At 62.7% G+C, this 56859-nt stretch carries 52 protein-coding genes (2 of these 52 running past the window's edge); 18 read left to right on the top strand and 34 right to left on the bottom strand.

Going from position 1 to position 56859, the window contains the following annotated elements; genetic code table 11:
* The 12 genes from VLU25_03045 to pta form a co-directional block, all read right to left on the bottom strand.
* Positions 1-179, bottom strand: partial view of a winged helix-turn-helix domain-containing protein gene (locus tag VLU25_03045; protein HSR66895.1) — the 5' portion only. 1936 nt of this gene lie to the left of the window's left edge; only the first 179 of its 2115 coding nucleotides appear in the window; its start codon is at positions 177-179; the stop codon falls past the left edge of the window.
* Between the two features lie 524 nt (positions 180-703).
* Positions 704-1429, bottom strand: coding sequence for an alpha/beta hydrolase-fold protein (locus VLU25_03040; protein HSR66894.1), 726 nt, complete (start codon positions 1427-1429; stop codon positions 704-706).
* On the bottom strand, positions 1426-2664 hold the full coding sequence (locus VLU25_03035; GenBank protein HSR66893.1) for a hypothetical protein: 1239 nt from the start codon (positions 2662-2664) through the stop codon (positions 1426-1428). Before VLU25_03035 ends, VLU25_03040 begins: the two co-directional genes overlap by 4 nt.
* 496 nt (positions 2665-3160) lie before the next feature.
* Positions 3161-4306, bottom strand: a complete 1146-nt coding sequence (locus tag VLU25_03030) for an alpha/beta hydrolase-fold protein (GenBank protein HSR66892.1) — start codon at positions 4304-4306, stop codon at positions 3161-3163.
* Entirely contained in the window at positions 4303-5223 is a 921-nt protein-coding gene (locus VLU25_03025; protein HSR66891.1) for a hypothetical protein, read from the bottom strand. Before VLU25_03025 ends, VLU25_03030 begins: the two co-directional genes overlap by 4 nt.
* A gap of 556 nt (positions 5224-5779) precedes the next feature.
* On the bottom strand, positions 5780-7066 hold the full coding sequence (locus tag VLU25_03020) for a dihydroorotase (protein ID HSR66890.1): 1287 nt from the start codon (positions 7064-7066) through the stop codon (positions 5780-5782).
* Between the two features lie 3 nt (positions 7067-7069).
* Positions 7070-8008 carry an aspartate carbamoyltransferase catalytic subunit gene (locus tag VLU25_03015; protein ID HSR66889.1) on the bottom strand — a complete coding sequence of 313 codons (939 nt, stop codon included), beginning with the start codon at positions 8006-8008 and terminating at the stop codon, positions 7070-7072.
* A gap of 61 nt (positions 8009-8069) precedes the next feature.
* Entirely contained in the window at positions 8070-9242 is a 1173-nt protein-coding gene (locus VLU25_03010) for a hypothetical protein (GenBank protein ID HSR66888.1), read from the bottom strand.
* Between the two features lie 27 nt (positions 9243-9269).
* The gene (locus VLU25_03005) at positions 9270-10376 is read right to left on the bottom strand and encodes a glycosyltransferase (GenBank protein ID HSR66887.1); all 1107 of its coding nucleotides are present in this window, start codon (positions 10374-10376) and stop codon (positions 9270-9272) included.
* Complete coding sequence (locus VLU25_03000) at positions 10373-11170, bottom strand: glycosyltransferase family 2 protein (GenBank protein HSR66886.1); 798 nt, start codon at positions 11168-11170, stop codon at positions 10373-10375. The genes VLU25_03005 and VLU25_03000 overlap by 4 nt, the downstream gene beginning before the upstream one ends.
* The gene (locus VLU25_02995) at positions 11167-12249 is read right to left on the bottom strand and encodes a glycosyltransferase (protein ID HSR66885.1); all 1083 of its coding nucleotides are present in this window, start codon (positions 12247-12249) and stop codon (positions 11167-11169) included. The genes VLU25_03000 and VLU25_02995 overlap by 4 nt, the downstream gene beginning before the upstream one ends.
* A 32-nt stretch (positions 12250-12281) precedes the next feature.
* On the bottom strand, positions 12282-13277 hold the full coding sequence (pta, locus tag VLU25_02990) for a phosphate acetyltransferase (protein HSR66884.1): 996 nt from the start codon (positions 13275-13277) through the stop codon (positions 12282-12284).
* A 37-nt stretch (positions 13278-13314) separates the two neighbouring features.
* On the opposite strand from pta, the gene VLU25_02985 reads away from it, so the two are divergent.
* Positions 13315-13662, top strand: a complete 348-nt coding sequence (locus VLU25_02985; GenBank protein ID HSR66883.1) for an STAS domain-containing protein — start codon at positions 13315-13317, stop codon at positions 13660-13662.
* 24 nt (positions 13663-13686) lie between these two features.
* Here the strand turns inward: VLU25_02985 and VLU25_02980 are convergent, their stop codons facing one another.
* From VLU25_02980 to VLU25_02945, 8 genes are all read right to left on the bottom strand, one after another.
* Positions 13687-14655, bottom strand: a complete 969-nt coding sequence (locus VLU25_02980; protein ID HSR66882.1) for a tetratricopeptide repeat protein — start codon at positions 14653-14655, stop codon at positions 13687-13689.
* A gap of 52 nt (positions 14656-14707) precedes the next feature.
* Positions 14708-15154, bottom strand: a complete 447-nt coding sequence (locus VLU25_02975) for a biopolymer transporter ExbD (protein HSR66881.1) — start codon at positions 15152-15154, stop codon at positions 14708-14710.
* Positions 15147-15641, bottom strand: coding sequence for a biopolymer transporter ExbD (locus VLU25_02970; GenBank protein ID HSR66880.1), 495 nt, complete (start codon positions 15639-15641; stop codon positions 15147-15149). Before VLU25_02970 ends, VLU25_02975 begins: the two co-directional genes overlap by 8 nt.
* Positions 15638-16300, bottom strand: coding sequence for a MotA/TolQ/ExbB proton channel family protein (locus tag VLU25_02965; GenBank protein HSR66879.1), 663 nt, complete (start codon positions 16298-16300; stop codon positions 15638-15640). Before VLU25_02965 ends, VLU25_02970 begins: the two co-directional genes overlap by 4 nt.
* Positions 16301-16544: 244 nt before the next feature.
* A complete protein-coding gene (gene rnc / locus VLU25_02960; GenBank protein ID HSR66878.1) occupies positions 16545-17351 on the bottom strand; it encodes a ribonuclease III in 807 nt (268 codons plus the stop codon).
* A gap of 54 nt (positions 17352-17405) precedes the next feature.
* Positions 17406-18401 carry a tetratricopeptide repeat protein gene (locus VLU25_02955; protein HSR66877.1) on the bottom strand — a complete coding sequence of 332 codons (996 nt, stop codon included), beginning with the start codon at positions 18399-18401 and terminating at the stop codon, positions 17406-17408.
* Positions 18402-18502: 101 nt separating this feature from the next.
* Positions 18503-21136 carry an AMP-binding protein gene (locus tag VLU25_02950; protein ID HSR66876.1) on the bottom strand — a complete coding sequence of 878 codons (2634 nt, stop codon included), beginning with the start codon at positions 21134-21136 and terminating at the stop codon, positions 18503-18505.
* Positions 21137-21191: 55 nt separating this feature from the next.
* Complete coding sequence (locus VLU25_02945; GenBank protein ID HSR66875.1) at positions 21192-21680, bottom strand: hypothetical protein; 489 nt, start codon at positions 21678-21680, stop codon at positions 21192-21194.
* A gap of 202 nt (positions 21681-21882) precedes the next feature.
* Between VLU25_02945 and VLU25_02940 the strand changes: the two genes are divergently transcribed.
* The 5 genes from VLU25_02940 (at position 21883) to VLU25_02920 (ending at position 26252) form a co-directional block, all read left to right on the top strand.
* On the top strand, positions 21883-22872 hold the full coding sequence (locus VLU25_02940; GenBank protein ID HSR66874.1) for a polysaccharide deacetylase family protein: 990 nt from the start codon (positions 21883-21885) through the stop codon (positions 22870-22872).
* A 47-nt stretch (positions 22873-22919) separates the two neighbouring features.
* The gene (locus VLU25_02935) at positions 22920-23468 is read left to right on the top strand and encodes an RNA polymerase sigma factor (GenBank protein ID HSR66873.1); all 549 of its coding nucleotides are present in this window, start codon (positions 22920-22922) and stop codon (positions 23466-23468) included.
* Positions 23468-24445 (top strand): hypothetical protein, encoded by a 978-nt coding sequence (locus VLU25_02930; GenBank protein ID HSR66872.1) that lies wholly within the window; start codon positions 23468-23470, stop codon positions 24443-24445. The genes VLU25_02935 and VLU25_02930 overlap by 1 nt, the downstream gene beginning before the upstream one ends.
* Positions 24446-24515: 70 nt before the next feature.
* Positions 24516-25697 (top strand): DUF4097 family beta strand repeat-containing protein, encoded by a 1182-nt coding sequence (locus VLU25_02925; GenBank protein HSR66871.1) that lies wholly within the window; start codon positions 24516-24518, stop codon positions 25695-25697.
* A 147-nt stretch (positions 25698-25844) separates the two neighbouring features.
* Positions 25845-26252 carry a Rieske (2Fe-2S) protein gene (locus VLU25_02920; protein ID HSR66870.1) on the top strand — a complete coding sequence of 136 codons (408 nt, stop codon included), beginning with the start codon at positions 25845-25847 and terminating at the stop codon, positions 26250-26252.
* Positions 26253-26256: 4 nt separating this feature from the next.
* On the opposite strand, the gene VLU25_02915 is transcribed toward VLU25_02920, so the two are convergent.
* Together VLU25_02915 and VLU25_02910 are read right to left on the bottom strand one after the other, a co-directional pair.
* Positions 26257-27504: a metallophosphoesterase gene (locus VLU25_02915; protein ID HSR66869.1), complete on the bottom strand. Its 1248-nt coding sequence runs from the start codon at positions 27502-27504 to the stop codon at positions 26257-26259.
* A gap of 34 nt (positions 27505-27538) precedes the next feature.
* The gene (locus VLU25_02910; GenBank protein HSR66868.1) at positions 27539-28003 is read right to left on the bottom strand and encodes a phosphatidylglycerophosphatase A; all 465 of its coding nucleotides are present in this window, start codon (positions 28001-28003) and stop codon (positions 27539-27541) included.
* A 164-nt stretch (positions 28004-28167) separates the two neighbouring features.
* On the opposite strand from VLU25_02910, the gene VLU25_02905 reads away from it, so the two are divergent.
* The gene (locus VLU25_02905; GenBank protein ID HSR66867.1) at positions 28168-28602 is read left to right on the top strand and encodes a hypothetical protein; all 435 of its coding nucleotides are present in this window, start codon (positions 28168-28170) and stop codon (positions 28600-28602) included.
* Positions 28603-28780: 178 nt separating this feature from the next.
* Here VLU25_02905 and VLU25_02900 read toward each other — a convergent pair whose 3' ends face one another.
* Both VLU25_02900 and trpS read right to left on the bottom strand, forming a co-directional pair.
* Complete coding sequence (locus tag VLU25_02900; protein ID HSR66866.1) at positions 28781-29617, bottom strand: dienelactone hydrolase family protein; 837 nt, start codon at positions 29615-29617, stop codon at positions 28781-28783.
* Positions 29618-29747: 130 nt separating this feature from the next.
* Positions 29748-30767: a tryptophan--tRNA ligase gene (trpS, locus tag VLU25_02895; protein ID HSR66865.1), complete on the bottom strand. Its 1020-nt coding sequence runs from the start codon at positions 30765-30767 to the stop codon at positions 29748-29750.
* A gap of 201 nt (positions 30768-30968) precedes the next feature.
* Here trpS and VLU25_02890 point away from each other — a divergent pair, with 201 nt between their 5' ends.
* Together VLU25_02890 and htpG are read left to right on the top strand one after the other, a co-directional pair.
* The gene (locus VLU25_02890; GenBank protein ID HSR66864.1) at positions 30969-32276 is read left to right on the top strand and encodes an aminotransferase class I/II-fold pyridoxal phosphate-dependent enzyme; all 1308 of its coding nucleotides are present in this window, start codon (positions 30969-30971) and stop codon (positions 32274-32276) included.
* Between the two features lie 134 nt (positions 32277-32410).
* Positions 32411-34363, top strand: a complete 1953-nt coding sequence (gene htpG / locus VLU25_02885; GenBank protein HSR66863.1) for a molecular chaperone HtpG — start codon at positions 32411-32413, stop codon at positions 34361-34363.
* Positions 34364-34375: 12 nt separating this feature from the next.
* Here htpG and VLU25_02880 read toward each other — a convergent pair whose 3' ends face one another.
* The 5 genes from VLU25_02880 to VLU25_02860 all read right to left on the bottom strand — a co-directional run bounded on the left by VLU25_02880 (position 34376) and on the right by VLU25_02860 (position 43402).
* The gene (locus VLU25_02880) at positions 34376-35857 is read right to left on the bottom strand and encodes a tetratricopeptide repeat protein (GenBank protein ID HSR66862.1); all 1482 of its coding nucleotides are present in this window, start codon (positions 35855-35857) and stop codon (positions 34376-34378) included.
* Between the two features lie 8 nt (positions 35858-35865).
* Positions 35866-39273 carry a PEGA domain-containing protein gene (locus VLU25_02875; GenBank protein ID HSR66861.1) on the bottom strand — a complete coding sequence of 1136 codons (3408 nt, stop codon included), beginning with the start codon at positions 39271-39273 and terminating at the stop codon, positions 35866-35868.
* Entirely contained in the window at positions 39270-40352 is a 1083-nt protein-coding gene (locus tag VLU25_02870; GenBank protein ID HSR66860.1) for a trypsin-like peptidase domain-containing protein, read from the bottom strand. Before VLU25_02870 ends, VLU25_02875 begins: the two co-directional genes overlap by 4 nt.
* Positions 40349-41170 carry a DUF4384 domain-containing protein gene (locus VLU25_02865; protein ID HSR66859.1) on the bottom strand — a complete coding sequence of 274 codons (822 nt, stop codon included), beginning with the start codon at positions 41168-41170 and terminating at the stop codon, positions 40349-40351. Before VLU25_02865 ends, VLU25_02870 begins: the two co-directional genes overlap by 4 nt.
* Positions 41171-41329: 159 nt before the next feature.
* On the bottom strand, positions 41330-43402 hold the full coding sequence (locus tag VLU25_02860) for a bifunctional serine/threonine-protein kinase/formylglycine-generating enzyme family protein (GenBank protein HSR66858.1): 2073 nt from the start codon (positions 43400-43402) through the stop codon (positions 41330-41332).
* 189 nt (positions 43403-43591) lie between these two features.
* Between VLU25_02860 and VLU25_02855 the strand changes: the two genes are divergently transcribed.
* Together VLU25_02855 and VLU25_02850 are read left to right on the top strand one after the other, a co-directional pair.
* On the top strand, positions 43592-44206 hold the full coding sequence (locus tag VLU25_02855) for a hypothetical protein (protein HSR66857.1): 615 nt from the start codon (positions 43592-43594) through the stop codon (positions 44204-44206).
* A 66-nt stretch (positions 44207-44272) separates the two neighbouring features.
* On the top strand, positions 44273-45133 hold the full coding sequence (locus VLU25_02850) for a class II glutamine amidotransferase (protein HSR66856.1): 861 nt from the start codon (positions 44273-44275) through the stop codon (positions 45131-45133).
* On the opposite strand, the gene VLU25_02845 is transcribed toward VLU25_02850, so the two are convergent.
* Positions 45130-45549 carry a GtrA family protein gene (locus tag VLU25_02845; protein ID HSR66855.1) on the bottom strand — a complete coding sequence of 140 codons (420 nt, stop codon included), beginning with the start codon at positions 45547-45549 and terminating at the stop codon, positions 45130-45132. The genes VLU25_02850 and VLU25_02845 overlap by 4 nt on opposite strands.
* The gene (locus VLU25_02840) at positions 45549-46226 is read right to left on the bottom strand and encodes a CDP-alcohol phosphatidyltransferase family protein (GenBank protein ID HSR66854.1); all 678 of its coding nucleotides are present in this window, start codon (positions 46224-46226) and stop codon (positions 45549-45551) included. Before VLU25_02840 ends, VLU25_02845 begins: the two co-directional genes overlap by 1 nt.
* A gap of 329 nt (positions 46227-46555) precedes the next feature.
* Here VLU25_02840 and VLU25_02835 point away from each other — a divergent pair, with 329 nt between their 5' ends.
* The 3 genes from VLU25_02835 (at position 46556) to VLU25_02825 (ending at position 48677) form a co-directional block, all read left to right on the top strand.
* Complete coding sequence (locus VLU25_02835) at positions 46556-47320, top strand: DUF2071 domain-containing protein (GenBank protein HSR66853.1); 765 nt, start codon at positions 46556-46558, stop codon at positions 47318-47320.
* Between the two features lie 68 nt (positions 47321-47388).
* Positions 47389-48078: a class I SAM-dependent methyltransferase gene (locus VLU25_02830; GenBank protein HSR66852.1), complete on the top strand. Its 690-nt coding sequence runs from the start codon at positions 47389-47391 to the stop codon at positions 48076-48078.
* Positions 48075-48677: a class I SAM-dependent methyltransferase gene (locus VLU25_02825; protein ID HSR66851.1), complete on the top strand. Its 603-nt coding sequence runs from the start codon at positions 48075-48077 to the stop codon at positions 48675-48677. The genes VLU25_02830 and VLU25_02825 overlap by 4 nt, the downstream gene beginning before the upstream one ends.
* A gap of 139 nt (positions 48678-48816) precedes the next feature.
* Here VLU25_02825 and VLU25_02820 read toward each other — a convergent pair whose 3' ends face one another.
* Positions 48817-51225 carry an ABC transporter permease gene (locus VLU25_02820; GenBank protein ID HSR66850.1) on the bottom strand — a complete coding sequence of 803 codons (2409 nt, stop codon included), beginning with the start codon at positions 51223-51225 and terminating at the stop codon, positions 48817-48819.
* Between the two features lie 161 nt (positions 51226-51386).
* Between VLU25_02820 and VLU25_02815 the strand changes: the two genes are divergently transcribed.
* Positions 51387-52175, top strand: coding sequence for a TIGR00730 family Rossman fold protein (locus VLU25_02815; GenBank protein ID HSR66849.1), 789 nt, complete (start codon positions 51387-51389; stop codon positions 52173-52175).
* Positions 52176-52188: 13 nt separating this feature from the next.
* On the opposite strand, the gene crcB is transcribed toward VLU25_02815, so the two are convergent.
* On the bottom strand, positions 52189-52563 hold the full coding sequence (crcB, locus tag VLU25_02810) for a fluoride efflux transporter CrcB (GenBank protein HSR66848.1): 375 nt from the start codon (positions 52561-52563) through the stop codon (positions 52189-52191).
* A gap of 913 nt (positions 52564-53476) precedes the next feature.
* On the opposite strand from crcB, the gene VLU25_02805 reads away from it, so the two are divergent.
* From VLU25_02805 to VLU25_02795, 3 genes are read left to right on the top strand one after another with little or no spacing between them, the layout of a single operon-like run.
* The gene (locus VLU25_02805; protein ID HSR66847.1) at positions 53477-55069 is read left to right on the top strand and encodes a CPBP family glutamic-type intramembrane protease; all 1593 of its coding nucleotides are present in this window, start codon (positions 53477-53479) and stop codon (positions 55067-55069) included.
* A gap of 10 nt (positions 55070-55079) precedes the next feature.
* On the top strand, positions 55080-55529 hold the full coding sequence (locus VLU25_02800; GenBank protein ID HSR66846.1) for a hypothetical protein: 450 nt from the start codon (positions 55080-55082) through the stop codon (positions 55527-55529).
* 44 nt (positions 55530-55573) lie between these two features.
* Positions 55574-56290: an SDR family oxidoreductase gene (locus VLU25_02795; protein HSR66845.1), complete on the top strand. Its 717-nt coding sequence runs from the start codon at positions 55574-55576 to the stop codon at positions 56288-56290.
* A 254-nt stretch (positions 56291-56544) separates the two neighbouring features.
* Here VLU25_02795 and VLU25_02790 read toward each other — a convergent pair whose 3' ends face one another.
* On the bottom strand, positions 56545-56859 hold the 3' end of the coding sequence (locus VLU25_02790) for a DUF349 domain-containing protein (GenBank protein HSR66844.1). Its footprint extends 2451 nt past the window's final position; the window shows 315 of its 2766 coding nt (coding positions 2452-2766); its start codon lies beyond the right edge, outside the window — the gene reads right to left on this strand; the stop codon is at positions 56545-56547.

The following is a 56859-nucleotide window of genomic DNA, read 5'->3' as shown; positions in this document are numbered from 1 at the left end:
ATCTCGGTGCGGGTAACGGCGCGGCCCGCCTTCTCGGCCAAGCAGCAGAGCACTTCCATGACGCGGGGCTCCACCCGCTGGCAGCGCTCACCCAGCCTAAGAGAATTGGACCGCGGATCGACTTCCCAGTTTCCGACCTTGAACCGGCCCTCACCCAACGGGCCCCCGCTCTCCATCATGCCTTCCTCGCTCGCGCTCTTACATTGAGGTTTCGTCATCTTAACGATCCCGACATTGCGGCCGGAGACCTCGAATGCCCTAGGTCCGGGCGGTAGGCTCGGCAAGAGCGTAACCCCAGCCATCGGCTGCTTCCAAGAGGGTATCAAAACTGGAAAGCAAGAAGATGACCGTGCGCTGGCCCAGGAGTTAGACGACAAGGCTTTACTGAGGCCGGCAGACCCTTTCTGATGTAGCGGCCCAGGGAGTTCCTCAGCTCTTTCCGAGATATCGCCGCGGCCGCTCGAATATGCTCCTACGCCCTTAGGCTCGGGCCACCGGTCATTCCTTTCCAGGTAAAGGGCGAGTGCCTCGCGGATCAGTGAAGACTGCTGACGGCCCCACCGCCCTCTTGCTGAGTTCCTTGAGTCGAACCAAAGTCGTCTTATCTATACAAAGTCGTCTTGACCATGCCGTCAGTTTCCCATATATGGCACCACCCAAGGTGATGGCTTCCGTGTGCTCTATACGGCTTATCGACGGTCGCCTAGGCAAACTCGCCCAGGTATTGGGGGAGCATGGTGCGCCAGGTGGGCCAGTCGTGGTCGTAGTCGGGGCCCCAGGGATCGACGCGGTTGGGGATGGAGCGGGCGCCCAGGACGTGGGCCATGCGCCAGGTTTCCTGAGGATCTTCCCAGCGTCCGCCGCCGTAGGGCATGACCACGAAACGCCGCTGCAAGAGACGCAGTTGAGGGCCGTCCTGGAGGTTGGGCAGGTAGTGGAGGGGCGAAGAGAAGTAGAAGTCGTGGTTCATGTGTCCGCGCGTGTACTTTTCGAGGTCGTAGGTGCCGCTCATTCCGATGGCCAGCTTGAAGGCGTCGGGATGGCGGCAGAGGGCGGCCACGGCGCTGAAGGCCCCGATGGAGGCTCCGGCGGAGATGATCTCGATTCCGGGCGATTTGCAGTCGGTCTGGATGGCCGGGACGATTTCGTGGTAGATGGCGGCGTCCCAGGCCGTTTGCAGCCAGGAACAATGCTGGGGCGGATAGCCTTCCAGCCAGGCGCGTCCGGCGATGCTGTCGGTGGAGTAGACCTTAACGCGTCCCTCGTCGATAAGATGGCGCAGGGCGCCGATGAGGTGAAAGCGCTCGATTTCCTCGGCGTCGCCCCCGGCGGTGGGAAAGATCATCACGGGGGTGCCGTAGTGCCCCCAGCGCACCAGACGGATTTCGCGGTGGATGCGGTCGGAATGCCAGACCGAAGTGTCCTTCATGGACGCCCCTCCTCCTCGCGCCACTTTTGGATCAACTGCCAGAAGCGTTCGGTGAATTCGTCGATCTCGTGCTCGGGGTAGAGGGCGGCCACTTTCTTGCGCACGGCCTCGCGGGCCGTGTCGCTGGCGAAAAACTCATAGGCCACTTCGTCGAGGTGACCCAGGTGCTGATCGCAAAACTCCTGGAAACGTTCCTCCTCGAAAGTCTGGCGGGCCAGGTCGGCATAGCGGCGGACGCGTTCTCGGTAGGGCAGGTCGAGGTCGGCGATGGCGAAGTAGGGGTCCCAGTCAAGGGTCTTGCGCATGCGGCGCTCGGTGGCGGCGCAGAAGACCGACCAGCGGACATTGGCCTTGACCAGCCAGGGGAAGTGGTAGTGCAGCGAGGTGACCTGCGAGTCGGGACAGGCGTTGGCGAAGTCGATGGGATGCCAGTCGCCCCCGGCGTAGAGGGCCTCGCAGGAGTTGAAGTCCCATCCGAAGAAGCTGTTGATGGTGAGGGTGATGTCGCGCAGCAATTGGGCGTCCTCGGGGGGCAGGAAGTCGCGCTCCAGCCGGTAGCGGCCGTGCAGCGGGGCCGAGGGATCGTAGTTGACGATGCGCAGTTGGGGACCCAACCCCACGCAGCGAACGAAGAAGTCGTAGGGCAGGACGGCCTTTTGCAGGTGCATGACCAGCGTGCCGCTGTCGTCGTAAGCCGACTTGAGGGCCTCTTCGTCGTCGATCTTGCTGACGCCCCTCCATCCGCCCCCGTCGTAGGGCTTCATGAAGAGCGGGTAACCCAGTTCGCGTCCCACCTGTCCCAGGTCGAAGAGGCGGGCGTAGCGCTGCAAGGTGGGCTCGAGGTCGTCCTTGGGCTCGTAGCTCTTGGGAGGAATCAGCCAGGTCTCGGGAATAGGCAGTCCCAGCCGCATCATGGCGCAGTAGGTGGTCTGCTTTTCCATCGATTGCAAGGCCCAGGGATTGTTGAAGACGTAGAGGTCATCCATGATGACCGCCTTCTTAATCCACTCCCGGCTGACATGGTACCAGTGGGTGAGCCGGTCGATGACCAGATCGTACCGGCAGGGCTGGCGCAATTTGAAGGGTTCGATGGTCAGCCGCTCGACCTCGAAATCGACGACGTCGTCTCCCTGAGGAATGGAAAGCTTGAGGCGCTTCACCACCTCCTCATAGCAAATGGGCCAGCATATGTCGGCTCCCAGCGAGAGCCCGATCCGTCGAGTGACTTGAGCCAAAGAGTCCTCCTGACTGTTGCGGACTCAGTATTTTAGGATACTCGCGGCTCCGATGTCCAAAGTCGCTTGGGGCGAGGTTTGGAGAACCGCCAGCAACCTGAATTTTTATCTCACGCTTTCAGCGTTTTGTTGTCTAAGAATGCGAAACCCAGGGTTCCGTCCTTGCCGCGCTCCGCTTGCAGCGGACTCCACCCTGGGCTGGCGAATCGCTCGCCTTCAGCGAGCCCGGAGTCGGCTTGAACACTGCGGCTGCTTGGCCTCGCAGCTTTGGCGAAGGAGGGGCGAATCGCTCGCCTTCAGCGAGCCCGGACTCGGCTTGAACACTGTGGCTGCTTGGCCGCGCAGCTTTGGGGGGGGCGAATCGCTCGCCTTCAGCGAGCCCGGACTTGAGCCTCGAGACGGTGCTGCACCCTGGGCTAATGCTAATCGAGGGCTAGTCGAATCGCTCGCCTTCAGCGAGCCCGGAGTCCGTTTTCGACGCCGTGCCATGCATGCCTCATTCGTAGACCATCCAGAGGGGGCCGGGAAAGAGCCAGGAGAGGCCGTCGCGCAGGCGGTCGCGCCAATTTTCCCAGTTGTGGCCGTCGCGGGCCTCGCGGTAGCGCACCTGCATGAGGCGGTTTTCCTGCAGGAGCGGAACAAGGGAGCGGTTCTCGTAGATGAGCGACTCGTATCTGCCGCAGGAGATGAAGATCTTCTCGGCCGGCTTGCCGGGATTCTTGCGGAAGCTGTTCATGAACCTCACCACCGGATCGAAGACGGGGCCGCGCCAGTGCTGTCCGATGTCGGTGAAGGCGAAGGAACCCGACTGCAGCAAGAGGCGGCCGTAGGTGTCGGGATGGGTCCAGGCGGCGTGGAGAGCGGCCACGGCGCCGAAGCTGGCTCCCATCAGTCCCCGGCCTTCAGGGCGGCGCACCAGGGGGAGACGCTTTTCCAGGTAGGGCAGCAGTTCATGGGCCAGGTGGTCGGCGTGACGGAGATCGGCGGCGTATTCGACGAGGCGGTCGGACGAATGAGTCAGCGCCGCGATCAGGGGCGGAATCTCCAGCCGGTGGATGAGGTTGTCGAGCACCGTCTGGAGGGAGGCGAAGTTGAGGTAGTCGTTCCCGTCGTGGACGATCAGCAGCGGATAGTTGCGGCTGCGCCGGTAGCGGGCGGGCAGGTAGAGCCTGAAGCGCCGGTCGGAAGCGAAGATCTTGCTGTGCATCGAGATGTCGTCGATGGCGCCGGGACGGGCGTCGGGGTCGGGCTGAGTCCACTCGGGAGGCGTGTAGCCGTAGGCGCGGCAGACCGAGTTCGCGCCGAAAGGATCGTAGGCCTTGAGATCGTTGAGCGGATCTTCGATCAGCCGCTCCTTGCCCTCGGAGACGACGTTGAACTTGTACTCGATACGTGAACCCTTGGGCAGTTCCAGGTGCAGGTGCCACAGGTCCGAGTCGTCGTCCAGCGCGTGGAAACGCTGGTAGGAAGGCAAACCGTAGACCCAGTGCTGCAAATAAACGTCATCGGCCTCGCCGCGGTAGACGAACGTGACCCCGTCCTCTTCAACGATGGGAAATTGATGGGACTGGAAGAACTCGTCCAGGGCTTTCTCGTCCCCTCGCTTATTGAGCCGTCTGAGTTGCAGGAGTAAGGGATTCATGAGGGGTTGAGCGGGCGGAGTTTGCCCTGGCTGGTGAGGCGCAGGGAGCGACGGGCGGCCAGCAGGCGTCCGCCGCGCCAATGGATGAAGCTGCCCTCGTCGAGGGTGACGCACAGGGCCGGTTTCATGCGTTTGGCCAGCCGTCCGACGCGCTGGCTGTCGTCGAGAAGCAGCCGCTGGCGGGCCTGGGGCAAGGGGACCACGTCCTCCACCAGTCCCAGTCCCGTCTCCAGCAGTTCGGCGTCTCCGGCACCCTGGGGAGGACAGTCGTGAAAGAGCAGGATCCGCTCGCTGAGCGCCATGGCCCCCGCCGACCAGGCGATGACGGGACGCTGCAGCAGCAATTCCCCGAGGTCGAATAAACGCATTCGGTTGATCAGTACGGCGATGTGTCCTCCGGCGATGAGGACGGCCTTGCTGGCGGCGATCAGTCCCTCCACTTCCTGGCGCTGGACGTGATTGCGCAGGCGCAGCTCAGGGTGTTCTTGATGGACCTTGAGGATGCGGCGCAAGTGGCGCCGGTCGAGTGAGCGCACGGCATTGAGCGCCGAGCGCTTCTCGCTGCCCAGCAGCGAGCGCAAAGGGGTCTGCTCTTCGCGGTTAAGGGCGCGTACCGCCTCGAGCGCATAGTGCAGCCGCAGGCGGTAGAAGCGCTGCAGGCGCATGAGCTTCTGCTGGCGCAGGCGATGCTCCTCCAAGAGGGCCCGGTCATTGCGAAAGAGCCTCTCGGCGCGACTGTAGAGCTGCAAGTCGTCCACCCGGCAGCCCACGTGAGCGCTCAGCTCCTCAAGCTCTCCTTCACGCTCCTGCCAGCCCGCGGTGACGGCGCACAGCGGACCCGAGAGTCCCAATTCGTCGAGGACCTGGGCCAGAGTCGGCTGGTGTCTTTGTGGACCTAAGAAGACGATGTCCGGCATGAGCCCATCATGGTCCGCGAAAGGGGGGTGCGATGTCAACACTCACCCTCCTTCGTCCAGCTACGGAGGGCAGGGACACCCCGGTCGGGGGACGGCTCGGCGGCCTGGCCCACCTTGCCGTGTCGGGGCATCTCCAGGATCGCCGCAAGGATGCGCCTCCCACCCGGTCTGGGGGCCGTGTGGTGGCTGCCCCACCCCGGTTGTGTCGGGGCGTTGCCAGGATCGCCGCAGGGATGCGCCTCCTTCAGGTGCGGGCTCTCTTCGCCCAGGCTATGGGGGGCAGGGACACCCGGTCGGGGGGCCGTGCGGTGGCTTGCCCCTCCCTTGCCATGTCGGGGCATCTCCAGGATCGCCGCAAGGATGCGCCTCCTTCAGTTGCGGGCTCCCATGGTACTCGCCTGGTGGGAGGCGCATCCTTGCGGCGATGGAGGAAATGTTCAGCCTGGACGAGTTGGCGCAGGCCTTTGAGGGGGGTCAAAGAACATCCTGCCAGCCTCCGGTCCTCAAAGCAGCGATGCGCCTCCCGCGAGAGCGCAGAGACAGAAAGAAGGGAGCTTCAGCGGGCGTCGTGGACGATGCGGCCGGAGACGATGGTGAGGACGGGGAGGCCGTGGAGGACCCAGCCCTGGTAGGGGGTGTTGCGCGACTTGGACTTGAAGGCGTTGGAGTCGACCGTGACCTGGCGTTCGGCGTCGAAGACGGTGACGTCGGCCACCGAGCCTTTCTTCAGGGTGCCCCGCTCGAGGCCCAGGATGCGGGCGGGGTTGACGCTCATCAATTGCACCAGCCTGGGCAGCGAGACCACTTCTTTGCGCAGCAGGTGCTCGACGCACAGGGGCAAGGAGGTCTCCAGCCCGATAATGCCGAAGGCGGCCTCCTCGAAGGTGGTGTCCTTTTCCAGCGAAGTATGAGGAGCGTGGTCGGTGGCGATGCAGTCGATGGAACCGTCGCGCAGCCCTTCCAGCATGGCCTCGACGTCGCGGGGAGTGCGCAGGGGAGGCGACATCTTGTAGTTGGTGTCGTAGTTCTCGATGTCGGCGTCGGCCAGGGTGAAGTGGTGGGGACACACCTCGGTCGTCACCGCTATGCCGTCCTCCTTTCCCCGGCGGACGTGCTGCAGGGCCTCGGCGGTGGAAATATGGCAGATGTGGGCATGGCAGCCCGTCAGCCTGGAGAGCATGATGTCGCGGGCGATGTGGATCTCCTCAGCCACTCCGGCCATGCCGTTGAGTCCCAGGCGGGTGGAGGCGGAGCTTTCGTTCATGCATCCGCCGGCCGAGAGGTGCTTGTCTTCGCAGTGGTCGAGGACGGGCAGGCCGAAGAGGCGGGCATACTCCATGGCCCGGCGCATGACCTGCGAGTTCATGACGGGATAACCGTCGTCGCTGATGGCCACGATGCCGGCCCGGGCCATTTCGCCGATCTCGGCCAGTTCCTGCCCCGCCTGCCCCTTGGTGATGGCCCCCGCCGGGTGGACGTTGGCGCTGCCGGCCCTGCGCCCCTGCTCGATGACGTGGCGCACCACGCTCTCGTTGTCGATGACGGGATCGGTGTTGGGCATGCACATGACCGAGGTGAATCCGCCCGCCGCCGCCGCCCGGGCGCCGCTCTCGACGGTTTCCTTGTCTTCCCGGCCCGGCTCGCGCAGGTGGACGTGCATATCGATGAGTCCGGGAGTCACCACCCATCCCCGGGCTTCGACGACCTCGGCTTTTTGATCGGGCGAAAGCTCGATCTTGGAATCGATGGCCGCCACCCGCCCCTCCTCCAGCAGCAGGTCGCACTGGCGGTTGATGTCTTGGGTGGGATCGACGACCAGTCCTTGGCGAATCAGTATCTTCATGTCTCAGATCCCCAGTCCTTCGCCCGAGCCTGCCAGCAGGTAGAGGACGGCCATGCGCACCGCCAGTCCGTTGGTGACCTGTTCCAGGATGACCGAGTGGGGACCGTCGGCCATGGCCGGATCGATTTCGATTCCGCGATTGATGGGCCCCGGATGCATGACGATGGCGTCAGGCTTGGCGGCTTCCATCTTCTTGGAGTTGAGCCCGTAGAGGTTGAAGTATTCCTTGGTGGAGGGATAGAAGACTTCGTGCTGGCGTTCCCTCTGGGTGCGCAGCATCATCACCACGTCGGCCCCTTGCAGGGCCTTGCCCATGTCGTGCTCGACATCCACCTGATACTGGTGGAAATCGAGCGGGATCAAGGTGGGCGGGCCGCAAACCGCCACCTGGGCCCCGCATTTGGAAAGCAGCAGCGCGTTGGAGCGGGCCACCCGGCTGTGGCGGATATCGCCCACGATGACCACCCGCAGCCCTTCCAGCTTGTCCTTGTTGTCGATGATGGTCATGGCGTCCAGCAGGGCTTGGGTGGGATGCTCGTGCATCCCGTCCCCGGCGTTGACGAAGCGGATGTCCCGGCAGCGGCGCGCCAGCAGATGGACCGAGCCCGCCACCGGGTGACGCACGATGACCACGTCGGGACGCATGGCCTGCAGGGTCAGTCCGGTGTCGATGAGGGTTTCGCCTTTGCTGACGCTGCTGGTGGAGGCGCTGATGTTGACGGCGTCGGCGCTCAGCCGCTTGGCCGCCAGTTCGAAGGAAGAGCGGGTGCGGGTCGAGGGTTCGTAGAAGAGGCCGATTACCGAGCGTCCGCGCAGCGTAGGCACTTTCTTGAGAGGCCTTTCGGTGATCTCGCGAAAGCTGCGGGCCGTCTTGAGGATCAGTTCGATGTCTTGCAGGGACAGCTCCGCGATGCCGAGGACGTGCTTGCGGCTCAGTTTCATCAAACAGCACGATAATGAAAGCTCAGCCGCCAGACAAGACCCGAATGTGAATCGGCCAGCGTCAGCGGTCGGAGTTCTCGGGGAAACCGGGGCGGGAGATGGGAATGTAGTCGCGCGCCACCAGGTCCCAATAGTTGCGGTAAGGCTCCTCTTCGGCGATGCGCAGGAAATTCTGGATGTTCTGTACCAGGGACACCGAAAGATGTCCGGGAACCGACTCGGGATGGATGTCGCGGTATCCGGTCAGCCGGTTGAAGTAGCTGCGGATGAGGATGCCGCTGTCGGCGACGGGCATGGAGCCCACGTTGTCGATGAAGAACTCCATGGTGCCGTTGCGGAAGAGATAGAACTCGACGTTGGAAAGGTAGAGCAGGGACACCTGCAAGCCTCGCCGCCGCACCTCTTGGCCCACGGTGCGCAAGGCCTTCCCGCCGGCCAGATTCCCCACCACGGGGATAAGCCGGTTCTCTTCCGCCAGCTTCTTGAGGAAGTTGAAGCTCTCGTCGCGGTCGAGGTAGTGCCCGGTGCGGCCTTCCAGGTCGGTCTGCACCATCAGCGATCCCCAGGAGGGGAAGAGGCGGGCGTTGAGTTCGGGACGCCCCGGGATCTCGTAGGCCAAGTCGAGTCCCTTGCGGTGGAAGGCGGAAGCGATGCGTTCCACGGTGCGGCGGTCCTCCTCGGCGGTCAGATTGGGGAATTTGCCGTGCATGACCTTCCACAGCTTCTCGATGGTGCTCTCGAAATACTCCTTGTCGCCGGGCAGCGCGCTGAAGATCTGTGCCAAATCATGGGCGTCGGAGCGCGGACCGGCCTTGAATCCCCTGGGAAGAGGCCTTGCGAAGAGCTGGGCCATGAACTCGGCCCGGTTGTCGGACGAGATGAAGAGCGACTTCAGCCACAAGTGCTGAAGCAGGTTGTCGCGCCGGATGTCGACGATGAAAACCAGGGCCGGCTTGGCAGCGGCGATGTAGCTGAAATTCTGCTCCGGTCCGACTCCGATGTAAACGCCTCCCGGCTCGACGTATTTCTTGATCTGAGGCAGGACGTGCAAGTAGGAAGTTTCGTTGGAAACCAGGTTGTCGGTGGGGAAGAATCCGTTGTCCTCGCTCAGCTTGAGAGAGAGTTCCTCGAATTCCTTGTCGCTCAGTCCTTGGGCCCGCAGCGAGCAGTTGGAGCCGGAGAGAACCAGGAGAGCCAGCAGGGGCAGAAAGCGCACAACCGATCGAAAAAGCATAGGTTTCATTGTACAGGAAAGGTCTCTTCAGGTTCCCTCGCCCTTGGTTTCGTTTGGGGCGAGCAACTCGCGGTAGAGGCGCTCGCTGGTTTCAATCTTTCGTTGCATGGTGAAGTGCTCCTCCACCCTTTTGCGTCCCGCCTGCCCCATGCGGTGGCGCAGGGACTTGGAGTCGACCAGTTTCCACAGCGCCTCCGCCAGTTGAGGAGGCTGGGCGGGCGGCGCCAGCAGGCCGGTTTGGCCGTCCTCCACCAGTTCGCGATTGCCGCCCACCGCCGAAGCCACCACCGGCAGGCGGTTAGCCATGGCGGCCAGGATGGCTGAACTGAAGCCCTCCGAATGAGAGGGAAGGCAGAAGACGTCCAGCCGCTTCATGAGGGCTTCGCTGTCATCGCGAAAGCCCGTGAAGCGGACGGACTCCTGCAGACGCAGTTGGCCGCTGAGCGCCTCCAGTTCTCCTTTCAGCGGTCCGTCGCCGATGATGGCATAGCGCACCTCCGAGAAGCGCGAAGCCAGCAGCGAGGCCGCCTGCAGCAGGTCGCGGTGGCCTTTCTCGTGGCTCAGGTGAGCGACGATTCCGATCCAGACCTCGTCCAGTCCGCGCTGGAACTCGGCCGCCTCAAGCTGGTCGAACCAGCTTAGGTCGACCCCTTCGTAGACGACCCGAATGCGCCCGCGGTTCACTCCGTTTTCCACCAGCACGTCACGGATGCTGCGGCAGACGGTGAAGATGGCGTCGTTGCACCAGTTGTACTTCCAGCGGCTGAGGGGTGAACGGAGTGGAAAGATGACGCGGCGTGAGGAAACCCTGAGAGGAACCTTGCACAGCTTGGCCGCCAGTCCGCCTGCCAGGATGGGCCGCGGAGTGTTGAAGTGGACCACGTCATAAGCGCCTCCCAGCATCAACTCCCGCAGCCGGCGGAAGGCGGACGGGCTCCATTCCGAGCGCTGGCGGAAGTCCTCGACGGGGACTTGAAGGGCGCGGCATCTGTCGGCCAGCGGAGACTTGGCGGGCGCCGCCAGCAGGCAGCGGTGACCGCGTGCGGAGAGTCCCCTGATGAGCGTGTAGAGCTGCTCCTGGCCGCCTCTCCAGACCGTCTCGGTGTCGACGTAGAGTATCTTCAGTGGAGTCATGGAGAGGGCTCTGGAGGCTGCTGGTCAGGAGAGGAGGCGCGGCGCTGCAGCTCCCACAGCTTGAGGTGCTTGAAAAGGACGGAAACAGCCGAGAGCGCAGAAACCGCCAGTCCCGCCCGTCCGTCCAGAAAGCCGCGCCTGATCAGGTAGTTCTTGATGAAAACGAGGGGAGGCGTCAGGACCAGCCGCAGTCCGCCCACCCGCTTGCCGCCTTCCAGGTAGTCGGCGGCCGCCAGGGAAGAAAAGCGGTCCAGTTGGCCAAGATATTCGGAGAGGTCGCTATAGGTGTAGTGCAGGATGTGTCCTTGCAGGCGTCCGCTGGGCAGGCCCTGGCCGAGGCGGAAAGACTCGTGGACGCGTCCGCCCTGCCAGCTTCCGCTGTCGGCCCGGAAGAGGCGCATCTGATAGTCGGGATACCAGGTGGTGTGGCGTATCCAGCGTCCCATGAAGCGCGTCATGCGAGGCACCAGGTAGCCTCGCTGGGGGCCCTCGGGGGTGGCCTTCCAGTCCATCAGCTCCTGCTGCAACTCGGAACTGATCTGCTCGTCGCAGTCCAGGCTCAGCACCCAGGAGTGACTGGCTTGGGCGGTGGCGAACTGCTTCTGCTCCCGGTATCCGGGCCAGTCGCGCGGGATGACGCGGTCGGTGAAGCGTCCGCAAATTTCGGCCGTCCGGTCGGTGCTGTGAGAGTCCACGACAACGATCTCATCGGCGATTCCCTGCAGGCTCGACAGCGCCCGCTCGATTTTCTCCTCTTCGTTGAAGCTGATGAGTACGGCTGAAATCTTCTTCAAGAGGCTTCTCTCGGGGCGGAATCGGTTTCTCGTTCGGGGCCGGGGTGCCGGCTCACTACCTGGGAGCGATTATAGTAGATGGCGATGGGCGCCTTTTCATAGAAGGCTGTGAGCAGGTCGGCCACCTGCTCGTCGCTGCGCCTGGCGGCCAGTCTTTCCGTCCGGCGCAGACGTCTGACTTCGCCCAGGCGCCCGAGGGCCTTCCAGAGCGCGCGATAGAAGCCCACGTCCCCCGCCAGGATGCGGGTCAGCAGCTTGACGGTCAGCATCATCAGATGAGCCGCCATCCAGGCCGGACGGTGACAGTTGATCCAGTGGAAGAGCAGCCGGTTGCGCAGCGAAGCTTCCTCCACCTGTTGGCGCTTGAAGTGGGAATCGATGGTGGCGCTGGTGCGGTGACGGGCCAGGCTGCGCGGCTCGTAGCGGACTTGCCACCCCCGCTTCCAGGCCCGGTAGGAAAGGTCGATGTCCTCCCAGTGAAAGGGCGCCAGGATCTCCAGGAATCCTCCCAGTTCCATCAGTTTGTCGCGGCGATAGGCGGCGAAGCCTCCAACAGCATAGAAGGAAAGCAGGCGGCGTTGTCGCGTCCAGCGGCGGGCGGCTGAACCGCCGTCCAGGTCGTAGTTGAAGTAGACGCTCCAGAACCCGCGCCTGAAGCGGCCCACCTTTCCGCCCGTGGCGAAGACCGGCTCGTCCCACTCGAATACCCGGGCCGTGACGGCGAAGAGATCTTCATCGGCGGACGAGTCGGTGAAATGCGAGGCCAGATGGACGAAGTAGTCGTCTTCAACCTGCACATCGTTGTTGAGCAGTGCCACAAGCGGATAGCGGCAGTGCTCGAAGCCGCTGTTGCAGGCCGGGGAAAAGCCTCCGTTGACAGGACGCCTGATCAACTCCACCTGCGGGAACTCAAGGGGCAGGGCCTGGGGCGTCTCGTCTTCTCCGCCGTCGTCGACCACGATGATTTCCCAGGGCCGCGCGTTGCGGCGCTGGAAGAACTCGGCCGCTCTCAGCACCGAGGGCAGATTCTCCCTCAGCAGGTGAAGTCCGTTCCAGGTGGGAATGACGATGCTGAGCATGCGAGTGCGAACCCCTGGGGCGGCGCCTGACTTCAGCCCTGATCAGCTTGCAGGACGGTGATGGCGGCCACGTTGACGATGTCCTGGGCGCTGCATCCGCGGCTGAGGTCGTTCATGGGACGGCCGAGCCCCTGCAGCACCGGCCCGATGGCCTCGGCGCCGGCCAGCCGCTGAGTCAGTTTATAGGCGATGTTGCCGGCGTCCAGGTTGGGAAAAATCAAGGTGTTGGCCTGGCCTTGCAGGACGCTCTGCGGGGCCTTGGAGCGGGCCACTTGCGGAACCAGCGCCGCGTCCACCTGCAGTTCTCCGTCCGAGACCAGGTCGGGTGCGCGTTCCCTGAGAGTGTTGGCCGCCTCGGCCACTTTGTCGACCAGCGCGTGGCGTGCGCTGCCCTTGCTGGAAAAGGAAAGCAGCGCCACCTTGGGCTCCTCCTCCAGGTAAAGACGGGCGTTTTCGGCCGCCAGCATGGCGATCTCGGCCAGTTGTCCGGCAGTGGGGTCGGGTACCACGCCGCAGTCGGCGTAGATGAGGGCCTGCTGACCGCCCGCGGCAGGTTCGCGCAAAGCCATGATGAAGAAGCTGGAAAGCAGCGAGACGCCCGCACGCAACCCGATGCAATGGAGAGCGGCCCGCACCGTATCGGCGGTGGGATGGACGGCCCCCGCCACGCATCCATCGGCTTGCCCGGCGGCTACCAGAAGAGCGGCGCAAAAGACGGGATGGCGGGCGGCTCGAAGAGCCTCGTCGGGGGAGATCCCCTTGGCCCGCCTGCGTTCGAAATAAAGCTCGTCCAGCTTGTGGCGGCGCACCGCCTGGGAAGGTTGGAGAACGGGGAAATCGACCCTCAGGCCGAGTTGGCGGGCCGACTCGGCCACTTTGTCCGGATCGCCCACCAGAATGGGCTGAGCCACTCCCTCCTCGCCCATGGCGGCGGCCGCTTCAACCGCCCTGGGATCCTCTCCCTCGGCCAGCACCACCCTGCGTGAAGAGCGGCGGGCCCGGCTGCGGATGCGCTGCAACAGAGACATGGGGCGCATGTTGACCTTTAAATAAGGGCATGTCAAGATGACGTCCGTGAAGCTGACCAGCGAAGAACAGGATGGAATCTACTTCATCGTTCCGCAGGGAGAACTCTTGGCCGGGCAGGGGGACGCCGAACTGAAAGCCGAGATGGACCGCCTCATCGAAGAAGGCAGGCGCAAGTTGGTGGTCGACTTCAGCGACGTCCCCTACATCGACAGTTCCATCCTGGGGCAGCTCGTACACGGATACTCCATACTTAAGAAAGAAGGCGGCGCGCTCAAGCTGCTCAACCCCTCGAAGCGCATTATCGACGTGCTCAACCTGACCCGCCTCATCTCGGTCTTTGAAGTTTACGAAGACCGAAATCAAGTCATCTCAAGCTTCCAATAGGCTCTTCAGGAACAAAAAGAGCGCTTAGCTCGATTCCCGCTTGATGCGTTCCTTGAGGCGGTCTACCGACTCCTTCAGTTCGGCGCTCTGCGCCGCCTGGTAGGCCTTCTCGTAGGCCTGCAAAGACTTGCGGTACTTACCGGTGATCTCATAGATGTAGCCCAGACGCTCCTGAATCTGCCAGCGCTGGGGCAGGTACTTGGCGGCGTTGAGGAAAGCGCTCTCGGCGTCCGAGTTGCGCTTGGTCAGCAGATAGGCTTCACCCAGGTTGTACCAGGCCTCACCGTCCTGAGGATTGGATCCGACGTATTCCTCCAGCAAGGGGATGGCGCGTCCAGCCTGCTTGTTGGAGAGGGCCTGAATGGCGCGGTCGAAGGAGAGGCGGTCGAGAAACTTCTGAGCCTGCGGGTTGGACGGATCAAGCGCCTTGGCCTGGCGCAGGTACTGCTCGGCCTTGTCGTAGTTTTTCAGTTGGTAGTGAGACAATCCCAACTGCAGGATGTCGCTGGCTCCGCCGCGGGCGATGCCCTGGGCCTTTTCCAACTCATCGATGGCTTCGGAGTACTGTCCCTCGTTGAAGTAGGACGATCCGCGCAGGCGGTAGATGGGAAGGCGCTGGCGGCTGTTGGCGGCATAGCGTTCGCCCCGCAGGAGCACGGCGATGGCGTCGCTGTAGCGTCCGGCGTTGTAGTAGGCGTTGGCCAGACCCAGATAGGTCCCCAGGTTGTCTTCCTTCAGTTCCATGGCCTTGCGGAAGGCCTGGATGGACTTTTCGAACTGGCGCGTCTGCAGGTAGCTGTGGCCGAGGATGCGGTAGCCGTCCTCGTATTCGGGATTGGCCTCCACGATGGGTTCGAACTCGGCGATGGCCTCCCGATACTTGCCCTGCTTATAGTAGGAAAGCCCCTTCTGGAAATCTCCTTGGGCCAACGCGGCGGTGGCACAGAGCAGAGAAATCAAGAGGCTGCTGATGACTGAGCGCAAGAGTGTCATGTCGGTCTCCTCGGCTGGGCGGTCTTTGGACCCGCGGGGCCGGCAAGGGCGGCTACTCGAAGTAGCCGTAGGCCTTCCAGGCATCGACTTCCGACTGGGTCGGGATGGAAACGTTCTCCACTCCCAGCCGGCGCAGCAAGTCAAAGACTTTCACCATCTCGGAGTAGGGGACCTCGGCTCGCGGACGAATGATGAAGGGCTTCTCGGGATTGGTGTCCCTGACCGTCTGAATGTAACTGCCCAGGACCTGCAAGCTCATCGCTTCGTCGTTGACCACATAGCGTCCCTCTCCTTCAATCTTGATGAGGACCGACTCTTTAGGTTGCACATTGGTGGGATCTTGTTCGGGATATCCGAAGCGCAGACCCTGCCGGGAAGTGAAGACGGCCGTCAACATGAAGAAGATGATGAGCAGAAAGGCGATGTCGGCCATCGAGGAGGTGGGGATCTCGGGCACGTTCCTTAGCCGCCGTCTGTCCTTCAAGCGCAATCTATCCATTGCCGCCCTCCTCTGAACCGGCGGAGGGTTCCTCCTGGTCGGCCTCGGGGATAGGGAATTCGTCCTCTCCCACCTGCTGGGTGGTGAGCAGGCCGATGTTCTGCACCCCGGCGTTGCGCAAAGCTTCCAGCACCTTGTCGATGAACTCGTAGCGCGCCTCGCGGTCGGCCTTGATGACGAACTCGGTGTCGGCAAAGACGGCGATGACCTGTTCGGCCTGGTTCTGCAATTCGTCCATGGAGAGGACGGGTTCCGACTGGCTCTCGCCGTTGGAGAACAGCACTGTGCCGTCACTAGTAATGGCTACGATGGCCGGATTCTCGCGCACCTGCTCGCGCATCACCGAAGAGGGCAGCCCCACCTGGGTGCGGTCAGGCGAGAAACTGGTGGTGAGCATGAAGAAGATGATGAGCAAAAAGGCGATGTCGGCCATCGACGCCGTGGGAACCACCGGCGCGGCCTGAGCTCTGTGGATACGGCGCTTCATTGTCTCCCCGCGGCCGCAACCTTGGTGGGCGACTCTTCAATCTCGCTGAAGGTCTCCAGCAGCATCGACGTGCTGGTCTCCATATCGAGGGCAAAGTTGGAAACGCGGCTGTTGAAGTAATTGTAGGCGGTTTGCACCGGAAGGGCGATGGCCAGGCCGGTAGCGGTGGTGATCAGGGCCTGGGAGATGCCCTGGCCCACGGCCTGAGGGTTGCCCAGCCCCTGCTCGGAGAGAGCGTCGAAAGCCAGAATCATACCGATGACGGTTCCCAAAAACCCGAAGAGTGGAGCGATGTTGGCTACCGTCAGCAGGACCCACAGTCCCCGTTCCAGTTTGGACACTTCGTGCAGGGCCACCGATTCCATGGCCTTCTCGATCTCTTCGCTGCTCTTTCCATAGCGCAGCAGGCCGGACTTGAGCGTGGTGGAGACGGGGTGGTCGTAGCTCTCGCAGACCTCTACGGCCTGGCGCAGGTCGCCGCCCAGCAGGTCTTCGCGTACGGCGGAAAAGATCTCACCCGTGTCGCCCTTGATTCGCGCATAGGCGATGGCGCGCTCGATGATGTAAAACAGACCCACCAGAGAACAGATGATCAGGGCGTACATCATCGCCCCTCCGTCCTGGATCAGGTTAAACAACCAGCCAATCGCTAGTACCACTTTCTCGATCCTCCAGAATGCTCTATGTGATCACACCGCCGGCTTGAGCCGCACCGGTCGGCAAAAAAGGCTCAGCCCCCGAAACTCCCATCATAGCGAGCCAGCCTCGTTTGAGTCAAAACGGCCCCCGATGGTTCAAATGAAGCCCCTGCCCGCCATCAGGCCGCCGACAGCGGCCCGATACTAAAGAACAGACGCCGAAAAGCCGGGGGACGTTCAGTAAAAGCACGATAAAGGCGCCGCGTCATCCCGGTCTGCGGGCCGCCGCCATTTGTTGACTGAAGAGCTCCAGGGCGGCGCGGGCGGCTTCCTGCTCGGCTTCCTTTTTGGAACGGCCTTGCCCCCGGGCCAGCGACTTGCCCGCGGACACCACCTCGACGACAAATTCCTTGCGGTGGTCGGGGCCGCTCTCCCTGACCACCCGGTAATTGGGTTCGTTTCGTCCCAGGCTGTGGAGGCTTTCCTGCAAAGCACTCTTGAAATCCCTAACCTTGACCCGCGCCGGATCGATTTCCTCCAGCAACGGGGCGAAACGCCTGAGGAGAAAGCGCCGCGCCGCTTCCAACCCGCCGTCCAGATAGATGGCGGCGGTCACGCTCTCGAAAATGTCGGCCAGGATGGCGCGCTTCTTGCGGCCGCCGGTCTTCTCTTCTCCATGGCTCAGCAGCAGGTAATCGGCCAATCCGATCTCGAGGGAAAGGCGACTCAGTTGACGGGCCGAAACCAGATGGGCCTTGAGCTTGGAGAGCCCACCCTCGCGCAGAGTGGGATAGTCGCGAAAAAGAGCCTCGCTGACAACCAAACCCACCACCGTATCGCCGAAGAACTCCAGCGCCTCGTAATCGCCCGAATCGGAGCGGTTGCCTGCGTCATGCAGGTAGGAGCGGTGAGTCAAGGCCTGGTCGAGAAGAGCATAGTTTTTGAAACGGTATCCCAGCGCTTCTTCCAGACGGCGCAACTGAGAGATACGCTCCGGGCCGGGTTGTGAGACGGCGATGGCGGCGGTTGGAGGATTGGCAAGCGCTCCGCGGAATTTTTCCAGCCAGTTCATTGCCCGCAAAGGCTCCTGGCCGCCCCCCGGCCGGGGGACGGCCACGAAATAGGGTCACCTGGAAGGCGGCGGCTCGGAAGCGCTGCCGGGAGGAGGCGAAGCGGCGCCTTCAGAAGGCGGAGGCGTCTGAGCGGCGGCACGGGCGGCCGCCTCCTCGGCCCATTGCTTCTGCTTGGCGGCCACGTTCTCTCTCAGCGTCTGTTGGGCTTCCTGGACGCGAGCCTCGATCTGGCTCACATCCTTGTTCAAGAGTCCGTAAATCTCTTCCAGACTCTGCATGGCGGCGTTGCCCACGGCCGTGCCGGTGGCTGCTGCCAAAGCGAAATACTTGATGCACTGGTTGGCTTCGTTCTTCTGTCGGTAGGCGCTTCCCAGGCGGTAGTAGGCGTAGTCGTCGGTGGGATTCAGTTGGGCGGCCATCTCCAGATGCTCGATAGCCTCATCGAGCTTCTCCGGGTTCTCCCGCGAGGCCATGTACTCGCCCAACTGAGAACGTCCGATGGCGAAGTGGGCCGCACCCAGCAACTGGTCGCGCTGCTGGGGTTGGAAGTTGGCGCCGGCCTGCTCGTCGTCCAAGGTCGCGGTGACCTTGCCGGCCAGCATCTGAGCCTTGTCGAACTCTTTGGTTTCGGCGTAGTAGAAGGCCAATTGACTGGCCAAGTCGACCGCTTGAGGCAACTCTTCAAGGGCCTGCTCGCCATGCATCATGAAGGTGGGGAAGTCGTTTTGGGCGAAGGCCGACATGGCGATGACGTAGTGAGCGTGCGGAGTCATGCCGCTGTCGGGAAACTGTTCCAGAAAGGACCGGGCCATGTCTGCTTGCTCGGGCTTGGCTGCGTTGGCCACGGCGTTCCAGGCATCCATTTCGGCCTGAGTGCGCACCTCGCCCACCTTGCGGGGAGGCAGCGGCACTTCAGCCGCCTCTTCTTGCGCCGGCTGCCCTTCCTGCTGGCCCTCTTGCTGCGGTTCCTGCCCTTGCTGCTGAGCTACGGCCCATCCCCCCAACAGGGCCAGCAAGCCGGTCAGCACTGCGTAACGAATGATCTTCATCGAAATCCTCCCAATCAAAGATTGCGGCCATCCATTGTGGCACATTCGCAAGCGGAATCCAATTCGTCTCCCCTGGTCGCAGGCTGGGATGCGAGAGGCTTTCAAGAGTTGCGCTTTGAGGCCAATCGCCGCACCGCCTCTTCGACCCGGGCCGCCGCTTGGCGGGGGTCGCCCGAGCAGGGGAAGTGCAGAGGAGGGCCGAAACGGACGGTGACGAAGCCCGCCTTGGGGCGGCTTGCGTGCTTGTTGTAGATCTCGAAGAGTCCCCGCAGATGGACCGGGACCACCGGCAGCTTCATCTCTATGGCCATCATGCCCACCCCGGGCTGGAAGGCTTTTATCTCTCCGTCGTCGCTGCGTCCCCCTTCGGGGAAGATGAGCGGGCAGTAGCCTGTCTCGACCAGGAGTCCGGTTTGGCGCAAGGTCTTGCGCACGCCGCCCATGCGCTGGGGCAGAGGATAGGCGTTGAAGAGGCCCCGCGACAGCAAGTAGAACCAAATGGCCGCAACCCGCCGCTTGAGGCCGTAGTCGTCAGGACGGTAAAGAGGCAGGAAATGCTCTTTGGCCATGGCCGGAGCCAGGCGGTAACGCCATGTGAAGGGCAAGGCCAGGGCCAGGGCCGGAGTGTCGAGGTGGCTGTTGTGGTTGGCGGCAAAGATGACGGGGCCGGAGAGGCCGCCAAGATGGTGCAGGCCCTCCACCTGCATTCGCGCCAACTTTTGAAAGAAATGGAAGACGATCAGTTCGTCAGCCAGCACCCGGGGGATCTTGATGAGAGGCCCGTGCCATCCCAGCAGCCCGGTTCCGCCCGGGGACTCGAGGGTCTCGGAGGCCGGCGCCCGGCTCTCCCGAGAGGAGACGGGCTCTGGGGATGTCTCCGGCTGAGCGGGGAGAGGTTGTTGGGAGGTGTCGGCACGGCGGCCTGGTGCCGTGCCGGGGCGCAGAGAACGCAGCCAGGCGCGCAGCTCGCCGAGCGTATCGGTTCGGGCCAAGCGTTCCTCGGACAGGCGCACGCCGTAGGCTTCTTCCAAGGCCGACATCAGTTCGATGCGGTCCAGTGAAGAGAGCCCCAATTCCTTCTCCAGGCGGGTTTCGTCGCTCAATCCGGCGGTATCCTGCCCGCTGATCCGGCGCAAAGCGGCCTCCAGAGGAGAGTCCCCGGACTGGGCGGGAGTGGGCCCCCGCATCTGCTCTTCCACGGCTTCGGCGACTTTGCCCCGCTGGACCTTGAAAGTGGAGGAGGTGCGGGGGAAGTCCTCGCCGGGCCAGCGAGACCAACTGCGGACGCGTTGATGAGGTTCGAGCCGGGCGTTGGCTTGGCGGACGGCCTCGGCCAAGTCGGCCTGGGCACTTGAGGGGATGATGGCGGCATGGACTGCTTCCCCGCCCTCGATGCGGCCAGGCACTGCCACGGCATAACGCACCTCGGGACTCTCCTCCAGGGCCCTCTCCACGTCACCGGGATGAACGTTGAGTCCCTCGGAGGTCACGATCAGGTCTTTCTTGCGTCCCCGGTAGTAGAGGCGGCCTTCTTCATCGAATTCGCCCAGGTCGCCCGTGTGCAGCCAGCCGTCCTCAGCCGTCAGTTCCCTTTCGCCTCCGGCTCCCAGGTACTCGCTGACCACCGAGTCTCCCTTGACCAGGATCTCTCCCTCCTGGCTGAGCCGGACCTGCTGTCCCGGCAGCACGCTGCCGATCGATCCGGGGCGGCTGCGGAAAGGATGGTTGACGGCCACTACCGGCGAAGTCTCCGTCATCCCATAGCCCTGCACCACGGCGTATCCCAGGCTGCCCCAGAAGGACTCGATGGAAGCGTCGACCTCGGCTCCGCCCACCACCAGCGCCCAGAACTTCCAGCCCAGCGCGCTGTGGATGCCGCGGGCGTTCCACCAGCGCTCAAATACGCCTTTCCAACCGCCCCCATGGGAGCGCCGGGGCGGCATGGGCAGGTTGCGCTGCAGGTAAGTCTGCAGGGTTTGGGCGATGCGGGGGACGCAAACCAGCGCCGACACGCGCCGGCGCCTCACCAGTCGGGTCAGCGAAGCTGGATGGAGGTCGTCGCTGAACACCGCGGAACCGCCCAGCAGCACTGGGATGAAGAGTCCCAGCGACTGGCCGAACATGTGGCTGAGGGGCAGCAGGTCGAGCAGACGGATGGGCTGGAAGGGCCAGGCGTACTTGCGGTAGGGCGCGATCTCGCGGGCGAAGGGACGCAGATTGGAGCAGATGTTGCGATGCCGGTGAACCACCCCCTTGGGCTGTCCCGTGGTGCCCGAAGTGTAGACGATCTCGACCACGTCCTCAGGCTGGGCCGGCGTCAAAAGCAGGCGGGTGGCGCGGGGCAGACGGACGGCCTCGTCCAGACAAAAGCGGGGGCTGATGTGGCTGGCAGGCCCGTCCACCCGGCTTCCGTGAAGAAGAATGCAGCCCTGGGTCTGCTTGCGGATGCGGCCCACGAAGGAGGGGGAGGACCGAAAATCAAGAGGAACGACGACCGCTCCCAGGCAAAGGCAGGCCCAGAAGGAAGCCACCCATTCGGGCCGGTTCTCGCTCCACAGCAGCACCCGATCGCCGCGTCCCACCCCTTGAGACCGCAGATAGTCTGCCAGGCAGGCGATCTGGTGGCGCAATTCGTCGTAGCCGAGCCGCCACGTCCGATAGCCGTTGTAGTAAAGAAGAGCTTCACGCCCGCCCAGGGCGTTCATGCGATCGAGAAGATCGAGCAGAGTCTGCATGCGTCGGTCCTGCGCTCAGGACCTCATTCCCCCCACGACGTGGACCGCCTTGAGGTCATTCCCAGTTTTCTTTGCGTATCTCTGAACCGTCCTCCAGGTACCAGGTATCAGGGCCGTAACTCTTGGCTACGAAGACAAAGAACCGCTGCAGACGGTCGGCCTCTGCACGGGGCAGAGTGATCTGAAGCTGCACCCGGACATCAGGGTTCACATCCGAGCCCTTGAAGACGAATCCCTTGGCCGGCACCTCCTCCAGGCCGAACCAAGCCGAGAGGTAGCCCTGGACGAAGTTGGTTTCGCGCACCGGCATGGGTTTGTCGGCCTGTTCCAGGACCATCTGGTAATCGTTGATGGTGCGGGCCGGGGCCCCCACGCCGATGCGGTAGTCCGCGCCCGGGTCGAAGGAGGTGAAACTCGCCGTCAAGACAATCTCCTCCGTGCTCGTTTTGAGGATGGGAGCCGCCATCTCTGCGCGGCCGGCCGCTGCCAAGGCGAGCGCGGCGGCCGCCAAAGGAATGATCAGGAACACTGCTTTCTGTCTCATGAGCGTCCTACCCCTTGCAGTTGGTTGTCGTGCCGGCCGCCCAAGATCTCCCTGTCCCCCCTGGCGGCGGCGTAGCAGCGCGCCGGGAACTCTGCGCCCCCATCGATTCTACGGCTGCCCGTCTCCATAAGAGTTTGTCCCCACAATGTTATACTCAATTTTGCGTCCTGTCGAAACCCCTGCCTTCAAGATGATGAAGAGAATGGCGAAAAGTTGGAGCAGAAAAAGAAGAGGCCGGCTGGGGGCATGGCTGTGGGCGCTGCTGCTTGCAACGGCTTTGACCGGGGCAGCTTTGGCGGAGAAAAAGATCGCCCTGACCTTCAACGATTTGCCCTCCCGCGGTCCCTCCGGCTTCTGGCGTCCACGCGAGGTCTCCAACCAGATCTTGCGCACGCTGGAGGAGCATCAGGTTGCCGCCGCCGGCTTCGTGGTGCAGGAAAAGATCGACGATCAGCCCATGCTCTACGTGGTGCTGACCGACTGGGCCGAGCGCGGATTCATACTGGGCAACCAATCCTACTCGCGGGTCGACTACAACGTGCTCGACTACCGCGACTATTATGAGCACGTCAAGGATGGCCAGAAGGACATCGCGCGGCTGGGCCGGCTCAAGGGAATCGCTTTCCGCTTCTTCCGCCCGCCCCAACTGCACTACGGCAACACCGAAGGCAAGCTCAAAGACCTGCGCGGCCTGCTGCGGCGCAACGGCTACCAGATGGCCCACGTGACCGTGAAGACCTCGGACCATCAATTCATCCGCGCCTACCTGGAGCATGAGCGCGAACCCGAGAACGTGGCCCGGCTGCAGCGCCTCTTCCTGGCCCACGTCAACCAGAGCCTGGAGTACGCCGAACAGCAGTCGGAAAAAGTTTTCGGACGCAACATCCGCCACATCTTGCTCTTGCGCTGCGGCATCGCCACCGCCATGTTCCTGGACGAGCTGATCACTTTCCTCAAGGAAGAAAAGGGCTATTCCTTCGTGACCCTGTCCGAAGCCCTGGAAGATACCGCCTATCAAGCCGAGGACGAGTACGCCGGCCCGGAAGGCCTCATTTTCATCGACCGCGTGGCCGCCACGCGAGGCCTCACCTACAATCCCCAGGAGGGGGAACTGCAGCGGGACGACGTAGAACGCTGGCTGCAGGAGATGATCGCCGAAGAGTCCGCTTCTTCCTCCAAAGATCCCCGCTGAAAATCTCTCGCTAACTTTCGGCGTCCTCCCAGTGTCTGGATAAACGGATGGAATACGAGGACGACCAGTTGGTGAGGGAGATCCTGCGCGGTTCGGATGTGGCCTTCGAGCGGCTGATGCGGCGCTACGAACGCCTGGTGTTCGCAGTAGCCTACGGTTATGTGGGATGCCCCGAACAGGCCATGGACGTGGTCCAGAACGTCTTTCTCAAGGCCCACGGCAACCTGGGGTCTTATCGCTCTACAGGCTCATTCAAGCCCTGGCTGATGCGCATCGCCGGCAACGAGAGCCTGAACTGGCTCCGTTCTCAGAAGCGTCATCGCCATGCTCAGCCGGTGCGCGAAGAGATCGCCGCCGCTCCCGGCCCCGGCCAGGAAGGCCGCCTGATGCAGCGCCAACGCCGCCAGGTGCTGATCAACTGCCTGGAACGGCTCAATCCGCGCCAGCGCTCGGCGGTCGTGCTGCGTTATTTCGAAGACCTGCCCATTCGCGAAATCGCGTCCCATTTGGATTGCAGCGAGGGAGTGGCTAAGAACATCCTCTTCCGCAGTCTGCAGAAGATGCGCAAGATCGCGGCCCGGAAGGAGGCCTGCTGATGAATTCCTGCGACAGCTTTCAACCGCTTTTTGAATCTCTGCTTTCGGGAGAGGCGCTGAGCAGTCCGGCACGGGAGGCCCTGGGCCGCCACGCCGAGGAATGCCGAGAGTGTCGTCAGTTGCTGGAACTGCACCGTGAACTGGCCCAAGGCAAAGAAGAGCTGCCGGGCCTTACCCAGTCCGACTTCGCCGCCATGCGGCGGCGGGTGCTGCAAGGCGCCTCGGCCCGGCGCGCCCAGCGATCCGAACTCTCTCCCCAGCAGCAGCCTGCGGACGGGTCGGGCCGTCCGGGCGCCCTGAAACTCCCGCCTCTGTGGTCCGCGGCGGCGGCCGTCCTGCTGCTTGTCACAGGAGCGCTGCTGGGCCGGCTCACCGTTTCGGCCCAGCCTTTCGAGTTGGCGCCTGGGGGCGGCTACGGCTCCCTCATCCGCGAAATCAGCGCGGAAGCCGAAAGCAACGACGACTTCTCGGACGTGGAGGAATCGCAATTCGTTTTCTCGGACGTCAGCTTTCGTCCCTTGCCCCGCCAGCGGTTGGCCCTCAGCTTCAACGTGACCCGTCACGTCGAAGTGGAAGAGCCGGTCGATTCGCCCCTGGTCAAGGAAGTGCTGGCCCAGTCCTTGATGGCGCGCGGACCCGACGCTCTGGGGTCCCGCCTCAAAGCCGTCTCGCTGGCCTCTCAAGCCATGGACCCCAAGGTGCGCGAAGCGCTGACCTTCGCCATGCACCGCGACGAAAGCCTGGCCGTGCGGCAGAAGGCGCTGTCAATCCTGGCCGGCCTGCCCATGGACCCTCAGGTCGAGGACGCTCTTCTGGCTACCCTGCGCGACGACCCCTCGGTGCAGATGCGGCTGATGGCGCTGGAGGTCCTGGGCCAACATCAAGTCGGCTCCGATGCCCTGCGCCAAGCCATCGAGGAAATCGAGCAGCGGGGAGACCGGGCCGTTCTGCTTAAGGCCTCCCGGTTGCGGGAGTAAGCCAGGCTGCTCAAACACTTGTCCATAAAGTTTTTTTTACGAACCGATAGAAAAGAGGAGGAACCTGACCATGTTTGCTCATAACTCGAAGCGCCTCTCGCCTGCGGGCTTAGGCGCCCTAACCGTCCTCATCGCACTGGCGACGGCCACCTCGCTGCCGGCCCAGCCGGAAAAGCGCCTGCCGGCCTCCCCGGGACAACTGCTGGTGCTCGACTTGCAGGCCGGCGGCTCGGTCTCGGTGATCGGCTGGGACCGAAATGAAGTGCTGGTCAGCTACGACGTTCGGACCGGCAATCCCTCGGACTTCCAAATCGACATCGAAGAGACCGGAGACGGAGTCCGGGTGCGTTCAGGCTACATCCGCAATTCCCGTCATTGGTCCAGCAACATGGCATTCAACATCCGGGTGCCGCGCCAATTCGACATCGACCTCGATTCCATGGGCGGAGGCCTGAGCGTGGTCGATGTGGAAGGACGCTTCACGGGAAAAACCATGGGCGGCGAACTGTCCTTCACCAACGTGCGGGGCAGCGCCGAGATGAAGACTATGGGCGGCGAGATCCACCTTGAGGATTCCGACTTGGACGGATCCTTACGCACCATGGGCGGCGAGGTGCTCTTCCGCAACGTGGAAGGCGACGTCCGCGGAAGTTCCATGGGCGGAAACGTCCGCTATGTCAACGTCCGCCGCCGTGACGGCTCCCTGGCCGGACCCGACCGGACCGGATCGGTGCCGGCCAGTTCCGACACCGTCCAGATCTCGACCATGGGCGGACGCATCGACGTGGACGAGGCGCCGGAAGGAGCTTCGGTGCATACCATGGGCGGCGACATCGACGTCCGCCAGTCCTCGCGTTTTACCCGCGCCCGCACCCTGGGCGGGGACATCTACATCGAGTCCCTGGACGGATGGGTGGAGGCCGCAACCAACGGCGGCGACGTGGAAGTCCACATCCTGGGCAGCGGCGGCGACCAACACATCGACCTGTCTTCCCTCTCGGGCGACGTCACCCTCTATCTTCCCGCCGATTTTGCCGGCCAACTGGAGGTGCGCATCGCCTACACGCGCGACAGCCGCAAGAGCTACCGCATCATCAGCGACTTCCCCCTGACCGAACAAAGGCCCGCCGAGTGGGACTACTCCAGGGGCAGTCCCCGCCGCTACGTCATCGGCCAGGGGACGATCAATGGAGGCGGACACCCGGTGCGGCTCGAAACCATCAACGGCAACATCACCATCCGCAGCCGATGACCCGTCAATCCGCTGACGAATCGAAAACCGAGTGACGGTCTTTGAAGCGGAACGCAATAGCCCGCGGGAGGCGGTTTCAGCCTTCCGCGGGCCTCACCTCTTACAGCCGCGCTTCCTGCCGCCCGGACGATTGGCTAAAATGCCCGCATGTCAGATTCAAGCCATGAGATGCCCCGCCGCCGCCTGCTGCAACTGGTCGCGGGAATAGGCGTTGCCGCTGCCTGTTCGCCTCCTCAACTGCCAGAGCAGGTGGTGGCCGCGCGAGCCGGCGAGATCCCTTTGGGCTCGTCCAAGACCTTCCGCTTCGGCCCGGTTCTGGCCTTGCTGATACACGCCGCTCCCAACCGCTACTACGCCGTTGCGGCCGACTGCACCCACGGACGCTGCACCGTGGAATACCGCTCCGACAGCAGGGACCTTTTCTGCCCTTGCCACGACGGCCGCTTCGACTTGCAGGGGCGCATCCTGGGCGGTCCGGCCAGCGTCCCCTTGCAGAGCTTTCCAGTGAGTGTCGAAGAGAACCGGATCATCGTCTCCCGCCCCGCACAGGGCTGAGCGCCTAAGGTCGCTGAGAGACGGTGATCCGGGCCGGGGTGGCGACGTTGTCAGGAGTGCGGGCGGTTACAGGGGCGGCGTCGGTCCCAAGCGCGGTAATGTGCATTCGGCCCTCCTCGATCTCCACCAGCAGGTAGTGGGGCTGGGGAGACCACAGTGCCATGCTGTGCTCTTCCAGATCGTCGACGATGTTCTTGTTGCGGGTTTCGGCGCCGCCTCCGCTGATGATGTGGAGAATGCCTCCTGTCCGCGGGGGGTCGCTGGATTGAAAGTTGTGTTCGTGCCCGTTGAAGACCACGTCGACGCCGCTCTCTACGAACAGCTCTTCAAGATAGTCCAGGCGGGGCTCGGACTCTCCGTAGCGCGGACCGGCGTTGTAGGACGGGTTGTGGAAGACGGCGATCTTCCAGGGGACGTTTGAGGACGCCAGAGCCTGGCGCAGCCAGACATGCTGTGCTCCGCCCTGTTCGTAAATACGTCCGCCGTCCGGCCGGGGGTGCTCGGTGCTGTCGAGAATCAGGAACAGGGCCAGCCCGGCGAAGCTCACACCGTAGTAGCGTGCCGTCGAGCCCTCCAGGCTGCCCATGGGCGGAAGAAAGAAGTTGTCGGCATAGACGGGAAAATCGTCTTCGCTCTCCGTTTCGTCCCCGTCATGGTTCCCCAGAGACGGGTAGAAAGGAACGTGTGGCAGCAACTGGCGGAACGGGTCGAAGAAACGCTTATGCCAGTGCCTGTCGCGTTTTCCGGTCTTGAAGCGGTAGAGGAAGCTGCCGTAGATGTTGTCGCCGGTGGTGAGGACGAAGCGCACCGGGTTGCCTTTCTCACGCTGGCTCAGCAGGGTCTTCCACATGGCCTGGCCGATGCTTCTCTGGGTCTTGTTGCCCTTGCCGTAGTCTCCGATGAGCAAAAAGGCCATTTTGGGGCTCTGCCGGGGGAAGGTGCGCAGGGTTCCCTGGCCCAGCAGGCGGCGCCCCAGCCGCACCTGGTAGTCGTAGCTGTGATCGGGCTCCAGTCCATCGACTTCCACCCAGGCGCGTTTCTCTTCCACCAGAGTGCGGTCGGCGATACTCACCTCTACCCGTCCCAGCGGGCGGGCGTTGCGTCCGATGATGTTGCCGTCGCCCTTGGTCCTCCCCCAGGCGATGCGGGCCGAATCGGAAGTCAGTCCGGTCAGGTAGACGAAGACCGCATCTTCGCCTTGCAAGAAGCCGCAAGAGAGCGCTGCAAGAAGGAAAAGCCGCAGAGCCTTCATAGCCCTATCTTACCGGCTGGGCATGCTGTCGGCATCAGGCGAAAAGGCTGGGGAAGTACCAACGCAGCAGCCACAGGAGCCCGACAGCGTAGAGGGAGGACATGAGGTCGTCGAGGACGATGCCCCAGGAACCCGGCAGACGCTCGAACTGACGCGCAGGCGGAATTTTGAGGACGTCCATCAGACGAGTCAGCACAAAGGTGAGGAGCAGGGTTGCCGCCAGGTCGGGTCCGCCGCGGAAGAGAAGCACCGTCATCAGGTAGCCGGCCACCTCGTCGAGGACGAATTGGCTGGGGTCTCCGTTCTTCCAGCGGCGCACGGCGTATGGGGTGAGGAGATGGTTGAGCCAGCAGAACGCCAGCAGCGAGAGGAGAAGGATTGGCGTCGTCCATTCGGGGGGAGCCCACAGCCGGGTGGCTGCGAAAATGGCGACTCCTACCAGTGCGCCCGCGGTGCCCGGCGCCAGCGGCGACAGCCCCAGTCCAAAGCACGTCGCCACCCAGAATCTCCAGTCCCTCCCAACCCGCATGGGGCCGATTCTCGCACATTATCGACGGCGACGGGCCAGCCGTTCTGCTGCTCCTGAAATTTGAACGCCTGACGGGAGCTTTCGTACACTGAAGCGTTCTCGGGGAGATGACCGCAGCGACCAAGAGAATCGTCATGAACCAGTATAAGTCAACGGCTGCACTGACCTACGCCCGCTGGCTGCGCGGACTGCTGCGTGTGGGCGGGTCGGTCATGCTGCTGGCGGTAGGCGCCGTCATCATGCCATCACAATGGATGCACCACGCTCACCAAGCTCTTGGACTGGGCGCCTTTCCCGAGCAGCCCGTGGCCGTCTACCTGGCCCGTTCGGCCTCGGCTCTCTACGCCATCCATGGCGGCGTGCTGTGGCTGGCTTCCACCGACATCGACCGTTTCGCGCCCCTCATCCGCTTTCTGGGACTGGCGGGATGCACGTTCGCCGTCACCATCTTCTTCATCGACCGCGACTCGGGCATGCCCGTATGGTGGACGGCCGCCGAGAGCCTGCAGGTGCTGGCCATCAACCTGGCCTTCCTCTTCCTCCTCCACCGCTACCGCCGGGCCAGTTGATTGCAAGCTGCCGGGCGGCTTCTTGGCCTGGTGTGAGGCGCATCCTTGCGGCCATGGAGGCAATGCTGCGTGGCGGCTGGCAGATGTACCACAAAAAGAACCTGCTCAGGCGGCTTCCGGCCACCGTAGTGAGAATCGCCGCAGGGATGCGTCTCACACCAGGCCAAGGACCATGTCGCTAGCCGATCGTGCGTTTCAGGTAAGCCTTCAGGCGCTGCCAGGCGTCCAATGCCGGCTTCTTGCGGGTCTCAGGGTCCTCGTCGACATGCAGCCAGAATCCATGCCCGACGTCGTCGTAAATGTGCACATCGTTTTCGATACCGGCCTGGCGCAGGGCCTCCACGAAGGAATTGACGTCAGCCGGAGGGATGCCGCTGTCGTTGGCGGCGAAGGTGCCGTAGACTTCGTGTGAAATGGCCTTGAGCCGTTCAGGATCATCCAGCAGACGTCCGTAGAAAATCGCCGTGCCCTCATGGTTTTCGCCTCCCAGCGCGTAGCTGAGAGCCACTCCTCCCCCGAAGCACCACCCCATGGCGGCGATCTTGCCGGAGACGTCGTCGCGTTCCCTGAGGAAGCGCGCGGCGGCGTCCAGGTTGGCGATCATCCTCTCGGGATTGGAGCGCGTCTCCCGCACCAGCGCCATGTTCTCTTCGCGGTTGCTGCCGGTGCGTCCCGAATAGAGGTCGGCGGCCAGCGCCACGTAGCCTTCGGCTGCCAGGGCGTCGGCCACCCGCCGGACGCGGTCGACCAGTCCGTTCCACTCATGAATCAAGATGACTCCGCCATGCGGCCCTGCTTCGTCGGGCAGCGCCAGGTATCCCATGGCCTGGGAATCCCCAGGATCATAGGCCACCGATTCCCCCTGCAAGGGCGGGTCCTCACCCAGCAAAGCCGGCGGAAGCTCATCGTCCCCCGTGGCCGGCAAGGTCACATCCATCTGCTGAGCTCCGGCCAAAATGGCCAGGCTCAAACCCGTCAACGTGGTGATCGTCACCCAAGTGCTTGGTCTCTTCATGGCCTCATAGTGGCAAGGCCCACGGAAAACTGCAAGTCGAGTTTGTTGCAAGTACCAACCGAACCACTCCGCAGTTCGCAACTCGCACTTCGCACTTGGACGCCCGACTACCCGGCCTGCTCAACGGTCCTCAAATGGGGCCTACGCCCAGCAGCTTGCGCACCTCGGACAGGGTTTCACGCGCCATCTGCCGGGCTTTCTCGCTGCCTTCCCGGATAATGGTCCGGATCGTCTCGGGATCGCTTTCCAGTTCCCGCTTGCGCTCCCGCACCGGACGCAACTCCTCCATCAGGTGCTCGAAGACAGCGTCTTTGAGTTCGACGTACTTGAGGGTCTCGGCGCGGTAGGCGGACTCGAATTCGTCCACCACCGACGGGGGCGCGGTCAATTCCAGCAGGTGAAACAGGTTGGCCACGCCGGGAGACTTGTCGCCGCTGACGTCGGCCGGACCCATGTCGGTAACCGCCGAGCGGATCTTCTTGCGGATGGCCTTCTCCTCTTCCATCACGAAGATGCAGTGCTTGTCTCCCAGGCTCTTGCTCATCTTCTTCTCGGGATCGGCGGGAGAGACGATCTTGGCTCCCCGGAGGTCGTGCATGTGGCGCAGCTTGGCCCCGGTGTAGGGGATGGGAAAGACCTCTCCGAAGCGGGTATTGAACTTCTGGGCGATCCCCCGGGTCAGTTCCAGGTGCTGATCCTGATCCTGGCCCACGGGGACCGCCTTGGCCTTGTAGATGAGGATGTCGGCGGCTTGCAGCACCGGGTAGTCGAAGAGGCCCACGGTGACGTAGGCCTGCTCTTCGGCCTTGTCCTTGAATTGGGTCATGCGCTGCACGTCGCCGTAGGCGGCCACGCAGTTGAAGATCCAGCACAACTCGGTGTGTTCGGGCACGTGGGACTGGATCATCACGGTGGAACGCTGAGGATCGATGCCGCAGGCGATCAAATCGGTGATGATGTCCATCGACTGGCGAGGCAGCGTCTTGGGATCGAAATCGACGGTGATGGCGTGATAATCCACCGCTCCGAAGATGCAGTCGTAGTGCTCTTGCAGCTTGACCCAGTTGCGGATGGCTCCGAAGTAATTGCCGATGTGCAGTTGGCCCTTGCCGGTGGGTTGTATGAGGGAAAGCGCCCGATCCCGTCCCATATCTTGCTCCTCGTTGGTTGCTCCTTGCTCGAAGTCCGCAACTCTACCAAAAAGACTACCGCGCCGCCCTAACAAAATGTCGGGCAGGCCCCTCACAATTTGTGACACCTCAGCTTTTTGCCTGAGCCTGCAGGTCGCCTGGATGACCCCATCGGCCGACCCTCTTCTGGACCGCAACGCCATGCTGTACAATCGGCTGCCATGGCGCAAACGGTGGAACAACTCAATTCGCTTCTGGAGCGCGAGGCTCCTCTGCTCTTTCAATGTCTTTCTCCCTTGGGGAGAGCGGCCTTTTTCCCGCCCGACATCCCCGTCCAGGCCGAGCAGGCCCGCGGCAAGGCCTTCAACGCCACCATCGGACAGGTCACCAACGGGCACGGAGAGATCCTGGCGCTGCCCTCAATCGCCGCGGCCCTGCAGGGACTGGAGCGGCAAGAGCGCAACCGGGCCATGCTCTATTCGCCGCCTCCCGGACGTCCTGAGGTGCGCCAGGCCTGGAGGGATTGGCAGCGCCGCCAGGTCGATGACGACGTTGCTTCGTCCTTGCCTCTGGTCACCCTGGGCCTGACCCACGGGCTCAACCTGGTGGGCGAACTCTTCGTCAGCGAGGGGACGCCGATTGCGGTTCCGGCGCCCTTCTGGGGCAACTACCGCCAAACCTTCGCCATGCGCCGGGGAGGAGTGGTGCTGTCGGCGCCTTTCTACCGCCGGGGACGCTACAACACCGAAGCCATTGCCGAGTGCCTGGAGAACGCCGAGGACGGGCGCCCGGCCTTGGCGGTGCTCAACCTGCCCTCCAACCCCGGGGGCTACTCGCCCACTCAAGAAGAGCGTCAGGCCGTGCGCCGGTCGCTGCTGCGGCTGGCTGATGAGCGTCCGCTGATAGTGGTATGCGACGACGCCTACGCCGGACTGGTCTTTCAAGACGACATCCCCAGGCGTTCGCTCTTTTGGGAGCTGGTGGGCGCTCACGACAACCTCATCCCCATCAAGCTGGACGGGGCCACCAAGGAATTCAGCTTCTTCGGCGGACGCGTGGGCTTCCTCACCTTCGGACTGTCCCCCGACTCGCCCGCCTTCCAAGCCCTGGAAAGCAAGGTCAAGTCGCTGGTGCGTTCGGGCGTCGGCTCTCCCTCCGCCACCACTCAACTGCTGCTCTTGAAAGGCCTGCAGCACCCGGACGTCGAGCTCGAGGTTGAGGCCGTCCGCCGCTGCCTGCAAGAGCGCCACGACGTGCTTCATCAGGCCCTTCGAGAGGCCGACCCCGAGATCATCCGTCCGCTGCCTTTCAACAGCGGATGCTTCGCGCTCCTGCAGCTCCCGTCCCAATGCAGCCTCGACAGCAACCAGGTCCGCCTCCACCTGCTGGAGCACGAGGACACCGGCCTGGTGTCCATCGCCCCCAACTACCTGCGCATCGCCTTTTGCTCGGTGGACGCCCCTTCCCTTCCCGAAGTCGTGCAACGCATCGAAAAGGGCCTGCGCGAGATGTCCTCGGCCCTGGGCTGACGGCGTCAGTGCCCCGAAATGACTTGACAAGAAGCTTTGAGCATCTTTTGCTAAGAAACGTCGGCTGGTGCTGATGAGAGTCATCTAAGCGCGCACCCGCTCCCATATCGAAGATTAAAGGCAGGAAGGATCTTATGGCCGTCAAGACCGAAACCTATGAATTTCAGGCTGAGACCAAGCAGCTTCTCGATATCGTCATCCACTCGCTCTATACCGACAAGGAGATCTTTCTTCGCGAACTGATCTCCAACGCTTCGGACGCGCTGGACCGCTTGCGCTTCGAGGCCGTCAAGAAGCCCGAGTTGCTCGATCCTGAGGAGGAACTTGAAATCAGGCTCGATCCCGACTCCGACAGCCGCACCCTGACCATTTCAGACAACGGCGTCGGCATGAGCCGCAAAGAGGTCATCGACAACCTGGGCACCATCGCCAAGAGCGGCACCCGCGACGTCATCGCCAAGATGAAGCGGGCCAAGAACAGCGAACAGGCGGCCCAATTGATCGGACAGTTCGGAGTCGGGTTCTACTCGGCTTTCATGGTGGCCGACCAGGTCGAGGTGGAAACCCGCCGCTTCGACCAGAAGACCGGCACCCGCTGGGTTTCGCAGGCCGACGGCACCTACACGGTGGAGACCGCTCAACGCGAGCAGCGCGGAACCTCCATCACGCTGCATCTCAAGCCCGCAGACAGCGACGAGGGACTGGAGGACTTCTCTCAGAGCTTTTTGCTGGAACGGCTGGTCAAACGCTATTCCGACTTCGTGGCCTATCCCATCAAGATGCGCCAGCGGCGCGAGGTGCGCGAGAAGGACGAAGAGGGAAAGCCCAAGGAAGCCGGCAAGACCGAAATCGTCTACGAAGACAAGACCCTCAACTCGATGAAGCCCCTGTGGGCGCGTCCGGCCGACGAAGTCAAGGAGGAGGAATACAACGAGTTCTACAAGCACATCGCCCACGACTGGGAGGATCCGCTGGCCAGGATGACCTTCAGGGCCGAGGGGGTGCGCGAGTACCAGTCCCTGCTCTACATTCCCTCCCGTGCGCCTTTCGACCTCTTCTTCCCCGACGCCGATTACGGCCTGCAGCTCTTCGCCCGGCGGGTCAACATCATGGACGCTTGCCGGGAACTGCTGCCCCGCTACCTGCGCTTCCTCAAGGGCGTCGTCGACAGCTCCGACTTTCCCCTCAACATCTCCCGCCAGCGCTTGCAGAACGACCGCCACGTGCTGCAGATCCGCCGCTGGCTGACCCGCAAGGTGCTGGACGAGCTGGGCAAGATGCGGCGCGAGAAGGAAGAGACTTATCTCAAGTTCTACAAGCAGTTCGGCGCCATCCTCAAGGAGGGCGTGGGACAGGATCCCGACAACCGCAAGCGCCTCTTGCCCCTGCTCATGTTCGAGTCCTCGAACGACCCTGAAAAGCTGACCACCTTCGACGGCTACATGGAGCGCATGAAGGAAGGTCAAAAAGCCATCTACTACCTGCAGGGCGAGTCGCGCGCCATCGTCGAAAATTCACCTCACCTGGAGTCGTTCCGCGACAAGGGCATCGAAGTGCTCTTCTTGACCGAGCCGGTGGACGAACTGCTGGTGCAGCAACTCACTGACGTCAAGGACAAGCCCCTCAAGTCGGCGGCCAAAGGCGAACTCGACTTGGCTGAGGAAGAGGAGAAGGATGAAGAGGCCAAGAAGCAGGAAGAGGAAGAACGCAGCAGTTTCGCCGACCTGACCAAGTTCCTGCAGGAAAAGCTGGAGGACAAGGTGCGCGAAGTGCGCCTTTCCAAGCGCCTCACCGAGTCCCCGGCCTGTCTGGTGGGCGGCGAGCACGATCCCAGTCCCCATTTCCAGCGTCTGATGGAAAAGGCTCAGATGGCGTCCCCCGGCATCAAGCCCATCCTGGAGCTCAATCCCAAGCACCCCGTCATCACCTCGCTCAAGGACCGCCTGTCCAAAGACAAGGAAGACCCCGTCCTCACCGACTACGCCGACCTGTTGCTGGGCTACGGCCTCCTCTCCCAAGGCAGCGAACTCCCCGACCCCGCCCGCTTCAACAAACTCCTGGCCGACCTGATGGCCAAGGGGTTGTAAGGAGGCCTCAAACTATCGTAAGGCAATGACTTGCCTCTTCGAGGCCAGATAGACGGTGCCGTCTTTGTCAACGGTCAGGACCCTGAGGTCGGAAAGCGGCTTGGACCGGGCGTCGAGCACGGGTTGGCGGTGGAGGGGCTTGAGGTACCGTCCATCGGCGCGGCTCACTGCTCCCAAGACAATGAACTGCCCCTTCTCGTCCAGCAGATACAGATTGTCCAAAGTGTCCAGGGCGAAGTCGGAGATCTCCTTCATGCCCAGCGAGTCCTTGTCCACCCGATGGACCAGGGAGCCCCAGCGGTTGAGGATCAGGACAGCCGATCCGTCCCGGGTCAGCACGTAGAAGTTGTCTTCGGAGTCGAGCCGCATGCGCGGCGAGCCTCCCCCCGAAGCATGACGGGGTGAAGCCTCGCCGCTTTCCCGGTCGACGAAGTAGAGCCCGTCCGGATCTCTGGCGGAGATCATGATGGTCTGATAACGGGTGGCCGCCAAGGCTGTGATCTCTTTGAAGTGCTTGCGCTTGTCCTCCTTGAAGAAGTAGGGGATGAGCGGTCTGGCGCCGTCCCCGGCTGAGAATCCGTTGCGGGTCAGCCGATAACCCTGTCCCGACGGGCTCTGGAAGTCGAAACGGCTAGCCGTTCGGCTGGGGAGAAGCTCTCCCGAAGGAGAGAGCCGGAAAAAACGGTTTTTGTCCTCGATTTCGATATTGCCGTCCTCCAGCACGACGATGCGGCTGGGGGAATCCAGTTTGAGCGCATCCGACTTGGATGCCAGCAAACGGGCCTGAAAAGGAGGCTGACGCGAAAGGGGCAGAAAAAGACGGCAGACGAGCGTGGCCTCCTGCCGGGCCCACAAGGCTTCTACCGACCCCGCTCGGCCTTCCTGAGCCTTCTGGTAGGCGACCAGGGCTGGAGGCAAAGCGCCAATCTTGAGCAGGCTCCGCCCCAGACGGCGAAAGGCCTCGCTGACGCTTTCCGCCGACGGATGTTCCACGACCAGAGCCTGATAGTTGCTCACCGCCCGGTCATACTTGCGCTGCATCTCGAAGAGGCGCGCCGAAGACATCAGGGCCTCGGTCATGGCAGGCGAATCGGGATAGGTGCGCATGACGGCTTCGAACTCGGAAGCGGCTTGATCCACGTCGTCGGCGTCCGAGGCCGCGGCCAGCAAGGCCTTCCCGTTGCCAGCCAAGGCCCGGGCAGCCAGATCGGGGTAAGTGACTTGGGCGCTCACCTCGTTGAAGAGGGCCGACGCTTTCTTCACTTCGCCCATGACTTCCAGGTAGATGCGGCCGGCCCCCAGCTTGGCCTTCAATACGATGTCTTGTGAAGCCCCCGAATCGAAGAGCCGCTCGTAGTTGACCAGGGCCTCTTCGAAGCGTCCCTCCTTTTCGAAGGAAAGAGCCGTCTCGAGGCGAGCCTCGCCGGCCTGCGCCATTCCCTTCTGGGTCATTGCGGCCAGCAACAGCCCCGTCATCAAGGTCGTCTTAACCATGCTTCTCTTCATCGCAGGTAATCCAGCCTCCATTGGGCCAAGTCTTGAAAGGCGAAACCCAGGTTTGAAGTCAATGCCACGCTGTCGTCGCCGGTTGCCCTCCGATAGGCTTGGCGCGCCAGTTCCAACTCATCCAGATGCTCGTAGCCGAAACCCCGCAGGTAGGCTACGGCAGCCTTGAGGATGCGGCTGTCCGGCTGGTCGACGCCGATTCGGTTGAGTGCTTCTATGGCCGACTGCCAGTCCTCCAACTCCATATAGACGCGCGCCATATTGAGCAGCACAATGTTGCGCGCTAAGCCGGGGGCGGCCTCTTCCAGCAGCAAGTCCAACTGCAGCAGGAGACCGTTGAGGAGAGCTTGGCCAGCGCTCGCGGGCATGAGCCGGGGAAGGGTCCGGCTGACCACTGGCAGCGTTGCCGTTTCCCCTGAAGCCCTTCTGACTTCCAGCCTGAAGCTGCTTCCAGCCGGTTTGCTCTGGATGGTCTGCTTGAGGGAGGAGGAGGTCGCCGCCTGGCCGTCGACTCTAACAATGGCTTCTCCGCTCTGGAGGCCGGCCTGGGCGGCAGGTCCTTGAGGATCGACGACGGCCACGGTCAACTCACGCCCTTTCAGCAAGGTGTCGATCGTTTGGAGTCCCAGGTCGGCACGAAACAGGTCCTCAGGGCGCAGGGCTGTGGAGTCGACGACCGTAAGGAAGCGACTGATCTCCTGGGCCGAATAGGCGTCCACCACCCGCCGGTCGGCTCGGGAGGACAGGGTCGAGAAGAGCAGGAAGGAGAGCCGGTTGGCGAGAAAATCACGCTCGCTGGGGAAATATGCGAAAAGAAAGAGATCGGAATCGAACCGATCGCGCAATGCTTGCAGGTGAAGGGCCGAGCCGATTGCCCCGCTTTTGCCGGGAGAGAAGGATTGGCGCAGGAAGTCGAGGGTGTACTCATACTTGGAAGGATCCTGGTAGTTGATCGCGTAATGGGTAAAAATTTGGGGGAGATGGTCACGGATGCGGCGTTCGATTTCGGCAGTCCTCTCCGGCTCCAACTGGGGCGAATGCGTACCCAGGAAGACCAAGGGCGGCTTGAGGCGAACGTCGATTTCCCGTACCTGGCCTTCTTCGATCGTCAGGGTCTGCCTATGACGCAGCTTGCCCTTGCGCAGGCGCAGTTCGTATTCGCCCACCGGGAGTTCCTTCTCCAGGGGCGTTGCTCCCAATTCCTCTCCGCCAGCCATCACCTGGGCCCCCTCCGGCTGGGTTGAGACATTGAGCGTGCCCAGCAGCGGGTCGAGGCGAACAGTGTCCTCGGCGACGAAGACGCCTTCGCTAAGGGCGGCGTCCTTCCAGACCTGCTCGTCTCCCAGGGGCAGTTGGGTCGTGTGCGTAGCGTGGCGGGGACGGCTGAAGGTCAGCGCCAGGGGCCCGGCCTCGCTGGGGCGAACGCGCAAAGAAGCCACCCAAGCCGAGGCGTTCAGTCCTCTTTCCCCGGCGGCGGTCCGCAAGATCTCCTGTTGGCCGGGCCGGAGCAGTGGCAGCAGCGAACTTAGGGCAACCAGGGAGACCTCTCCGGGCGGGTCTGAGGCGACATCATAGGCGCCGCTGTCGGCGAAAACGAAAACGTCCAGCGCCTCCAACTGCAGCGAAACCTCTAGCTCCAGGGACGTTGGTCCGGCACGCCGGGCCGCTTCGGCAGCGTCCGGAGGTTTGTCGAACTCCATTACTTCGACGTGTCTGTTCTGGGGAAGAAATCCGTCCCGGTGAAGCCGGATGTCGTGAGGCCCTGTTGCCAGGAGAATATCGCTCTGGCCTTCGGGAAGCAACCCGTAATAGGAGGAGTCGATTTCCAGATGAGCGGCCCGAGGCTGCAAGCGCAGTCGCAGGAAACCGATTTCCTCCCCAACCAGCGCCTGCCGGTCGATGGGTCGACCGACGGTGAGGGCGTAAGGAAAGAAAGAGAAGCTCTTGATGCACTTGTCGATCAAAGCCGAGAGCTTCCGGGACTTCTGTTCGCTAGTATAGCGATCAACCAGCAGGGCCACTGCGTCCTCTAGCCAGCGGCGCTCTTCGGGCAACAAGGCCCGACGGGCGTGGATGGCCGCGACTTCGTCTACAATTTCCTCCAAGTCGCCGGCAACGGTTGGCTCGCCCACTTTGTAGCGCTCGATGAGGTCGTCCAGGCGTGGGGTCAAGTCGGGCGTGAGGACCTCGGGTTCCAATCGCAGCTCCACAGCTATCTGCTGGCCGGGGGGTACAGCGGCGGATGCGACGTGCAGATGGAAGCCGTCCTTTTGGGCCGTCAGCGTATGTCCGCCCGGAGGCAGGTGGAGGAGGCGCCGTTCGCCGGAAGCCAAGTCGGGCTGGACCACATTGTCGATGGTCCAGCGGACTCCCCCCACGTTGGCGCTGATCAGCAGGGCGCCTTTGGTGCTGCTGTCCGCAGCCTTAGCTGCGGCGGACTTGGTCGCGGGGAGCGCGTCGGCGCTGAAAGGGACAGTGGTCGGCCCAACGGCTCCGGGAGCCACGGCCAAGACCAAACGGCCGTCGTATTCGCTTCCTATCACCATCGGATTCTGCTTATTGTCGGTCCGGTTGCGGACGTTCTCGCGTACGTAGTCGTAGAGTTCGTTGGCGTTGACACGCCCGTTGCGGTCACGGTCGGCTAGACCCCTGAGGCCCTCCACCAGGAAGTGAGTGAAGACTCCTCCGCCCCACTGTTCCGACTCAAAGGACTTTTCGAAGCTGCCGGCCGCTGTGAGCACAAACCTGGAGGGCTGAATCTCGCTGTTTTCATCGGCCAGGCCCGAGGCGTCGAAGCTGCCCTGTCCGTCCTGAGGAACCAGTTCCTTAAAATGATCGTTGATGCTTGGCATTTCCAGGTCGCGGCTGTCGAACAGCTCGGGACCCACGTTCCCGCTCTTGCACGCGTCCGAAGCCACGATCAGGTTTCGGGCTGGCAATTCCGAAAGTACGCGCCTCAGCTCTGCCATGGGAAAGCCGGTGGCATAAAGGCTGGCTGGGTCGGTGTCGTAGGTGATGAAATAGGCTTCCTTGCGCTTGGTCACGACTCCGTGGGAGGCGATATAGAGGTAGACGGTGTCCTTTGGCTCCACCCGGTCTCTCAACCAGCTTCCCAGCACATGCTTGACGTTCCGGGTGGTGGCCTGGCGGTTGAGCAACAGGCGCAGGTTTTCCGGAGGCACGCCCACGCGCCGGCTCTTAAGGACATCGGCAAAGCTGCGCGCATCAGAATGAGCGTAGTTCAGCCACTGTTCTTCAGGAAGGAGCTGAAACTCGGAAATGCCGATGACCACAGCCCACTGCTCAGAAGCTGCCAGCTGGTTTCCGGCAGATGCCGCCGCCAACATCAGTATAAAGGCGGCGGCTCGCCCGATGGCAAGCGGCGGATGGACGTGTCTTTTCACCGCTCCTCCTTCTCTTTGGGTTCCGCCAGGGGCCTGAGCCGGATGATCAGATCGGAAGAGAAACCATCGATCTCGATATCTTCCAGGTAGGTGAGAAAGCCTTCGGCCCTGGCGCGGACGGTGTAGCGGCCGGGCCTGACCGCATCGCGGAAGACAAGCCGTCCCCCTTCATCGGAGCGGGCCCAAGTGACCAGATTGTCCAAGCTGGCCAACCTGCTGCCCGGCTTGAGCAACCCCACCAGTACTCCTGGCAGGGCCTGGCCGTCTTTGCCCTCGACCCGTCCGCGCAACAAGCTCGCCGCGGAGTTCAACACGGGAGGGTCCGCCGGGAGGCCGTCTTGGCCGAGTTTGTCGGCCAGCGCCTTGACGAGATGCACGGGGCGGGCCAAGCCCACCGAGCCCAGCACCATGAGGGTATCGGGAAACCCGTCAGAATCGGTGTCCAACTCGCGCAGGTCCGGGCTTACCCGGGTCGCAACGCCGACCAGGCGACCGACGTCGTCCATCAGTGCTCCTCCGCTGCAGCCCTGGAGGATCTGGGCGTCGGTCTTGATCCAGCCTGCCGAGTCCTCACGGCCTGAAACCTGTCCCCGCGTGACCGTCAGCGTTGTGCCGCCGACGATGGGATACCCGACCACATAGACGGTGGAAAGCACCTCCAGAGGGCCAACCTCTTCCAGGCTGGCGGCGGGGAAGCGGCTGTCCGGTGCCAGGGGGGCGCCCCGGCTGTCCTGGGTGAGCCTGAAAAGGGCCAAGTCTTGATGGGAGTCATGGGCCACCAGCCGCGCCCGGTATCGCCGTTGCGGGTCGGGATCCTGAAAAGGGTCCTGGGGGTCGGGAAGGCGGAAGTGAACCACAGGATGGAAGTGGCGTCCGTCATGGACCAAGTGCAGGTTGGTGACGAAAACGCCCTGGGGATCGATGAGGACTCCCGAGCCCCGGCTGCGCACCTGCAATGCTCCCGAGGCATCGGGCTCCGAGGCTGTCACTTGGCCTACGGCGGCCACGGCGCTCTTCAGCGGCTGGCCTGTTGTCGGTACCGCCAGCAATGCAGCCAGAATGGGAAACAGGCTCATCATCGGTTCTCAAGTTGCTGGCGGCCTGGGCGGGCACGGTGCTGGAGGACGATTTCCGTGTAGGCCAGTTGGTTTTCCTCCGCTGACTTGTTGACCACCAGGGTGGACTGGACGCCGGGAGGGGCGCCCTGGCGTCGAGGACCCCGCTCACGCACGATGACCAAGTCGCGGGCCTTTACTTTGCGGTTGAGTTCGTCCACCACTTGCAGGGCCGAAACCGTCGAGGCGGCTTCGGAGGCCTGCTCGGGAAGCGACTGCAAGGGCGTCCGGCTGACAATGATGATCACTTGCTCCCGCCCCGGCCGCTTCGTGAATGTGATCCAGCCCTCGGAAGGGATAGAATAACTCACGCCCCGTTGGATGAGGTTTGTGCCGCCGTTGAGCGAGGGCTCGGGGAAAAGCGTCTTGGTGCGCCCGGTGCTGCCCTTGTTGATGATGTAGAGATATCCGTCGATGTTGGCTTCGATTTCCAAGCGGATTTTGTCTCCGGTATAGAAGATGTGACTCTGGTCGACATCCTCCACCGTGCATTCGCCTGTGCAGCGTTTGATCTTGTACTTGAGTCCGACCCGCCGGGCCAGTTTCTCGGAATAGTTGGCAGGCACTTCGAGTCTTGATGACTGCGCCCCGGCGGAAGGCCGGGCAACCTCTGGTCCAGAGGCTTTTTCGTCCTTCTCGGTGCGGACCAGGGTGTCCCTGTAGTACATCTCGAAAATACGGGCATCCCGCGACTTGACGGTCTGGCTCTCTTGCTGCTGAGCGCAGAGCACCCCCACGGAAGGCAGCCCGATCAGCACCAATGCGGCAATGGTCAGGCGCATCGCTACTCCCCCTTGCTGAGTTGAGACTTACTGATTCTGCGATTCGGCCTGCCGCGAGATACTTCAAACTTGGGCGATTCAACTCGCGGCTTGCTTAAGTTACAAACAGTCTAGCATAGATCCAGTTGAGTCTCAGGTCTGCCGCCTTGGTTCTGCGCTTCACTGACTTGGGCTAAGGCCGAGGGCGGCCTTTGCGTCTGCAGCGCACCGGAATCCGATGGCGGGCAACTGGGCCTCCGGCTTCATCGGCAGCCGGTAGGCGGCCCTGGCCAGCTTATCCCTGAAGCGGTTTATACCGAAGAATCCTCCCTTGATCACCTTGTGTCCGCGCTGCTCAGCAGGGATGGCGCCGGGATTGCCCGGATAAAGCCGGTAATCGTCGGCCACCCACTCCGATACATTGCCGGCCATGTCCATGACCCCATAAGGGCTGCGGTCGCGCGGAAAAACGCCGCAGGGAGCCAGCTCGGGATAATCGTCCGGGCCGCCCAGGTTGGCCAAGTGTTCCTCAAACGCCTCACCCCAGGGATAGGGTCGTCCCTCGGGACCGCGGGCGGCCTTCTCCCACTCGGCTTCATTGGGAAGCCGTTGCCCCTTCCAGAGGCAGAATTCCCGGGCCGAACCCCAATCCGCTCCCACCGCCGGATAATCCGGCTTGGTATAAAAATAATCCGGATCGAATGCGGGGCCTAGAGGTTGCGTCCTTCCCGTATCACGCACGAATTCCAGAAAGCGCCGGTTGGAAACCTCGAACCTGTCAATGTAAAAGGCTTTCAGAAAAAGGCGGCGCTGAGGGGATTCGTTCTCCAAGCCATCCTGATCCAACCAGCCCTCTCCGAAAGAGCTCCCCATGAGGAACTCCCCCGCCGGCACCAGCACCATCTCCGTCCCTCCCAACGTAATGGTGGCGGGAAAGTCGGCGGAGCCTCCAGCGGCTCCAGTGACCGGCGGCGGTGACCGCCCGTCTTGGCTGCCTGAATCCGAACCTGGGATGCCGCCCCTCTGCTCCTCTGCCGCCGCCTGCCCTGTGCCTCCAGGACTGTCGCTGCCCGAGCCGTCACTGGCTAAATACCAGGTCGCACCGACCGCTGCCAACAGTATTGCCGACAGTGTTATCCAGGCCCACCGCGGCAGCCAGGCTTTGTGGGCGGCTCGATATTGGCGCCTATACTGGGCCGGCTCGGTATCCAAGGCTGCCAATGCTCGCCGCAAGTCGCGTCCATAATCCAATAGAATTCCCAAGTCTTCCACGCCTTCGCGCCGAGGCCGCAGGTCGAGATCATCACCCTCCACCCCCGTCTGCGTCACGCGCAACTGCTCTTCCAATTTGCGCACCACTGCCAAGGTCTTCTTGTAATGGTCGGGCAGGTTCTTGAGAAACGCGCTCAGGTCCGCTTCCATCTCGGCGCAGCTCTGATATCGGTTATTGGGTGATTTGGCTAAAGCGCGTTCGACGATCCGTTCCATCTCGCAAGGAAAGCCGGGATAGATGGTCTGCAGCGGAGGATGAGATGCCGAGATGATACGGGCCAAAGTCGTGGAGACCTTGCTGGAAGAGAAGGGAGGCTTGCTGGCGAGAAGCTCATAGAGCACCGAACCCAAGCTGAAGATGTCGGATCGAAGATCGACCTCTTTTTCCCCGGCGGCCTGCTCCGGGGACATGTAGTCGGGCGTTCCCACGATCTGGCCTGTCTGAGTCAATCGCTTTGTGTCGGGCTCCTCGTGCAGACGGGCGATCCCGAAATCGAGAAGCTTGACCTTCCGATTTGGCCCCAGCCGGATGTTAGAGGGCTTGATGTCGCGATGAACCAGATCACGCCCGTGGGCGTGGCCGAGTCCCCGACAGACCTCGATGACCATGCGCAAGCTGTCCCGCAGGAGAGGAAGGCGCCCCCTTTTCAAAAGCTGATGGAGGTCCATGCCCTCCACGTACTCCATGGCGATGAAAGGAAGTTTGGGATCTTCGTCGAGTTCATAGATGGCAACAATGTTCTCGTGATCGAGCCGGGCGACAGCCCGAGCCTCGCGGAAGAAACGCTCCCGGAGGTCCTCGTCGCGGCGGTGTATCTCCTCCATTACCTTAATGGCCGCAAACCTCTGCAAGGAAGAATCGTAGCCCTTGTAGACCGTCCCCATCCCCCCTTTCCCCAGCATTTCAACAATCTGATACTTTCCGATACGTTTCGGCAAGGACGAATTGCGTTGCTTAGGGGGTTGTCCTGAACTAACCACGACATTCAGCAAAATAGATCCCGCAATCGGGCTTGTCAACACGATTCCTCGCTGCTGTTGCTGAAGCACGTACAGTTACAACCCGCCTCCGCAAGCTCGGCTTGGCTGTTCTCCAGGAGTGAGTCACCCTCGTTCTCAATTCGCATGGAGGGTGTTACTGGACTGCCATCCATGAGAGAATATCGGGCCATGAGGTTGCGGGGAATCGTCATCGTGCTTGCCGGCTTGCTCAGTGCAGGCGGGTGTTTGCCCTCCCCCTCTGAACGGCTGCCGTCTCATCAACCCGGATCTTTTTCGCTGACCGAAGTGGCTTCAAAGGAAGCGTCGGGAGGCACCTTGAAGACATGGCGTGCGGTGTCAAGGAGCACAGGTGAGGAGTCCTTCGCCTTTCGCCTGGAGATGCTGCTGAAGCCTCTTCAGGGTGAAATACCTATGGCCTTTTCGCAGGGCGCCATCATTCGGGAACCAGATGCCGACGGCAGAGATTTTTTAAAGGAAATCGCCCGCGCTATCGAGGCGGAAGCGGACATCCCGTCCCATCCAGAGCGAGTGGACCGCCTCGAGTTCTCGACCGCTATTCTGGGAACCTCGCTGAGGCGGAATGTCGGCGACGACCTTGTCGCCGGCAGGTTCACCTCCACTAAGCCTGGAGACTGGATCGTGTTCAAGCTCTTCTTGGGTGAAGAGGAGGCCGAGGTCTACCTGAACATCAACCCCGTGTCCGGCGAGGGCGAATTCGCCCCGAAAGACACGGATTACGGTCCTGCCGTCCTGCGTGAGCTGGCCAAAGTGTTCTACCCATGAGCGAGAGTGGGCGGTGGAGGAGAGGTTTCCATAGATCGCTGAAGACCGTCTGAAGGAAGGGGCAGAATGTGCCGATTTGCTCTTTATTTGGGGCCCGAGATCAGGGTCAGTTCGCTGGTGACGGAGCCGTCGAATTCCATCATTCACCAGAGTTATCGCTCGCGCGAGGCGGCAGAGCCGCTCAATGGAGACGGCTTCGGCATTGCCTGGTATGACCCGCTGGGACAGGGTGAGCCGACGCTTTTCAAAGACATCTCGCCGGCCTGGAATGACTTCAACCTGCGCCAGATCGCGCCGGTGACCCGCAGCCACTGCATCCTGGCTCACGTGCGGGCCGCCACGCTCGGCCTTTCCGTGACTCAATTCAACTGCCATCCCTTCGCCTGGGAGCGGTTTGCATTCATGCACAACGGCACTCTGGGCGGGTTTCGCCGGATCAAGCGCAGGCTGCAGGCTCGCCTCTCCGACGAGGCCTACGACGCTGTCAAAGGCAGCACCGACAGCGAGCACTTGATGGCCCTTTTCATCGATGCTTTCCGGGCCCGCCAAGATGACGGCACCTACCAGTTGGAGAAGATGAAAGCAGCTCTGCTCGAGGTGATCGAGACTTCCGAGGAGTTGCGTAAGGAAGCAGGGGTCGAGAACGAGCGCAGTACCTTGAACCTGGCTTTGACCGACGGAAATCTGGCGGTCGTGACCCGCTGGGTGAGCAGTCAGGGCGGCGAGCCCAATACCCTCTATGTGCACGAGGGAACCCACTACGTCTGTGAAAACGGGGTCTGCAGGATGATCGACGACCAGCAAGGCCATGGCACCGTCATCATCACCTCAGAACCCTTGGGCGAGGATTGCGGATGGGAAAAGGTTCCCCGCAATCATATCGTGACCGTCGACCAGGACCGCCGCCCCCAAGTTCTTCCCATCTAGCGCCTCCTGAACACCCACAAGTCTGAAGCCAGATAGTTAAAGACTGAGCAGGCTGCGATGGCGGCCAGGTTAGCGGGCAGGACAGGCAGGGCGAAGACCTCCACCAGCAGTGCCGTCACCAGCAGGTTGCCCAGCAGGGCCGAAGCTCCGGCGCTGAGGTTGAAGCGCAAAAAGCGCACCAGGAACGAGGCCCCCGGCCGCCGGCGCTGGCGAAAGGTCCACTCCTGGTGCCAGATGAAGTTATGGAGAATCGTGCACTCGACCGCCAGAGCCACCGCTATCAGGTAATGCAGTCCCAGCACGCGAGTGAGCAAGGCCAGCATGCCGGCCTGTACCCCGATTCCCACAAATCCGACCGAGTAGAACTTGAGGAGGCGGTGGATGAGGCGTCCTTCTCCTTCCGCCCGGGCCGACATCAAATGCGCTCCATGCGGTAAAGCCGAAGCGAATTCCGGACCACCGAGACGATGAGGATGACCACCATGGCTCCAGCCGCCAGCAACCCTCCGAAGTCGAAGAGCAGGTATTGGCGCCCATTGAGGATGAGCAAGGGATCGAAATAGAGAAGGCTCAGGTTTCCCATGGCCAGCAGCAGACGGCCTTCGGTAGGACCGAACTTGAGGAAGGAGATGCGGAAGTCCCCCAGCGTGTAGGCGGCCAGATAGCTGTTGGCCGAGAGGAGCAGAAAAGCGGCCAGCAGGACTAACGCCGCCCAAGGGCTCATCCAGCCCGAGAGAGCCAGCCCTCCCAGCAGCAAGGCCGCCGAAAAGCAGTCCAGGATGTGGTCGACGTAGAATCCGTAGCGGGGACGCAGACGGTTGCGGTAGCGCGCCAAAGTACCGTCCATGCTGTCGCCCAGCCAGTGCAGAAAAAGTCCGAAGTTGACCAGGTGCAGCAACTGGGGCTCCTGCCGGCTGAAGACGTAGGCCACGCCTGCCATCACCATGGCAAGCAATGCCAGCAGGGTCAGGTGGTCGGAGTGGATAGCCTGGGGAGTACGCCGGGCCATCCAGCGCAGCGTTATCTTTTCAAGGGGTGCCAGCCAACTGGTCAGCACCCGTCGGTTGTCGCGAAAGCCGTTTTCTTTGCTCATAGGGCCTCATGAGCGCAAACTCGGTGCCGCCCGGCATCGTCTACACCCTAAACTGTTGAAAATAAACGAGTTACTTCCAATAAATTTGCACCACCGCCTAATCTGGACGCAAGATTATCTTGCGGTCGCTGGCGCAGCGGGCTGGCTTCCCATTGCGATTTGATTGTGGTTTGGAACCATTTGGTACCGCGACCGACCATGACGATCGTCGCTCACGCCTTCATCGATCTCGTGGCAATCATCGGCCACGCCGCCGGCATCAATGCCGGATGATCCCACCCCATCTCTGTTTGCCTGCTAAGATTGTGATTCAGTCAGGAGTTTCAGGGATGTTGCATCTTTTCAAAAGGCATCTGATCCCGATCAAAGCTCACTTTGAGCAGGTTCTGGTATTGACCTATGCCTATCCCCGCGGCCTTCTGGCTCCCTTGCTTCCTCCCGGCCTCGAACTGGACGGTTATGAGGGACACGGATTCCTGGCCGTGGCGATGGTGCAGACCAGACGACTTCGCCCTGCCTTTCTGCCAGGCGCCTTGGGAGGAGGCTTCTTCCTCACCGGCTATCGCATCTTCACTCGCCTGAAGCCGCGTAACGGCCAGATGCTGCGGGGACTCAAGATCTTGCGCAGCGACGCCGACCGTTCCTGGATGGTGAGCTGTGGCAACTTGTTGACCCGCTACGGCTACCGCAGAGCTCAAGTGCGAAAGGAAAGCGAGAACGGCATGCTCCGCATCACAGTCAGGACTCCTGGTGGAGAAGCCGATCTCGACGTCACGGCCCATGTATCGCATCTGCCGGGTCCCCTGCCCGAAGAATCACCCTTTCCCGATATCAAGACGGCACGGCGGTTTGCGGGCCCCTTGCCGCATACCTTCGACTATGAACCCGAATCGCATTCTATGGTGATCGTGCGCGGGAGGCGCAGCAACTGGAAGCCGCAGCCGCTGCGGGTCGAAGTCCATAAAAACACCTTCCTGCAATCGTCGCCCTTCAACGAGGCTGAGCCTCTGCTGGCGAATGCCTTCTACCTGGCCGATGTACCCTACCGATGGGAGCGCGGATGGCGAGAGCCGCTAGCGAAGCAGCCGTCGTGACTCGACGGCCTTTTCAGGGAGTCCGGCAGATCATCCGCTACAACTGGCCCTTCTATGTCCTGGCCTTGATGGTGGTCGTTGGCGGAATTGCTCTGCTTTTTTTGGCCGAGCTTTGGCCGCCGGTGGCCGTCATGGTGACGGTAGGTATCGGGGCAACGACCTTCTGGTCCCTGACCTCGCTGCTCGCCTCCTACTACGTCTACGATCTCTCTCCCCTCTATAGCTGGCGTTGGTTGGCGGGTGAGTTGAACTCCTCCCCCGGGAAGTGGGCCAGTTTTCATGCGGGGTTGGACGAGTCGAGCGAGGCGATTCGGCGGCTTTTTCCTGAGTCGCAGGGTGGTGCATTCGACATTTTTGATGCCGACAAGATGTCGGAAGGGTCGATCCGGCGAGCCCGCTCCACGGTATCTCAGGCCGGTGAGCGGGCTACCGCAGACTCTGGGGCGCTGCCCTTTGAAGAGGGTGCTCTCGATGCCGTATTCCTGATTTTCGCCGCCCACGAGCTGCGTGACCCCGATGACCGGATTCGATTTTTCACGGAGATCCGGCGGGTGCTGCATCCCCAAGGAGACCTGATTCTCGTCGAACATCTGCGCGATTTGTGGAATTTCATCGCCTATGGGCCAGGATTCCTGCACTTCTTCTCCAGATCTGAATGGATGAAAACAGCCCGGCAGGCGGGACTCACTTTTCGCTCGGAACGGCCCATGACCCCTTTCGTGCGCTGCTTTGTTTTCACCAGGGAGGCCAGTAAGTGAAGCTCAATCTTTGGGAACGGGCATTGGTAAACAACCCGGTTCGGGCCCTCCTGCAGCATCATCTTGAAGCGCGTCTTTTGCTGAGCAAGGGCGGACGGCTGGAGGGGAAGAGGGTTCTTGAGATCGGCTGCGGACGCGGGGTAGGCGTCGAGGTCATTTTCAAGCGATTCGGCGCCGGCCATGTCACGGCCTTGGACCTCGACCCAGCCATGATCGAACAGGCTAAGCAGCGACTCTCCCACATTCCTGCCGACAAGCTCACCCTGTCTGTCGGCGATGCCACCGCCATTAAAGCTCCCGACGCTGAATTCGACGCCGTCTTCGACTTCGGAATCGTGCACCACATTCCCGATTGGCAGGGAGCCATCCGCGAAGTCGCGCGCGTCTTGAAACCTGGCGGGCTTTTCCTTTTTGAAGAGATAGCGAAAAAAGCCCTGGACCGATGGGTGACTCGGACCTTCTTGGATCACCCCACAGAAAACAGATTCTCCCTCAAGGCGTTCCTGGCCGAAATGGAGCGGCAGGGAATCAGGCCGCAAGGGGAGGTTACGACAGTCTGGTTCGGCGACATCTTCATCGGCGTCGGCCGTAGGACCTAATGGTCGGGGAGGTGATGGATGAAGGTTCTCGCCATTGGCGGCGGCGGATTCATCGGCTCCTGCGCGGTGCGTCCGAGCCAGTCGATCAGGGGCATGAAGCGGCGGTGCTTCAGCGAGGGATGATCAGCCCATCCAACCCCTACTCGTGGCGCAAGGCCGTCAGCGGATCGATGCGCGAAGCGCGTGCGGCGGGGATCAGGCCTGAAGCCACCGCCACGGCCCCCAGCAAGAGCGCGATGATGAGGAAGCTGACAGGGTCGGCCGGCTGCACCCCTTCCAGGAAGGCAGCCATGAAGCGGGTCAGCGCAAACGCTCCCGCCAGTCCGATCACGACCCCGATGGCCGCCAATCGCCCCACCCGTCCCAAGACCATTGTAAGAACGTCCTGGCGTCGGGCTCCCAGCGCCATGCGGATGCCGATTTCGCGCACCCGTTGGGACACGAAGAAGGCCATCAGCCCGTAAATGCCGATAGCCGCCAGCAAAAGCGCTCCCGAAGACAGGATGCCTAATGACTGGGTCAGGGTGCGCTGGGGCAGGAGGAACTCTTCGACCACCTCCTGCAGAGTACGCACCTCAGTCAGCGGGATGGTGGCGTCGATGCGGGCCAAAGCGGCGCGCACAGTGCCCGCCAACTGGCGAGGGTCGCCCTGGCTGCGGGCCAGCACGCGAAAGTAGCGGGACGGGATCTGCATCTGGCCCAGGAAAAGCAGCGACTGGCGCGCCTCGGCCAGGTCGGTCTGGCGTGTGTCGGCCGCGATTCCCACCACCGTCACGGGCTGGGGCAGGTGTTCGACTTCGATCTGGCTCCCCAGCGCATTGCCCCGGGGCCAGTGGCGGTCGGCCATGCTCTGCGAAATGACGGCCGCCAGGGGGGCGTTTTCATCGTCGCTGGCACGCAGCCCACGTCCCTGCAAGATGGGAACTCCCAGCACCTTGAAGTACTCGGGGCTGACCGTGAAGGCGGTGGCGTAGCGTGGCGAGGAGTCCGCCGTGGGACGTCCAACGATAGAGAATTCACGTGCGTCCGTCTCATGGTTGAGCGGCAACAGGTTGACGGTGGCTGCGGCTGAAACCTGGGGCGCCGTCCCCACCTCTTCAATCAGCCGCCGATGAAAGAGGCGCCGCTGGTCGGCTTCGCCGTAGCGGTTGGAGGGGATCTCCAGCTTGGCGGTGAGGACCGGACGGCCCTCGAAGCCGGGATCGATGTCCTGCAAGTTGAGAAAGGAGCGGACCATCAGTGCAGCGCCGACAAGAAGAATGATGGCCATGCTGATCTCGGCCGTCACCAGCAGGCCGTGCATGCGCCCCGAGGAGCGTCCCCAGCCGCTTCCCGCACCGCCTTCCTTGAGGTTGTCGACCAGGTTGGAGCGGGCCAGCCTGAGGGCCGGCAGGGTTCCGAAGATCAGGGCCGTGAGCAGGGCCAGAGCCAGCGTGTAGAGGAATACGGAGAAATCCAGTCCGATGGCGCCGACTTTGTAGAGGTCGGCCGGGATGAGCGAGGCCATTGCCGAGGAGGCGAAGTGGGCCAACAGCAATCCGGCTGCGGCTCCCATCAAAGAGAGGACGGCGCTTTCCGTCAACAACTGTCGCAGCAGGCGTCCGCGTGCGGCGCCCAGGGCCGAACGCAGAGCGATCTCGCGCCGACGCGCCGCCGAGCGCGAGAGCAGAAGATTGGCGACGTTGGCGCAGGCGATCAGCAACACGAAGCCAACGGCCGCCAGGAGGATGCCCGACATGGGCTGGATGATGTCGTGGGCAAAGTTGAGGGCGCTGCGCAGATCGGTGACATTGGCCCCGCGGTCGCCCTGAAGCTGCGGGTATTCCTGGCGCAGATCGGCGGAAATGCGGTCCATCTCCTCTTGAGCCTGCTGGCGGCTGACGTCCTGGCGCAGGCGTCCGACCACTTGCAGGAAGTGGCGGTCGCGTTCCCACTCCCGATCCATGATGCGGGGCATCCAGACATCGGTGGTGGGCAGGGGGAAACGGAAGCGGTCGGGCATGACGCCGATGATGGCGTAGGCCGTTTCGTTGATTTCAATGGGCTGTCCCAGGACGGCTTCCCCGCCCAAGCGGTTCTTCCACAGCCGCTCGCTGATGACGGCAACGGGAGTGGCGGTCCGCGAGTCCTCGCCGGGCAGGAAAGCCCGTCCTTGCAGCGGCTCGACACCCAACAACTCCATCAGGTTGGAGGAAACGCGTCCCGCCGAGATCTTCTCGGGCACATCCAGTCCGGTCAGCGTTTCTTCGGTGTAGTTGAAGGCTGCCAGATCGGCGAAGGAGCGGCCGCGCTCCCTCCAGTCCTGGAACTCGGGCACCGAAACGCGGAACTTGTCATAGCCGCGGCGGGAATCGGTGCCCCAGACATGAACCAGCCGCTCCGGCTCGGCGAAAGGCATGGGCCGTAAGAGAAAAGCATTGACAAAACTGAAAATACTGGCGTTGGCGCCGATACCCAGCGCCAGAGCCAGGACGGCCACGATGGTGAAACCGGGGTTCTTGAAAAGGGTACGCAGCGCGAAACGCAGATCTTGAAACAACTGGGTCATTGCTCTCTCCTTAAGACGTCTCTCTACGACTATCGACGGGAGGAGGCGCGTGAATCTTAACAGGCCTCATTCCGAATGGCATCGCACTATTCGGGAGAAGGGCGGCCCCGCATCCGTTAACGGAAGTGGCCATCGGGAAGGGCCGGCTTTAGAATGAATCCATGCCGCAAAGCTCACAGGACCGAACGCACCCGCCGTCCACCGATGAAGACCAGGCGAATTCTCGCCACGGTCCCGCCAAGGACGAAATCGAGTTCCTTCGGGGCCCCCAGCGGCGTGGCAGCGAGTTGCTGCGCCTCTTCCGCATCAGTTGGGAGTTCCTGAAAGGATTCCGCACCCTTCACTTCGTGGGTCCCTGCGTCACCGTCTTCGGATCAGCCCGCTTCTCGGAGAACCACCGCTACTACCAACTGGGACGGGCTGCCGGCCGCCACCTGGCCCAAGCCGGTTTCACCGTCATGACGGGAGGCGGGCCAGGCATCATGGAGGCCGCCAATCGAGGGGCCAAGGACGTGGACGGACGCAGCATCGGCTGCAACATCGAACTGCCCAGGGAACAAAAGCCCAACCCCTACCTCGACGAGTCCATCGACTTCCGCTATTTCTTCGTGCGCAAGGTCATGCTGGTCAAATACTCCTATGCCTTCGTCGTCCTTCCCGGAGGCTTCGGCACCATGGACGAGATCTTCGAAACCGCCACCTTGATTCAGACCGGCAAGATCCGGCAGTTTCCCATCATTTTGATGGGAAACGACTACTGGCAACCCCTCATGGACCTGCTGCGGGAAAAGTTCGTCACTGAACGCACCATCTCGGAGCGCGACCTGGAGCTGATCCATCTCACCGATTCGCCCGAGGAGGCGGCGACCGTGGCGCGTGACATGGGCATGCAGCGCTTCGGCCTCACCTTCGGTCCCCGCGCAAGACGCTGGTTTTGGATGGAATCCTGAGGCGCCCCAAAGATCAGAAGGAGCGGGCCAGGACGTATCCCGCCCACACTAACAGGACGCCGGCCAGGTTGGAGACGGCGATGTAACCCAGGGCCGCTTCCACCTGCCCCGCTTTGAAAAAGCCGAAGGCCTGCACGCCGAAGGAGGAAAAGGTCGTCAAGCCTCCCAGAAACCCGATCAGCAGGGCCGCCCTCCAGTAGGGCGAGAGCAAGAAGCGGTCCTGCAGCAGGTTGAGGGCCACGCCGATGAAAAAGCAGCCCAGCAGATTGACTGTCAGCGTACCCCAGGGAAAGGACTTGCCCAGCCTTTCAGCCAGCCACAGGTCGATGGCGTAGCGCAGCAGTGTTCCGCAAGCCCCCGCCGCTCCGATGAAAAACCAGCGCGTCATGAAGCCGTCATTGTCGCCGCCGAGGCCGACGAGATCAAGCGGACGCAATCTGCTCGCTGTCAGAGGTGCTTGCTACCGTTATTGCATCAGGCCGGGTGGGACTGTATCCATGCCGCCGTTCGACCCGGCCCCATGCCAATCGACCCGGTCCCATGCCAATCGACCCGGTCCCATGCCGTCATTGCAGGCCAACCATGCCGCCAGCGGGACAAAGCCATGTCTGTACCTTATGCGGAGCATGATCATGAGCGACCCTAGGAACCTGGTTTTTCATTCCCTGGCCGGCGATCACTGTCACCAATGCGGACGGCCCACGCGGCTGCGCTGCGTAGCCTGCAACCCCATGCACTACGTGTGCTGCCAGTGCCTTGAAGATCACGCTGCCTCCCACGGGCAGTTCTTGGCGCCTGCCCGTCGTGCAGGAGTCCAGTCCCCAGAAATCGCTGCTGGCGGCTAGTGCTGCGCCAGAAGAGTCTTAACTTGGGCCATGCTGCATCCTAACTCTATAGGTGAAGCACCGTACCCAGGGTTTCGCCCTTGCTGCGCTTCGCTTGCCGCGGGCTGCACCCTGGGCTAATCGAATCGCTCGCCTTCAGCGAGCCCGGACTTGAGCCTTGAGACGGTGCTGCACCCTGGGCTAATGCTAATCGAGGGCTAGTCGAATCGCTCGCCTTCAGCGAGCCCGGACTCAAGCTTTGAGACGGTGGGTCGGCGGCCCCTCCAAAGCCTTGCCTCGCCCTCCGTAACCTTTGGCGAAGGAGGGCGAATCGCTCGTTTCTGGCCCACATTGACCTCCAACACAGTCGCGGGCTAGGGAATCGCTCGCTTTCGGCGAACCCGGATGCCGGTTTGCTCCAGGAGGCCCGGCGGCGCTACACTGCCTGCTCGCGGACGCATCAGTCCGCAGCGGACTATGTCGAGCGCGCAGCACCACCTCTCACCTTCGGGCAACTGGTTAAGCCGCCACCGGCGCCTCAGCTCGCTGCTGCTTCTGGCCTTCTTCTCGGCCTTGATCTGGGGCTACCTGTGGTGGGGACGCTTCGAGTACTACGACGGGTGGATTCTGGGCGGCGTCTACCTGGGCTGCTTCCTGATTCTGCTGCTCAACCTGCTGCTCAGCGGCGGACGCCGGGAAATGGGCCTGCGCCTCGATAACCTGGCGGCCTCCTTGCGCCTGCTGCTGCCGCTGACGCTGGCCCTGACAGCCGCCATCCTGCTGCTGGCCGGGCTGGGCGGGCGGCTGCAGCCCGAGCAGGGAAGCCTGCCCTGGATCTACCTTCCCTGGGCCCTGGCCCAACAGTTCATCCTGCAAAGCTTTCTGCTGGCGCGCTGGGAGGACGTGCTGGGCAGCCGAGACGGCGCCGTGTTGGCCGCCGCAGCCCTCTTCGCCCTCTTTCACCTTCCCAACTGGCCCCTCATGGCAGCCTCTTTCCTGGGGGGACTGGTCTGGTGCTGGAGCTTCTCGCGCCGCCCCAACCTGTGGGCCGTAGCGCTGTCCCACGCCCTCTTGGGACTGCTCGTCTCCTTCTTCTTCAAGTTCGACGGAATGCAGCAGTTCCGGGTGGGCAAAGCGGGACATCCCTACGACAACTTCGGAGACGGCGTCGCGGTGGCGGCGGGTTACGATGCCGCCAACCGGCCCTTCATCGCCGCCCTTCCCGGCCCCGACATCGATCACCCTTGCCGGGTCCGCCTCTTCCGCCCCGATGGCCAACGGCTGGGCGAATTGGAATCCTTCCCGTCGGTGGGCTATTCCTGCAACGTTGCGGTGGGCGACTTTGCGTCCGCTCCCGGAGACGAGATAGCGCTGGCCCCCGGACCCGGCGTCCGGGCCCCCTCGCAGATCCGCATCTTCGACCTGGGGGGACGTGAACTCAGGCGCTTCTCCCTGCCCGAGCAGGGATACGGAGCCTGGGTGGGCGCCGCACGTGGAACCCTGCTGGCGGCTCCCGGCCCGGGCCCGGACGCCCCCAAGGCGGTTTACGAATACTCCCTGGAAAGCGGATTGCTGCGTACCTGGGAACTGCCGGGCCTGGATTTCGTCAACTCTCTGCGCGCCCTGGCGCTGCCCGATCCCAAACGACTGGTGGTCTGGCCCACTCCTGTCTCGGTCAATCACGGGTTCGTTTACCCGCTGGGGGAGGACGGCCGGCCGGGCACCCGCTGGGAGGCCTTCAACACCGATTACGGGCTGAGCTTGGCCGCCCTGCGCCTGCGATCCGGCGGCTGGGGCCTGGTGGCCGCGCCAGGCGCCCTGCAAGGGCACCCGCCCCACATCCGCCTCTACTCCTGGGACGGGAAGTTGCAGAACTACTTCTACGCCGAGGGCCGCGATGAGGGAGGATGCGGCGCCAATGTGGCAGCGCTGGACGTCGATGGGGACGGCATCGACGAAGTCGTCATGGGCGAAGGACACTGCCCGGGCGCCCCGCCCACGGTGCGCGTCTTCAGACAAGACGGCACCTTGCTACAGCGCTTTATTGCGGACCCGCCGCCGGAGCCCTAGAATGCCCCCCATGAGTGAATACATCCGTTTCGCACGCGTGGCCATTCTGTGGCTGGTGGTGATGTTCATCCTGCGCCTGCTGTTGGGCATCTTCGAGGTTCCTTATGAGGAAGGAACCAGTCAAGCCAGTCTGGTCCTCACAACCCTTTTCGCCTGCATCTTCCTGGGAGCCTTCGGGCGCCGCTTACGCGGATACGGAGTGCTGCAGGCCGCCCTTCTGGGCATAACCATCGCCTTCGTGGCCCAAGTGTTGATCATCGCGGGAACCGCCGGCTCCTATCTGTTGGGCGCGGAGACCTACTTCAACCATCCCAAGGCCCTCAATACGCCCGATGCCGTGGGCGTCGTCCAGGCCATGGTCATCCGGGTCGTGGGCATGTTGGTCAACATGATCATCGGCGCCATCGCCGCCATGCTGGGATGGCTCAGCGGGAAGCTGGTGCCGGAGCCCGGAGCCTGAATCGGCAGTTGCCCGCTCAGCCGGGATTGCCTTACTATCGCTTCATGGATTTGAGCGGACAGACGGTGGTGGTGACCGGTGGCAGCAGCGGCATCGGCGAAGCCGTGGCCCGCGATCTGGCCCAATGCGGAGCCAAGATCATGGTCACCGCCCGCCGCGAGCAACGCTTGCGCCGGCTGGCCGAAGAGTTGCCCGAATGCGCCTATCTGGCGGGCGATCTGACCGATCCCTCTTTGCCCTCTCAAGTGCTGGAAAAGGCCCTCTTGATCCATGGCGGATGCGACGTGGTCATCAACAACGCCGGAATCATCGAGACCGGCTCCGTCAGCGAGATCAACATCGAGCGCCTGTGCCGCATGGTGCGCCTCAACGTGGAGGCAGCTTACCGAATGGCCTACCTGGCCCTGAGACTCTTCCAGAAGCAGGGATGGGGACACCTGATCAACGTCTCCAGCGTCTTGGGCACCAAGACCCGCGAGCGGGCGGGAGGCTATGCGGGGACAAAGTTCGCGCTGGAGGCTCTGTCGGAAGCGCTGCGGATGGAATTGGCCGGCAGCGACGTGAAGGTGTCCTGCGTGCAACCGGGACTGGTGCGAACGGAATTGCACGAGCATTACGAGGAGCATCCCGCCGACACGCTGGGAATGGAGCATCCTCTGCGTCCCCAGGACGTGGCCCGCAGCGTCCGCTTTCTGCTCGACCAGCCCAGCCACGTGCGCATCCCCCGCCTGCTGGTGCTGCCTGGCGAGGGAAAAATCTAGTGACAGTGCGCCAGAAGTTTTGAGCCACCCTTTGGCGTTATTCCACGCTTTCAGCGTTCAGACCTTTGCCGTCTGAAACCCGGGGTGCCGCCGCCGTCCCGCTGGCGCTCGCCGCGGCTGACCCTGGGCTGGCGAATCGCTCGCCTTCGGCGAGCCCGGACTTGACTTCTAACACAGTCGCTGGGCTGGCGAATCTGTCCCCGTCAGGGACAAGAAACGGAGGGTCCTGGCTTCAGAATCCATGAGCGGCAGCACTAGCCTTTCTTGCGGAAACTTTCCAAGGCCTGCAGGAAGCGCTTCTGGATACCCTCCGCCTTCTCGTCGGGCAAGGGGCCCAAAAAGCACAGGTCGTGCTCGATCTCTTCGGCCTCGCTCTTGGGATTGGCGGGCTTCTCCCGGTCCACCAAGGCTGAGGAGAGACGCGAAACCTGGTAGCGCATGCGCACCTCGGCGGACTCGGGGGGCGAATCGATCCCGGCCAGCATTTCCATGCGCACGCACAGCAAGTCGGCTTCCCGGAGGTGCTTGGCCGCGGTTTCGTCCCAGTCCTGGGAACGCCCCTCCAGCAA

The organism is Acidobacteriota bacterium (assembly GCA_035471785.1).
Lineage (GTDB): Bacteria > Acidobacteriota > UBA6911 > RPQK01 > DATIPO01 > JANQFM01.
This window is presented reverse-complemented; position numbering and strand designations above follow the sequence as displayed.

Excerpts from the sequence above, each read along its gene's own strand:
- VLU25_03040 (HSR66894.1), bottom strand. The coding sequence starts at position 1,429 with ATGAAGGACACTTCGGTCTGGCATTCCGACCGCATCCACCGCGAAATC.
- VLU25_03030 (HSR66892.1), bottom strand. The coding sequence starts at position 4,306 with ATGAATCCCTTACTCCTGCAACTCAGACGGCTCAATAAGCGAGGGGAC.
- VLU25_03025 (HSR66891.1), bottom strand. The coding sequence starts at position 5,223 with ATGCCGGACATCGTCTTCTTAGGTCCACAAAGACACCAGCCGACTCTG.
- VLU25_03020 (HSR66890.1), bottom strand. The coding sequence starts at position 7,066 with ATGAAGATACTGATTCGCCAAGGACTGGTCGTCGATCCCACCCAAGAC.
- VLU25_03015 (HSR66889.1), bottom strand. The coding sequence starts at position 8,008 with ATGAAACTGAGCCGCAAGCACGTCCTCGGCATCGCGGAGCTGTCCCTG.
- VLU25_03010 (HSR66888.1), bottom strand. The coding sequence starts at position 9,242 with ATGCTTTTTCGATCGGTTGTGCGCTTTCTGCCCCTGCTGGCTCTCCTG.
- VLU25_03005 (HSR66887.1), bottom strand. The coding sequence starts at position 10,376 with ATGACTCCACTGAAGATACTCTACGTCGACACCGAGACGGTCTGGAGA.
- VLU25_02995 (HSR66885.1), bottom strand. The coding sequence starts at position 12,249 with ATGCTCAGCATCGTCATTCCCACCTGGAACGGACTTCACCTGCTGAGG.
- pta (HSR66884.1), bottom strand. The coding sequence starts at position 13,277 with ATGTCTCTGTTGCAGCGCATCCGCAGCCGGGCCCGCCGCTCTTCACGC.
- VLU25_02985 (HSR66883.1), top strand. The coding sequence starts at position 13,315 with ATGACGTCCGTGAAGCTGACCAGCGAAGAACAGGATGGAATCTACTTC.
- VLU25_02980 (HSR66882.1), bottom strand. The coding sequence starts at position 14,655 with ATGACACTCTTGCGCTCAGTCATCAGCAGCCTCTTGATTTCTCTGCTC.
- VLU25_02975 (HSR66881.1), bottom strand. The coding sequence starts at position 15,154 with ATGGATAGATTGCGCTTGAAGGACAGACGGCGGCTAAGGAACGTGCCC.
- VLU25_02970 (HSR66880.1), bottom strand. The coding sequence starts at position 15,641 with ATGAAGCGCCGTATCCACAGAGCTCAGGCCGCGCCGGTGGTTCCCACG.
- rnc (HSR66878.1), bottom strand. The coding sequence starts at position 17,351 with ATGAACTGGCTGGAAAAATTCCGCGGAGCGCTTGCCAATCCTCCAACC.
- VLU25_02955 (HSR66877.1), bottom strand. The coding sequence starts at position 18,401 with ATGAAGATCATTCGTTACGCAGTGCTGACCGGCTTGCTGGCCCTGTTG.
- VLU25_02950 (HSR66876.1), bottom strand. The coding sequence starts at position 21,136 with ATGCAGACTCTGCTCGATCTTCTCGATCGCATGAACGCCCTGGGCGGG.
- VLU25_02945 (HSR66875.1), bottom strand. The coding sequence starts at position 21,680 with ATGAGACAGAAAGCAGTGTTCCTGATCATTCCTTTGGCGGCCGCCGCG.
- VLU25_02940 (HSR66874.1), top strand. The coding sequence starts at position 21,883 with ATGGCGAAAAGTTGGAGCAGAAAAAGAAGAGGCCGGCTGGGGGCATGG.
- VLU25_02935 (HSR66873.1), top strand. The coding sequence starts at position 22,920 with ATGGAATACGAGGACGACCAGTTGGTGAGGGAGATCCTGCGCGGTTCG.
- VLU25_02930 (HSR66872.1), top strand. The coding sequence starts at position 23,468 with ATGAATTCCTGCGACAGCTTTCAACCGCTTTTTGAATCTCTGCTTTCG.
- VLU25_02925 (HSR66871.1), top strand. The coding sequence starts at position 24,516 with ATGTTTGCTCATAACTCGAAGCGCCTCTCGCCTGCGGGCTTAGGCGCC.
- VLU25_02920 (HSR66870.1), top strand. The coding sequence starts at position 25,845 with ATGTCAGATTCAAGCCATGAGATGCCCCGCCGCCGCCTGCTGCAACTG.
- VLU25_02915 (HSR66869.1), bottom strand. The coding sequence starts at position 27,504 with ATGAAGGCTCTGCGGCTTTTCCTTCTTGCAGCGCTCTCTTGCGGCTTC.
- VLU25_02905 (HSR66867.1), top strand. The coding sequence starts at position 28,168 with ATGAACCAGTATAAGTCAACGGCTGCACTGACCTACGCCCGCTGGCTG.
- VLU25_02900 (HSR66866.1), bottom strand. The coding sequence starts at position 29,617 with ATGAAGAGACCAAGCACTTGGGTGACGATCACCACGTTGACGGGTTTG.
- trpS (HSR66865.1), bottom strand. The coding sequence starts at position 30,767 with ATGGGACGGGATCGGGCGCTTTCCCTCATACAACCCACCGGCAAGGGC.
- VLU25_02890 (HSR66864.1), top strand. The coding sequence starts at position 30,969 with ATGGCGCAAACGGTGGAACAACTCAATTCGCTTCTGGAGCGCGAGGCT.
- htpG (HSR66863.1), top strand. The coding sequence starts at position 32,411 with ATGGCCGTCAAGACCGAAACCTATGAATTTCAGGCTGAGACCAAGCAG.
- VLU25_02880 (HSR66862.1), bottom strand. The coding sequence starts at position 35,857 with ATGGTTAAGACGACCTTGATGACGGGGCTGTTGCTGGCCGCAATGACC.
- VLU25_02870 (HSR66860.1), bottom strand. The coding sequence starts at position 40,352 with ATGATGAGCCTGTTTCCCATTCTGGCTGCATTGCTGGCGGTACCGACA.
- VLU25_02865 (HSR66859.1), bottom strand. The coding sequence starts at position 41,170 with ATGCGCCTGACCATTGCCGCATTGGTGCTGATCGGGCTGCCTTCCGTG.
- VLU25_02855 (HSR66857.1), top strand. The coding sequence starts at position 43,592 with ATGAGGTTGCGGGGAATCGTCATCGTGCTTGCCGGCTTGCTCAGTGCA.
- VLU25_02850 (HSR66856.1), top strand. The coding sequence starts at position 44,273 with ATGTGCCGATTTGCTCTTTATTTGGGGCCCGAGATCAGGGTCAGTTCG.
- VLU25_02845 (HSR66855.1), bottom strand. The coding sequence starts at position 45,549 with ATGTCGGCCCGGGCGGAAGGAGAAGGACGCCTCATCCACCGCCTCCTC.
- VLU25_02840 (HSR66854.1), bottom strand. The coding sequence starts at position 46,226 with ATGAGCAAAGAAAACGGCTTTCGCGACAACCGACGGGTGCTGACCAGT.
- VLU25_02835 (HSR66853.1), top strand. The coding sequence starts at position 46,556 with ATGTTGCATCTTTTCAAAAGGCATCTGATCCCGATCAAAGCTCACTTT.
- VLU25_02830 (HSR66852.1), top strand. The coding sequence starts at position 47,389 with ATGGTGGTCGTTGGCGGAATTGCTCTGCTTTTTTTGGCCGAGCTTTGG.
- VLU25_02820 (HSR66850.1), bottom strand. The coding sequence starts at position 51,225 with ATGACCCAGTTGTTTCAAGATCTGCGTTTCGCGCTGCGTACCCTTTTC.
- VLU25_02815 (HSR66849.1), top strand. The coding sequence starts at position 51,387 with ATGCCGCAAAGCTCACAGGACCGAACGCACCCGCCGTCCACCGATGAA.
- crcB (HSR66848.1), bottom strand. The coding sequence starts at position 52,563 with ATGACGCGCTGGTTTTTCATCGGAGCGGCGGGGGCTTGCGGAACACTG.
- VLU25_02805 (HSR66847.1), top strand. The coding sequence starts at position 53,477 with ATGTCGAGCGCGCAGCACCACCTCTCACCTTCGGGCAACTGGTTAAGC.
- VLU25_02800 (HSR66846.1), top strand. The coding sequence starts at position 55,080 with ATGAGTGAATACATCCGTTTCGCACGCGTGGCCATTCTGTGGCTGGTG.
- VLU25_02795 (HSR66845.1), top strand. The coding sequence starts at position 55,574 with ATGGATTTGAGCGGACAGACGGTGGTGGTGACCGGTGGCAGCAGCGGC.